This is a genomic window from Hymenobacter artigasi, assembly GCF_012275535.1.
Classification (GTDB): Bacteria; Bacteroidota; Bacteroidia; order Cytophagales; family Hymenobacteraceae; genus Hymenobacter; species Hymenobacter artigasi.
This window is the reverse complement of sequence record NZ_JAAVTK010000011.1, coordinates 115,344-172,402: the sequence shown is the minus strand read 5'-3', so window position 1 is coordinate 172,402 and position 57,059 is coordinate 115,344. Positions and strand designations below refer to the sequence as shown.

50 protein-coding genes, 1 tRNA gene and 1 pseudogene (1 of these 52 only partly in view) are annotated in these 57,059 nt (G+C 60.5%); 27 read left to right on the top strand and 25 right to left on the bottom strand.

The annotated features are described in order from the left end of the window. From HBN54_RS17210 to HBN54_RS24045, 7 genes are all read right to left on the bottom strand, one after another. Positions 1-289: the start of a carboxypeptidase-like regulatory domain-containing protein gene (locus HBN54_RS17210; RefSeq protein ID WP_168674460.1), read on the bottom strand. It extends 953 nt beyond the left edge of the window; only the first 289 of its 1,242 coding nucleotides appear in the window; it begins with the start codon at positions 287-289; its stop codon lies beyond the left edge, outside the window. A 33-nt stretch (positions 290-322) separates the two neighbouring features. Continuing rightward, complete coding sequence (locus HBN54_RS17205) at positions 323-1,270, bottom strand: bifunctional riboflavin kinase/FAD synthetase (protein WP_168674459.1); 948 nt, start codon at positions 1,268-1,270, stop codon at positions 323-325. 183 nt (positions 1,271-1,453) lie between these two features. Continuing rightward, positions 1,454-2,302: a tRNA pseudouridine(55) synthase TruB gene (truB, locus tag HBN54_RS17200; RefSeq protein ID WP_168674458.1), complete on the bottom strand. Its 849-nt coding sequence runs from the start codon at positions 2,300-2,302 to the stop codon at positions 1,454-1,456. Next, the gene (locus HBN54_RS17195) at positions 2,302-3,132 is read right to left on the bottom strand and encodes an undecaprenyl-diphosphate phosphatase (RefSeq protein ID WP_168674457.1); all 831 of its coding nucleotides are present in this window, start codon (positions 3,130-3,132) and stop codon (positions 2,302-2,304) included. Before HBN54_RS17195 ends, truB begins: the two co-directional genes overlap by 1 nt. Positions 3,133-3,219: 87 nt before the next feature. Next, the gene (locus HBN54_RS17190; RefSeq protein WP_168674456.1) at positions 3,220-3,543 is read right to left on the bottom strand and encodes a DUF3098 domain-containing protein; all 324 of its coding nucleotides are present in this window, start codon (positions 3,541-3,543) and stop codon (positions 3,220-3,222) included. 132 nt (positions 3,544-3,675) lie between these two features. Continuing rightward, on the bottom strand, positions 3,676-4,575 hold the full coding sequence (locus tag HBN54_RS17185) for a cell division protein FtsX (RefSeq protein WP_168674455.1): 900 nt from the start codon (positions 4,573-4,575) through the stop codon (positions 3,676-3,678). Positions 4,576-4,696: 121 nt separating this feature from the next. Then, complete coding sequence (locus tag HBN54_RS24045) at positions 4,697-9,316, bottom strand: translocation/assembly module TamB domain-containing protein (protein ID WP_168674454.1); 4,620 nt, start codon at positions 9,314-9,316, stop codon at positions 4,697-4,699. Positions 9,317-9,501: 185 nt separating this feature from the next. Between HBN54_RS24045 and tsaD the strand changes: the two genes are divergently transcribed. The 5 genes from tsaD to HBN54_RS17155 all read left to right on the top strand — a co-directional run bounded on the left by tsaD (position 9,502) and on the right by HBN54_RS17155 (position 13,802). Further along, a complete protein-coding gene (gene tsaD / locus HBN54_RS17175) occupies positions 9,502-10,515 on the top strand; it encodes a tRNA (adenosine(37)-N6)-threonylcarbamoyltransferase complex transferase subunit TsaD (RefSeq protein ID WP_168674453.1) in 1,014 nt (337 codons plus the stop codon). A gap of 94 nt (positions 10,516-10,609) precedes the next feature. Then, complete coding sequence (gene smpB / locus HBN54_RS17170) at positions 10,610-11,068, top strand: SsrA-binding protein SmpB (protein WP_168674452.1); 459 nt, start codon at positions 10,610-10,612, stop codon at positions 11,066-11,068. An 89-nt stretch (positions 11,069-11,157) separates the two neighbouring features. Then, the gene (locus HBN54_RS17165; RefSeq protein WP_235955573.1) at positions 11,158-11,949 is read left to right on the top strand and encodes a C40 family peptidase; all 792 of its coding nucleotides are present in this window, start codon (positions 11,158-11,160) and stop codon (positions 11,947-11,949) included. Positions 11,950-12,180: 231 nt separating this feature from the next. After that, on the top strand, positions 12,181-12,672 hold the full coding sequence (locus tag HBN54_RS17160; RefSeq protein WP_168674451.1) for an HNH endonuclease: 492 nt from the start codon (positions 12,181-12,183) through the stop codon (positions 12,670-12,672). Positions 12,673-12,734: 62 nt separating this feature from the next. Continuing rightward, positions 12,735-13,802, top strand: coding sequence for a fatty acid desaturase family protein (locus HBN54_RS17155; protein ID WP_168674450.1), 1,068 nt, complete (start codon positions 12,735-12,737; stop codon positions 13,800-13,802). Between the two features lie 76 nt (positions 13,803-13,878). On the opposite strand, the gene HBN54_RS17150 is transcribed toward HBN54_RS17155, so the two are convergent. Next, positions 13,879-14,715: an alpha/beta fold hydrolase gene (locus HBN54_RS17150; RefSeq protein WP_168674449.1), complete on the bottom strand. Its 837-nt coding sequence runs from the start codon at positions 14,713-14,715 to the stop codon at positions 13,879-13,881. A gap of 109 nt (positions 14,716-14,824) precedes the next feature. Here HBN54_RS17150 and HBN54_RS17145 point away from each other — a divergent pair, with 109 nt between their 5' ends. The 7 genes and pseudogenes from HBN54_RS17145 (at position 14,825) to cphA (ending at position 21,511) form a co-directional block, all read left to right on the top strand. After that, positions 14,825-15,142 (top strand): hypothetical protein, encoded by a 318-nt coding sequence (locus HBN54_RS17145; RefSeq protein WP_168674448.1) that lies wholly within the window; start codon positions 14,825-14,827, stop codon positions 15,140-15,142. Continuing rightward, positions 15,139-15,360: a PIN domain-containing protein gene (locus HBN54_RS17140; protein ID WP_168674447.1), complete on the top strand. Its 222-nt coding sequence runs from the start codon at positions 15,139-15,141 to the stop codon at positions 15,358-15,360. The genes HBN54_RS17145 and HBN54_RS17140 overlap by 4 nt, the downstream gene beginning before the upstream one ends. Next, entirely contained in the window at positions 15,361-15,546 is a 186-nt protein-coding gene (locus tag HBN54_RS17135; protein WP_210428094.1) for a PIN domain-containing protein, read from the top strand. It abuts the gene before it with no gap. Beyond that, positions 15,547-16,146, top strand: coding sequence for a hypothetical protein (locus HBN54_RS17130; protein WP_168674445.1), 600 nt, complete (start codon positions 15,547-15,549; stop codon positions 16,144-16,146). A 142-nt stretch (positions 16,147-16,288) separates the two neighbouring features. Then, a pseudogene (rpsA, locus tag HBN54_RS17125) lies at positions 16,289-18,094 on the top strand (30S ribosomal protein S1); the annotation flags it as partial. Positions 18,095-18,643: 549 nt separating this feature from the next. Then, positions 18,644-18,714: transfer RNA gene (locus HBN54_RS17120), tRNA-Cys, on the top strand. Between the two features lie 169 nt (positions 18,715-18,883). After that, on the top strand, positions 18,884-21,511 hold the full coding sequence (cphA, locus tag HBN54_RS17115) for a cyanophycin synthetase (protein ID WP_168674444.1): 2,628 nt from the start codon (positions 18,884-18,886) through the stop codon (positions 21,509-21,511). 164 nt (positions 21,512-21,675) lie between these two features. Here the strand turns inward: cphA and HBN54_RS17110 are convergent, their stop codons facing one another. Further along, on the bottom strand, positions 21,676-22,626 hold the full coding sequence (locus HBN54_RS17110) for a hypothetical protein (protein ID WP_168674443.1): 951 nt from the start codon (positions 22,624-22,626) through the stop codon (positions 21,676-21,678). A gap of 125 nt (positions 22,627-22,751) precedes the next feature. Here HBN54_RS17110 and HBN54_RS17105 point away from each other — a divergent pair, with 125 nt between their 5' ends. Together HBN54_RS17105 and kdsA are read left to right on the top strand one after the other, a co-directional pair. Continuing rightward, positions 22,752-23,360: a methyltransferase domain-containing protein gene (locus tag HBN54_RS17105; RefSeq protein ID WP_168674442.1), complete on the top strand. Its 609-nt coding sequence runs from the start codon at positions 22,752-22,754 to the stop codon at positions 23,358-23,360. A gap of 100 nt (positions 23,361-23,460) precedes the next feature. Then, positions 23,461-24,318, top strand: a complete 858-nt coding sequence (gene kdsA, locus HBN54_RS17100) for a 3-deoxy-8-phosphooctulonate synthase (RefSeq protein ID WP_168674441.1) — start codon at positions 23,461-23,463, stop codon at positions 24,316-24,318. Positions 24,319-24,448: 130 nt separating this feature from the next. Here kdsA and HBN54_RS17095 read toward each other — a convergent pair whose 3' ends face one another. Together HBN54_RS17095 and apaG are read right to left on the bottom strand one after the other, a co-directional pair. Further along, the gene (locus tag HBN54_RS17095) at positions 24,449-25,228 is read right to left on the bottom strand and encodes an O-methyltransferase (RefSeq protein ID WP_168674440.1); all 780 of its coding nucleotides are present in this window, start codon (positions 25,226-25,228) and stop codon (positions 24,449-24,451) included. Between the two features lie 103 nt (positions 25,229-25,331). Next, positions 25,332-25,718 (bottom strand): Co2+/Mg2+ efflux protein ApaG, encoded by a 387-nt coding sequence (gene apaG / locus HBN54_RS17090; protein WP_168674439.1) that lies wholly within the window; start codon positions 25,716-25,718, stop codon positions 25,332-25,334. Between the two features lie 115 nt (positions 25,719-25,833). On the opposite strand from apaG, the gene HBN54_RS17085 reads away from it, so the two are divergent. Then, complete coding sequence (locus HBN54_RS17085; RefSeq protein WP_168674438.1) at positions 25,834-26,496, top strand: uracil-DNA glycosylase; 663 nt, start codon at positions 25,834-25,836, stop codon at positions 26,494-26,496. 82 nt (positions 26,497-26,578) lie between these two features. On the opposite strand, the gene lepB is transcribed toward HBN54_RS17085, so the two are convergent. The 6 genes from lepB to HBN54_RS17055 form a co-directional block, all read right to left on the bottom strand. After that, positions 26,579-27,730, bottom strand: a complete 1,152-nt coding sequence (gene lepB, locus HBN54_RS17080; protein WP_168674437.1) for a signal peptidase I — start codon at positions 27,728-27,730, stop codon at positions 26,579-26,581. A 95-nt stretch (positions 27,731-27,825) separates the two neighbouring features. Then, on the bottom strand, positions 27,826-28,545 hold the full coding sequence (gene dapB / locus HBN54_RS17075; RefSeq protein ID WP_168674436.1) for a 4-hydroxy-tetrahydrodipicolinate reductase: 720 nt from the start codon (positions 28,543-28,545) through the stop codon (positions 27,826-27,828). A 60-nt stretch (positions 28,546-28,605) separates the two neighbouring features. Further along, entirely contained in the window at positions 28,606-29,361 is a 756-nt protein-coding gene (locus HBN54_RS17070; RefSeq protein WP_168674435.1) for a DUF5683 domain-containing protein, read from the bottom strand. 79 nt (positions 29,362-29,440) lie between these two features. Continuing rightward, positions 29,441-30,424, bottom strand: coding sequence for a ParB/RepB/Spo0J family partition protein (locus tag HBN54_RS17065; protein ID WP_168674434.1), 984 nt, complete (start codon positions 30,422-30,424; stop codon positions 29,441-29,443). Between the two features lie 270 nt (positions 30,425-30,694). Next, positions 30,695-31,084, bottom strand: a complete 390-nt coding sequence (locus HBN54_RS17060; protein WP_168674433.1) for a hypothetical protein — start codon at positions 31,082-31,084, stop codon at positions 30,695-30,697. A gap of 3 nt (positions 31,085-31,087) precedes the next feature. Continuing rightward, a complete protein-coding gene (locus HBN54_RS17055) occupies positions 31,088-31,894 on the bottom strand; it encodes a ParA family protein (RefSeq protein WP_168674432.1) in 807 nt (268 codons plus the stop codon). A 178-nt stretch (positions 31,895-32,072) separates the two neighbouring features. On the opposite strand from HBN54_RS17055, the gene HBN54_RS17050 reads away from it, so the two are divergent. Both HBN54_RS17050 and HBN54_RS17045 read left to right on the top strand, forming a co-directional pair. Continuing rightward, entirely contained in the window at positions 32,073-33,767 is a 1,695-nt protein-coding gene (locus tag HBN54_RS17050) for an ABC transporter substrate-binding protein (protein WP_168674431.1), read from the top strand. A 27-nt stretch (positions 33,768-33,794) separates the two neighbouring features. Further along, on the top strand, positions 33,795-34,616 hold the full coding sequence (locus HBN54_RS17045; protein ID WP_168674430.1) for an alpha/beta hydrolase: 822 nt from the start codon (positions 33,795-33,797) through the stop codon (positions 34,614-34,616). A gap of 123 nt (positions 34,617-34,739) precedes the next feature. Here HBN54_RS17045 and HBN54_RS17040 read toward each other — a convergent pair whose 3' ends face one another. The 3 genes from HBN54_RS17040 to HBN54_RS17030 form a co-directional block, all read right to left on the bottom strand. Continuing rightward, a complete protein-coding gene (locus HBN54_RS17040; RefSeq protein ID WP_168674429.1) occupies positions 34,740-35,276 on the bottom strand; it encodes a DUF6438 domain-containing protein in 537 nt (178 codons plus the stop codon). A gap of 234 nt (positions 35,277-35,510) precedes the next feature. Then, a complete protein-coding gene (yidC, locus tag HBN54_RS17035) occupies positions 35,511-37,295 on the bottom strand; it encodes a membrane protein insertase YidC (RefSeq protein ID WP_168674428.1) in 1,785 nt (594 codons plus the stop codon). Positions 37,296-37,503: 208 nt separating this feature from the next. Beyond that, entirely contained in the window at positions 37,504-39,150 is a 1,647-nt protein-coding gene (locus HBN54_RS17030; RefSeq protein ID WP_168674427.1) for a CTP synthase, read from the bottom strand. 218 nt (positions 39,151-39,368) lie between these two features. Between HBN54_RS17030 and HBN54_RS17025 the strand changes: the two genes are divergently transcribed. Both HBN54_RS17025 and HBN54_RS17020 read left to right on the top strand, forming a co-directional pair. After that, the gene (locus tag HBN54_RS17025; protein ID WP_168674426.1) at positions 39,369-39,542 is read left to right on the top strand and encodes a hypothetical protein; all 174 of its coding nucleotides are present in this window, start codon (positions 39,369-39,371) and stop codon (positions 39,540-39,542) included. Between the two features lie 117 nt (positions 39,543-39,659). Beyond that, positions 39,660-41,267, top strand: coding sequence for a Na+/H+ antiporter (locus tag HBN54_RS17020; RefSeq protein WP_168674425.1), 1,608 nt, complete (start codon positions 39,660-39,662; stop codon positions 41,265-41,267). A gap of 53 nt (positions 41,268-41,320) precedes the next feature. Here HBN54_RS17020 and HBN54_RS17015 read toward each other — a convergent pair whose 3' ends face one another. After that, positions 41,321-42,427 (bottom strand): NADH:flavin oxidoreductase, encoded by a 1,107-nt coding sequence (locus HBN54_RS17015; RefSeq protein ID WP_168674424.1) that lies wholly within the window; start codon positions 42,425-42,427, stop codon positions 41,321-41,323. 233 nt (positions 42,428-42,660) lie between these two features. Between HBN54_RS17015 and HBN54_RS17010 the strand changes: the two genes are divergently transcribed. The 3 genes from HBN54_RS17010 to HBN54_RS17000 all read left to right on the top strand — a co-directional run bounded on the left by HBN54_RS17010 (position 42,661) and on the right by HBN54_RS17000 (position 47,184). Next, complete coding sequence (locus HBN54_RS17010; RefSeq protein ID WP_168674423.1) at positions 42,661-44,094, top strand: D-alanyl-D-alanine carboxypeptidase; 1,434 nt, start codon at positions 42,661-42,663, stop codon at positions 44,092-44,094. Between the two features lie 121 nt (positions 44,095-44,215). Further along, positions 44,216-44,902 (top strand): GNAT family N-acetyltransferase, encoded by a 687-nt coding sequence (locus HBN54_RS17005; RefSeq protein WP_168674422.1) that lies wholly within the window; start codon positions 44,216-44,218, stop codon positions 44,900-44,902. 422 nt (positions 44,903-45,324) lie between these two features. After that, the gene (locus HBN54_RS17000; RefSeq protein ID WP_168674421.1) at positions 45,325-47,184 is read left to right on the top strand and encodes a T9SS type A sorting domain-containing protein; all 1,860 of its coding nucleotides are present in this window, start codon (positions 45,325-45,327) and stop codon (positions 47,182-47,184) included. Positions 47,185-47,277: 93 nt separating this feature from the next. On the opposite strand, the gene serA is transcribed toward HBN54_RS17000, so the two are convergent. Both serA and HBN54_RS16990 read right to left on the bottom strand, forming a co-directional pair. After that, a complete protein-coding gene (gene serA, locus HBN54_RS16995; RefSeq protein WP_168674420.1) occupies positions 47,278-49,179 on the bottom strand; it encodes a phosphoglycerate dehydrogenase in 1,902 nt (633 codons plus the stop codon). A 104-nt stretch (positions 49,180-49,283) separates the two neighbouring features. After that, positions 49,284-50,738, bottom strand: coding sequence for an ATP-binding protein (locus HBN54_RS16990; protein WP_168674419.1), 1,455 nt, complete (start codon positions 50,736-50,738; stop codon positions 49,284-49,286). Positions 50,739-50,835: 97 nt separating this feature from the next. Between HBN54_RS16990 and HBN54_RS16985 the strand changes: the two genes are divergently transcribed. From HBN54_RS16985 to HBN54_RS16965, 5 genes are all read left to right on the top strand, one after another. Further along, positions 50,836-51,030, top strand: a complete 195-nt coding sequence (locus tag HBN54_RS16985) for a hypothetical protein (protein ID WP_168674418.1) — start codon at positions 50,836-50,838, stop codon at positions 51,028-51,030. A gap of 8 nt (positions 51,031-51,038) precedes the next feature. Next, positions 51,039-51,620 carry a hypothetical protein gene (locus tag HBN54_RS16980; RefSeq protein WP_210428093.1) on the top strand — a complete coding sequence of 194 codons (582 nt, stop codon included), beginning with the start codon at positions 51,039-51,041 and terminating at the stop codon, positions 51,618-51,620. An 87-nt stretch (positions 51,621-51,707) separates the two neighbouring features. Further along, positions 51,708-52,886, top strand: coding sequence for a serine hydrolase domain-containing protein (locus tag HBN54_RS16975; protein ID WP_168674416.1), 1,179 nt, complete (start codon positions 51,708-51,710; stop codon positions 52,884-52,886). Between the two features lie 70 nt (positions 52,887-52,956). Continuing rightward, the gene (locus HBN54_RS16970; RefSeq protein ID WP_168674415.1) at positions 52,957-53,316 is read left to right on the top strand and encodes a hypothetical protein; all 360 of its coding nucleotides are present in this window, start codon (positions 52,957-52,959) and stop codon (positions 53,314-53,316) included. 177 nt (positions 53,317-53,493) lie between these two features. Continuing rightward, positions 53,494-55,476 carry a M1 family metallopeptidase gene (locus HBN54_RS16965; RefSeq protein ID WP_168674414.1) on the top strand — a complete coding sequence of 661 codons (1,983 nt, stop codon included), beginning with the start codon at positions 53,494-53,496 and terminating at the stop codon, positions 55,474-55,476. A 107-nt stretch (positions 55,477-55,583) separates the two neighbouring features. On the opposite strand, the gene HBN54_RS16960 is transcribed toward HBN54_RS16965, so the two are convergent. After that, on the bottom strand, positions 55,584-56,003 hold the full coding sequence (locus tag HBN54_RS16960; RefSeq protein WP_235955572.1) for a DUF983 domain-containing protein: 420 nt from the start codon (positions 56,001-56,003) through the stop codon (positions 55,584-55,586). Between the two features lie 165 nt (positions 56,004-56,168). Beyond that, positions 56,169-57,029 (bottom strand): helix-turn-helix domain-containing protein, encoded by an 861-nt coding sequence (locus HBN54_RS16955; RefSeq protein WP_168674413.1) that lies wholly within the window; start codon positions 57,027-57,029, stop codon positions 56,169-56,171. Positions 57,030-57,059 lie beyond the last annotated feature (30 nt).

Here is a 57,059-nt window from a genome sequence, read left to right as displayed (position 1 = left end):
TGATTTGCTGAGCGGCGGCCGTCATGGTCACCGACTGCTTGGCCAAGCGGTAGCCCACGTAGGAGCCCACCACATCGTATGTGCCGGCCGGCACTTTCGGGAACGTGAACTGGCCCTGCTCGGTAGTGGTCGCACCCAGCGTGGTGTTGGCCAGGAATACGCTGGAAAACGCCAGCGGCTCGTGCGTCACCGAATCGAGCACCACGCCGGTGAGCTTGCCCTGGGCCTGCGCCGCGTTCCACGTTCCCAACCAGCAGCAGCAAATCAACAATAAGCGCAAGTATCTCATTACGAAACAATAAGGTATAATAATAGCGGCCGGCTAAGCCAGCGCGGCCCGCGTGTTTTGCGCATCCAACGCCAATTGGGCGGTTAGCGCGTCCAGGCCGTTGTATTTTTCTTCACCCCGCAGCCAGGCCACAAACTCCAGCGTCAGCTGCTGGTCATATAAGTCACCGCTGAAATCAAGGAGGTTTACCTCAATCGTCTGAGCCAAATCGGTGCCAATTGTGGGCCGCACCCCAATACTGAGCATGGCCTGATGCCGCGTGCCCGCCGCCGTAGTGGCCCATACCGCATAAATGCCCAAAGCCGGCACCAGCTTCAACGGTTCCGAAATGGCCAGGTTAGCCGTGGGGTAGCCAATGGTACGGCCGAGCTTCTGGCCATGCACTACCAGGCCCGTGAGCGGATAGTGGTAGCCCAAGTAGCGGTTGGCGGTGGCAATGTCGCCCTCGCGCAGCGCCTGCCGGATGCGGGTGCTGCTCACGCCCACGGCGTCCACGTCCTCGCGCGGGATTTCCTCCACGGTCAGGCCGTAGCGGTCGGCGTTCTGACTAAGGTAATCGAAGCCGCCTTCGCGGTTTTTGCCAAACCGGTGGTCGTAGCCAATCACCAGCTGCTTGGCGCCCACGGTTTTCAGCAGCAGGTTCTGGATGTATTCTTCCGAAGTCCACTGCGCAAACTCCCTGGTAAACGGCACGATGAGCAGGTAGTCCACGCCGCGTGCGGCCAGCCGGGCAATGCGCTCATCCAGCGTGTTCAGCAGCTGCAAATCCAGCAGCTCGGGGTGGGAGGGGGGCGGGCCCAGCACCAGGCGCGGGTGCGGCCAGTAGGTAATCACCACCGACGGCCCGCCGCTGGCCTGCGCCACCTCGCACAGCCGCGCCAGAATGCGCTGATGCCCTACGTGCACGCCATCAAACGTGCCGCTGGTAACAACAGCATTGCCAAGAAACGGGAACTGAGCCGGGTCACGGATGACGTGCATAAGGCGCCGGGGATGCAAATGGAAGGTAAATAGAGCGCCACGAAGGTAGCGGCTATGGCGTTGTACGGAGTAGAGACGCCCTATTTGGCGTCTCGTCGTTGCTGGTGTTGTTTACGCGCTTTATGCGAACGGTGCGGCTCCGGTTGTTCAACAGCGAGCCGCACAATCCTCCGCCTCTACCACCTACTCCGTTGGCGTTTCGGGGGCGTCAGCGGCGTCTTTTGCGGCCTCGTGCTCCTTGGCCGCCAGGGCATCGGCCTGGAGCGCGGCAAAATATTGCAGGCCAGCGCGGTTGGGGGCCGTGTGGGGCCGCTCGCGGCGGGGCCGGGCGGGCGCTTCGCCCTCGGGCCGGGGCGGGCGCAGGGCCTCAATGGCTTCGAGCGTAAAGGCATCCTCCACCCGATACTCGCCGATGCGGGTACGCACCAGCCGCGTGAGGTGCGCGCCGCAGCCCAGGGCCACGCCCAGGTCGCGGGCCAGGCTGCGGATGTAGGTGCCCTTGGAACACACCACCCGAAAATCGACTTCGGGCAGCGCAATGCGCGTGAGCTCGAAGGTCTTGATTTCGACCGATTTGGCTTTGATTTCAGCCTCCTGGCCGGTGCGGGCCAGCTCGTAGGCACGCTTGCCATCGATTTTCACCGCCGAGAAAATGGGCGGCGTTTGCTGGATAAGGCCCATGAACTGGGCGGTAGCGGCCGTAATCTCCTCATCGGTGAGGTGGGCGTAGGGGCGGGCCATGTCCACGGCGGTTTCCAGGTCGAAGCTGGGCGTGGTTTCGCCGAGGCGGAAGGTGCCGGTGTACTCTTTTTCCTGGGCCTGAATGAGGTCGATTTCCTTGGTTTTCTTGCCCGTGCAGAGGATGAGCAGGCCGGTAGCCAAGGGGTCGAGCGTGCCGGCGTGGCCGATTTTCTTGATGCGCAGTGTGTTCTTCACCTTGCGCACCACGTCGAAGGAAGTCCACGTCAGGGGCTTGTCGAGGAGCAGTACTTCGCCCGTTTCAAAGTCGTAATCGGCCAGGGTCTTCGTCATTATACCAGGTTTAAGGGCAGCTTCAATGCCAACATAATCAACAGAATACCGCCCGCGATAATGCGGTAGATACCAAAGGCCCGGAAGCCATACTTCGCCACAAAGCCCACAAACAGCCGGATGGCCAGCAGCGCCACCACAAACGCCACCGCGTTGCCCAGGGCCAGCTGCTTCAGCTCCGTGGCCGAGAACAGGTGCGATACATCGGCCCCCGCCGCCTTGGCATCCTTGTAATAATCGTAAATGTCTTTCACCGCCGCCGCTGCCATAGTGGGCATGGCCAGGAAAAAGGCAAACTCCGCCGCCGCCCGGCGCGTGAGCTTCTGGGTGAGGCCGCCGATGATGGTGGCCGCCGAGCGGCTGGTGCCCGGTACCACGGCCAAACACTGGAACAGGCCAATTATCAGCGCTTCTTTAAAGCTGGGATTGGTAACGGGGTGGCCGCCTTCCTGCGGGTCTTCCTGCGGAAACCAGCGGTCGATGAACAGCAGCACTACGCCGCCCACCACGAGCATCACGGCCACCGTGGTCACGGATTCGAGCAGCGCATCGATGTGCTTTTTAAACAGCAGCCCCACCACCACAATGGGTAAGAAAGCTACGAACAGCTTCAGATAGAAGTCGATATTCTGAAAAAAGCGCTTGTAGTACACCACAAATACCGACAGAATCGCGCCCAGCTGAATAACCACCAAGTAGAGCTTGAAAAACGGCGTGGGCGGAATGCCCAGCAGGGCCGAAGCAATAATCATGTGCCCGGTGCTGGAAACGGGCAAAAACTCGGTAATGCCCTCCACGATGGCGAGGAGCAGCGCGTGCCAATAAGTCATTTAAACAGGTAGTCGGTTAACGGTAAGCAACTAATAACGAGTCGTGGCCAATTCGAATGGAAGAGGCCAGCCGCTCGTTGCCAGGCGCTAGTAAGGGCGCTTGTAAGCCGGGGCGGCAGCGGGTGCAGTGGTCGCGGCGGGCGCATCGGTCGTGAAGGCCGGCGTGACCACCGAGGCGGCGGGGGCGGCAACCAGCGACTTATCGCGCACCATAATGGCGGCAAACTCCACGGCAAACCCGGCGATGAGCAGCAGCGGCCCGAGCGTGATGCCCACGAAATCCTCGCCGTAATTGGCCTTGTCGCCAAACATCATGGTGATGAAGCCGGCGGCCAGCAGGGCCAGGCCCGCCCACATCAGGCGGTAGTTGCGGGGACCAAAGGCGAAGCGGAAAGCGGGAGATGGAGTCATTTAACAATTAACATTTATCGTTTAACAATCTTTTCATTTAACATTTATCAATTAACATTTAACAGTCGTTCAATTGGCGCTATTAGTCCCGTCGAACGGCTGTTAAATGTTAATTGATAAATGTTAAATGACTTAATACAGGTCGTCGAGCGACATTTTGAGGTACTTGTGCACAGCGCGGGCCGAGCTGAAAAAGCCAATCACCACGCCCAACCCGATAACGCCGAGCAGGAGCAAGCCCAGGCGCAGGTCGTCGCGCAACAGGCGCAGCGGCTCTACTTCGAGGTAGGCATATTGCAGCAGTGCCACCAGAATCAGGGCGGCCAGCAGGCCGCTGGCCAGGCCCTGCCAGGTAGCCCGCCGCAAAAACGGCTGCTGGATAAAGAGCCGCGTCGCGCCCACCAGTTGCATGGACCGGATGAGAAAGCGCTGCGAAAACAGCGCCAGCTTAATCGTATTGTTTATCAGGATGACCACCACCAGCACCAGCACGGCCGCGAAGCCCAGCAGCACGAGGCTCACCCGCGTCAGGTTGTTGTTGATGCTGGCAAACAAATCCTGCGGGTACTGCACCTCAAACACGCCGCGCTGGGCCGAGATATTGCGATTGAGCTGGCCCAGATGCGTAGTGTCGGTGAATTCGGGCTTGATTTTGAGCACGTAAGCATCACGCAGCGGGTTGTCGCCGAGGAACTGGCGGAAGTCCTCGCCGGTGCTTTGCAGCAGCTGGCGGGCCCCTTCTTCCTTGCTCACAAAACGAATCTGGGGCTTGCCGTTGCGCTCGGCCACGAAGGGCTGCTGGCCCAGGTCCTGCTGCAGGCGCAGCAGCTCGGTTTCGGGCAGGTCGCGGTCGAGGTACACCTGCACCTCCAGGTTTTCGCGCACTACTTCGCTCAGCTTCTGGGCGTGTACCAGCAGCAGGCCGAACAGGCCAATCACCACCAAGGCCAGCGTAATGCTGAACACCACGAGCAAAGTAGGGTAGGAGCCGAGCTTTTTCTTGCGCGAATGAGAAGTGGTTGGGGCAGCCATATCCGGCAAAGGTAGCAAAGTATGGGGTAGGAGGGTATGGGGGTAGGAGGGTAGGGGTTGAGTGGACGAACAAGCTTTTTTCCCTCTGATTCCTGCCCTCCTACCCCCACACCCTCTTACCCTACAAATTCGTGCGCGGGTCCTCGTCCACCGTCATCACTTCCTTGCCTTCGCGGGCTTTCTGGGTGTTGCGCTCCTTCTTTCTGGGGTTTCTGCGGGTGAACAGCTCCCCGAACGAGTTGAACTGCTCGGTGTGCAGCAGCGAGAGGCCCGCCCGGGGCTGGTTGATGGTTTCCAGGTCGCGGGGGGTGGTTTCGTAGCGCAGCTTTGCCCGGAACTTGCCATCGGGCCGCAGGTAATATTCCAGGCTGAGGTCGCCGAGCAGCGAGGCCTGGCCGGCCGTGTTGCCGCTAGTGACGGGCACGGAAGAAGTGCCGCCCGTGGCGCTGTTCACCAGGTTGGGATTGTTGGTGAAGCCGCCTTCCCGCGTCACGCGCAGGCGCCCGTTCAGAAACGAGTAGCTGAGGCGCACTTGCAGGGCCTGCAGCTGCTCGGGGGTGATGCCGTTGATGTTGAAGTCAATTTCCAGGTTCTGGTCGATTTGCGAGGTGAGCAGGCCAAGCTGGGTACTCAGCACCTGGCCCAGGCTTTTGAAGGCCGTGTTGTCCTGCCCCCGAATGGAAATGGTGTTGCCAAATGAGCCCGGCGGCGACAGCTGCTTGAATACCAGTAAGCTGAAAACCTGTCGGTTGAGCTCCTGCTCGTCGTTGCGTAGCGAAGTGGTGAAGGCCGCCAGGTCGCCCTGGAGCGTGCCCGGCGTGTCGTTGAACTCCAGGTTGAGCTTGATGGCCGGCAGCAGCAGTGGCCCGGTCAGGTTCATCACGGCCGTCACGGGCACCACGGCCACGCTGCCCGACGAGCCCGCGCCCAGCACCGGGGCCAGCGAGGTGCGCTGCGTGTAGGTTGCCGTCACGTTCATTTCGCCGGCCAGCGGGTCGCCGTTCCAGGAAATAATGCCGCCGGGCCGCACCACAAACTCCTTGTTGATAAGGCCTTGCAGCGTGAAATTATACGCCCCTCGCACAATCTCAACCTGCCCGTACATATTGAATTCGCCCCGCGTATCAATGGCCATGCGCAGCTGCCCGGCGGCCGAGCCGCGAATCACATCCCCCGTGCTTTCATCGAGCAGAATCTCAACATAAGCCTCGGGGGTGATAGTCAGGTTCATGTTGAGCTTGATGCCCGACAGGTCCACTTTGTCCTGCGCGGCCACCGCTACGGCCTTTTTCGTGATGACGGTATCGCCCACCGGGTTGTTATTCACGAACTTAATGTAGCCAGCCTTTTCGGCCTTGGCCGCGTTGTCGAGGGGCAGGCTCACGCGGGTGCCGGTTTCGCTGCTGGCCCGCACGGTCACGTCCAGGTCATTGGTGGGGCCGGTTACGCGGGCCGTGCCGGTGGCATAGGCGGTGCCAAAATACAGCTCATTATCCTTGCGCGTGGTGTTGAGCACCTGCATCTTGCGGAAATTGGCCGCAATGTCGAGGCTCATGTCCTTGAAGCCGCGGTGGTTCACAATGCCGTCCACGGTGCCGGTATTGCCCAGCACGTCGCGCAGCTTGATGTTGTGGAACTCTATTGACTTGCTGGTAAAGCTGATGCGGTCGGCAAAGGTGTACGTGGTGCCTAGGTAGCCGAAGGTGAGGCGGCCGTTGCTCACGTCCACATAGCCGAGCAGATTGGGCGCGCCAAACAGGCCCGTGAGGCGCAGCTCGCCGCGCCCGGTGCCGCCCAGGTTCTTAAACAGCGACCCCAGAAAAGGCTGCGCCAGCACAATGGGCGCATCATTGAGCGTGCCGGTGAGGTTGAACTGATTAATCTTGTCCTGCGGCGCAATGTCGCCCAGCACGGTCAGCACCGACTGGCCGGCGCGGGCTACGTCCAGGTTCATGCGCAGCTTGCCGGCAGCGTTGTCCCAGTCGCTGCGCCCGGCTACCTGCCCAATCAGCGTGCCGTCGTATTTCAACGAATCCACCCCGAGCGTGCTGCTGATGGCCAGCGGGCCGTACACGCCGCTCACGGTGCCCTGGGCATTCACACGGCCCGAGAGGTTCTGGCCGGTCAGCGTTTTGAGCGTGGCCAGCTCGAAGTCCTTGATTTGCAGCTGCAACGGTGGCTGGCCGGCATCGGGCGAGATGATGCCCTGCGCACTCACAAACTGTTCGCCGTTGCTGAACGTCAGGTTCTTGATGTCGAATTCCTTGCCGTAGTTCGAAATCCGCACCGAGTTGTTTTCCGCAATGGTCCAGTTCTTATCCAGCAAGTGCACGTCGGATTGCCGAAAAATCACCTCCACCGCCCGGGCCAGAAAACCCAGCGAACCGTTGATGGTGGCCTTGTTGGTGGTGCCCGTCTGAGCCAGCGAGGTCGAGAAGTTGATGCGCTGCTGGTCCCATACGCCTTCCACAATAAATTTCTCGGTGCGGCCCAGCCCCGGCAGTACCTGCCGGTCGCTCGTGATGCTGGCCTGGGCCAGAATATCGGATTTGTACGGCAGCTTCGAGGTGAGGAAGTCGAAGTCGTCGTTCACCGTTTGCACCGGGCCGTAGCGCAGGCTGTCGAGGTGGCCGCCGAGCTGGAAAATCGATGTGGCCCCGTTCCGGAACGAGCCGTCGATGCGGCTGCCATCGGCCACCCGCAAATCGGGCACAAAAAGCGTCAGGAGCGGGTTGGCTTTTTTCAGATTCAGCAGTAAGTCAACCTGGTACACCGGCAGAGTGCGCTGGCGCTTGCGGCGGTAGTAGTCGGCCGTAGCCGCCGCGTTGCTTTCAAAGTTGAGCCGGTACTCGGTGATGAGCGTCTGCACGTCGCGCACCACATCAGAGGTGTTGAAGGTGCCGGCCAGGCTGGCGTTCAGCGCCTCCGAGCGCAGCGTTACGCGGCGCTGGTTCAGGCGGCTGCGGGTGCTCACCACGTCCAGTGTATCGAGGTCGAGCTTGCGGCCATCGAGCGTGAAGCGCGAGTGGCGCAGGTAGGCGTAGCCAATGAGCGAATCGAGCTGCACGCCCTTAAACTTCACGTCGGCCGTGGTGCTCACGGTCAGCGGCTGGCTCATCAGGCCGAGGGTGCGCAGGTTGGCGAAATCGATTTTGGTCTTGATGTCAACATTTTCGTGCTTGCGCTCCAGGTCGATGTGGCCATCGGCCACCAGGCGCACGGCCGGGTCGTTCACACTCGCGTGGCCGTTGAAGTGCAGCGGCCGGAAATCGCCATCAAACGCAATGTTGTGGTAGCGGTAGCCATTAAGCCAGATGGCCGGCACCGTGAGCTTGGCCTTGCCCTGCGCGAAAGCCGGCAGAAAGCCCGTGCCCGCCACGCGGCCATTCAGCGTCACGTCCCGAATCACGCTTTCATCGCCCAGAAACTTGCCCAGCTCGAACGCATTGGAGCGCACCGTGCCCTCGTAAGTAGCGTGCGTGAGGTCGGTTTTGGTCTTAAGGTTCACGTCCGTCGCCACAAAGCCCAGGGCAGTATCGAACGAGGCATTGGCCACGAAATCGTTGTAAAAGCCCAACACCTGGCCCTGCAATTTTACTTTGCCCAGGCGCTGCACAATCGTGTTGGCCGCCGCCGGCAGCCACTTTTTCAGGTCATTGGCCACCACCACTGAGGGTAGCAGGCGCAGGTCGATAAAGCTCTCCTTGTAGTTGGGAAGGCCGTCGGCGTGGGCGCGCTTGGCCACAATGTGGGTGCCGGTGCCGTAGCGCACGTCCAGGTTGTTCACCTTGAAATCGCGGACGTAGCCCGAGGCATCGCCCGAAATGGCTACCGACTCGTGCATTTCGCTCAGTTGCGGCGCAAACTTGGCAATGTCATCCGAATAAACCTTGGAGTTGCGCAGGTGCGCAATGGTCTTCATCGAGTCATTGTAATCGGTAAAGTTGCCAAATACCCGAAACTCAAACCGCACATAATCCTTAATCTGGCTGCGGCCCACGCGCAGGCTCAAATCCTTGAATTCCCAGAAATGCGGCCCGTAGGTCATATCCGCCGTGATTTCGCGCAATGGCGTCCGGGAGGGCGTTTCCACGGCGTGCAGCTGGCTGATGCGCATGCGCAGCGTGTCTTCGAGCCGGATTTTGGAGATGTCGGCGTAGATACTGTCGACTAGCAAATGGTCGTAGTCGATGCTCTGGCCGTAGGTTTTGGCGTGCGGCAGGTCGCCTTTCTCAATGGCAAAATGGCCGTTGCGCAGGGTCACGGCGGCAATCTGAAAATCGAACGGCGCCGACTTGCTGGTGTCGGTCAAGGGCCCAATCAGCCGCTTCACCGAGGCCATAAACTGGCTGAAGGTGGTGGAGTCGGGCTGGCCGGGCAGGTTCTTTAGCTCGAAGCGCGGCTCATTCAGCGTGAGCGTGGCAATGTGCAGGTGGCGCGGGTCGAACACCGAAAACAGCGAGATATCCGCATCGGCCCGCCCAATGCTGAACAGCTCGCCACCGCGCCGGTCTTTCACGCTCACTCCATTGAGCAGCACGCGGGAAAACGGCCGGATATCAACTCCGCCAATCGTCACCTGCTGGCCCAGCTTCCGCGTCAGTACATCGGCCGCCTCGTGGGCCAGCCGCGTTTGCACGCTCGGAATGCGTAACGCCACCAAAGCTCCCACCACAGCCAATACCACCAACAGGACCAAGCCCAGCAGGATTTTTAGCAAAATGGAGAGGAAACGACGCACCGGGGCAGGAGGAATGAACGCGGGAAACGCGGGTTAATCCGCAAAGTTGCGGTTTTTTAGTCGTTACCGGCAACCAAAGGTCGGCGTAGCCAACTATCAGGCCAATGGAACGGCCACTTTTAGGCCGGGGTTCAACGCTATTGCGCCGTAGTGCGACCTTTGCGTGCCCAACCTCGATTAAATCCATGCCTGCACACCCCATTATCCTCGCCATCGAATCGTCGTGCGACGACACCGGCGCGGCCGTTCTGGCCGGCGGCCAGCTGCTGAGCAACGTGGTAGCCACCCAAAAAGTCCACGAGCAATACGGCGGCGTAGTGCCCGAGCTGGCCTCGCGCGCCCACCAGCAACACCTGCTGCCCGTCGTCACGGCCGCCCTCAAAGAAGCCGGCATCACCAAGGCCGACCTCGATGCCGTAGCCGTTACCCAGGGCCCCGGCCTGCTGGGCTCCTTACTAGTAGGCGGCATGTTTGCCAAGACCTTGGCCCTGGCCCTCGATAAGCCGCTGCTGGCCGTGAACCATATGCGCGCCCATATTCTGGCCCATTTTCTCCGCGACCCCAAGCCGGATTTCCCTTTCCTCTGCCTCACCGTGAGCGGCGGCCACACGCAGCTGGTGGTGGTGAAATCGGCCCTGGAAATGGACGTCATCGGCCAGACCATCGACGATGCCGCCGGCGAGGCCTTCGACAAAACCGCTAAGCTGCTCGGCCTGCCGTACCCCGGCGGCCCGCACCTCGACAAGCTGGCCCGCCAGGGCAACCCGCTGCGCTTCGCCTTCCCGGTAGGGGCCATGCCCGGCTACGATTTTTCCTTCAGCGGCCTGAAAACGTCGGTGATGTATTTCCTGAAAAAGGAAGTGGCCGCTAACCCCGATTTCGTGGCCGAAAACCTGCCCGACCTCTGCGCCAGTGTCCAGCACACCATTGTGGCTACGCTGCTGCGCCAGCTCCGCCGCGCCGCCGCCGATACCGGCCTGACGCAGATAGCGCTGGCCGGCGGTGTGGCCGCCAACTCCGGCCTGCGTACCGCCCTGGAGGCCGAAGCCGTGGTCCAAAACTGGCAGGTTTTCATCCCCGATTTCGCCTTTTGCACCGATAATGCCGCCATGGTAGCCATGACCGCGCATTTTCAGTATGAAGCCGGTGACTTCGCCACCCAGCTCAGCAGCCCCAACCCGCGCCTGAAGCTGACGTAGGCACAGTGGCATAAGCTTTAGCTTGTGCGTATTAACGTTAAAACGACAAAACGCACAAGCTAAAGCTTATGCCACGCCGTACTTTTACCCTATTATGGCCAAAGACGATAAACCTGTCATCATCAATATCAAAAACCGTCGCGCCGGCCACGAATACACGTTCCTGGCCAAGTACGACGCGGGCGTGATGTTGCAAGGCACCGAAATAAAAAGCATCCGCGAAGGCAACGTAAACCTCACCGACGGCTACTGCACCTTCGACCAGCGCGGCGACCTCTGGATTCATTCCATCCGCATCGCGCCCTATTCCTTAGGTACTTACAATAACCACGACGCCATGCGTGCCCGTAAGCTTCTGCTCAACAAGCGCGAGCTGAAGCAGCTGGCCGGCAAAGCCGTAGACCAGGGCCTCACCATCATCCCCCTGCGCCTTTTCGTAACTGACCGTGGCTTTGCTAAAATCGAAATCACCCTCGCCCAGGGCAAAAAGCTCTACGACAAGCGCAACGACCTCAAGGAAAAAGCCCAGAAGCGCGACATGGAACGGCTGTAAGTAGTGAAATGGTGAGGTGTGAAATGGTGAGTACCACCACGGCTACCGTTCTTTGCACTCACACCTCACCATCTCACCACTTCACCAAATTGAATCCCGGCATCTGCGCGCTCAGCGCCGTCCCCGTCCGCGCCGAGCCCAACGACCGGGCCGAGCTCGTTACCCAGCTGCTTTTCGGCGAGTGTTACCACATTCTGGTGAAGCAGGAAAGCTGGCTGCAGGTCCAGCTTGCCGCCGACGACTACGTGGGCTGGATTGACGCCAAGCAGCACACGCCCGTTTCGCCCGAATACTACGCCGCCTGGCGCGCCCAGGACCACCCCCGAGCCCTCGACGTGGTGCAGGCCGTGAGCGACGCCACCACCAAGATTCCACTCACCCTGGGCTGCCGCCTGCCGTTTTTCGATGGCATGAACGTGCGCATCGGCGAGCGCAACTACTTCTACAACGGCACCGCCACCAACCCCGCCGCCGCGCCCGATACCGCCCGCCAGGCGGCGCTGCTGCGCAAAATCGCCCTCATGTACCTGAAGGCACCCTACGTATGGGGCGGTAAAAGCGTCTTCGGCCTCGACTGCTCCGGCCTCTGCCAGCAGCTCTACGGCCTGCTCGGCATCCAGCTCCCGCGCGATGCCCGCCAGCAAATCGACCACGGCCGCCCCGTGCATTTCGTGCCCCAGGCCAAATTCGGCGACCTCGCCTTCTTTGATAACGCCGAAGGCCGCATCGTGCACGTCGGCATGGTGATGGACGAAGGCCAGATTCTGCACGCCCACGGCGAAGTCCGCCTCGACCCCCTCGACCACAACGGCATCTACAACCGCGACCGGCAAAAATATTCGCACAAGCTGCGGCTGATAAAGCGCCTGCTGCCGGAGTAGGGGGGAAGCAAGGGCGAAAAGGCCGTCATGCCGAGCGCAGCTGAGGCATCTCGCGTGTGGTCGTAATCCTTTTCCAACGGTTGGGCTACCATTGCACGCGAGATGCCTCAGCTGCGCTCGGCATGACCGTTCTCTGACTATTAGTCCCCCGCTGAACTTAACCCTAGCACGCTTGTTTATCTGCTCGGAAACCGCTAGCTTTCGGCGGGTTATCCGAAACCCAACGCGTGTATGGACCAAAAAGTGTTAGTGCTGAATGGCGACTATACCGCCATCACCCTGTGCAGCGTGCAAAAGGCGTTTGTGCTCCTGTTTCTCGACAAAGCGGAAATGGTTGCCAAGTCCGACGGCACGCTCCGAACAATATCGCAAGCCTACCCTAAGCCAAGCATCATCCGCTTGCAACGCTACGTGCGTGTGCCCTACAAAGGCATTGCCCTGAGCCGGCACAACATCTTCAAGCGTGACCATTTCGAGTGCCAGTACTGCGGCTCGCCCAAGAATCTCACGCTCGACCACGTCGTGCCCCGCTCGCGCGGCGGAGAATCTTCGTGGACCAACCTGCTCACGGCCTGCGCCCGCTGCAACCACGCCAAAGGCCACCACACGCCCAACGAAGCGGGTTTAACCATCCGGCAGCATCCCAAAAAGCCAACTTTGGCGGGTTTCCTGCGCCTCTCGGCGGGCACTATCGACCAGAACTGGCACGCCTATCTAAACTAAGTTTGGTCGGGCAGGGTTGAGGCGAAGTACATTTGTCCTTCATCATCCCCCAATTCCTGTCCATGGCCTTACCCAAATTCGCTGCCACCCGCTCGTTTCACACCGAGCTGAAAACCCGGATAAATCAATACTTTGAAGAATCCGGCCGGCCAATGACGGGTAATGCCAGCCTCTTGTTCAAGGCGATATTATTGGTTGGCATCATGGTGGCGCTTTATGTGCACCTCGTGTTCTTCACGCCCGCCACCGGCTGGGCCTTGCTCGAATGCGCTTTGCTGGGCTGCGTTATCGCCGCCATCGGCTTCAACGTGATGCACGACGGGGCCCACGGCAGCTTCTCGCGCTACCCCTGGATGAACCGCATCGCGGCCTACACCCTCGGCGTGCTCGGCGGCAGCCCCTACATGTGGAACTCGAAGCACAACCTCATCCACCACACCTACACCAACATCGAAGGCCACGACGACGACATCAACATCCAGCCCTGGATGCGCATGACGCCCGACCAGCCCAAGCACCCGTTGCACCGCTACCAGCACTTCTACTTCTGGGCGCTCTACTGCATGCTCTACACGTCCTGGATTTTCGCCATGGACTACCAGAAGTACTTCACCCGCCAAATCGGTGCCATCGGCCTCAAACCCATGAACACCGGCGAGCACGTCAGCTTCTGGGGCTTTAAAGTGCTGAACCTCTTGCTCTACGTGGCCCTGCCCATCTACATGGTTGGCTTTCTGCCTTGGTTTGCCGGCTTCATGCTGAGCACCGCCGTGGCCGGCCTGGTCCTGAGCATGGTGTTCCAACTGGCCCACACCGTGGAAGATGCCGCTTTCCCCATGCCCCATGCCACCACCGGCAAGCTCGAAGACGAATGGGCCATCCATCAGGTGCGCACCACGGCCAACTTTGCAACTGATAACAAAGTGGTTAGCTGGCTGGTAGGTGGTCTCAATTTCCAGATTGAACACCACCTGTTCCCCAAAATCTCGCACGTACACTACCCCGCCATCAGCAAGATTGTGCAGCAGGTGTGCGATGAGTTCGATGTGAAATACAATAACTACGCCCGTACCCGCTCGGCCGTCGTGTCGCACGTCATGTTCCTGCGCCAGATGGGCCGCGCCGCCTAAGCACCGGAGTTATCCCAAACGAAGAAGGCCCCGACGCATCAGCATCGGGGCCTTCTTCGTTTGGGATATCTGCGGTTTACTTGCCCACGAAGGCCAGCAAATCAGCCGTCAGCTTGTCCTTGGCCGTGAAGAACAGGCCGTGGGGCTCGCCTTCGTACACTTTCAGCTCCGCGCCGGCCACCATTTTGGCCGTACGCTCACCGCTTACCGCAAAGGGCACCGTCTGGTCCTTGTCGCCGTGAATCACGAGCGTGGGCACCGTTACCTTTTTCAGGTTGTCGCGGAAGTCCGTACCCGAGAAAGAGGTTACGCAGTCGTCCGTCGCATTGGGCGCGGCCAGCGTGGTCACCGTCTGGTTCCAGTTCAGCACCGCCTGGCTCACGGGGTGGCTAATCATGCTCTGGCCGTAAAAGTCTTTTGCGAAGCTTTCCAGAAACGCAAACCGGTCCTTGAGAATGCCTTCGTGCATGCCGTCGAATACCTTCTGCGGCACGCCGTCGGGGTTGTCGCCGGTCTGGAGCATGTAGGGCGTCACGGCGCTCACGAAGGCCACGCGGGCCAGCCGCTCCTGCCCGTAGTTGCCGATGTAGCGGGCAATTTCACCGCCGCCCATCGAAAAGCCCACCAGCGTCACGCCGGTCAGGTCCAGCTCCGTCAGCAGCGCGTTCAAGTCAGCCGCCAGGGTATCGTAATCGTAGCCGCCCCACGGGCGCGACGAACGACCAAACCCGCGCCGGTCGTAGGCAATCACGCGCTTCCCAGCCTTGGCCAGCGCCACCGCTTGGTGCTCCCACATGGTATGGTCGAGCGGCCAGCCGTGGATGAGTACTACCGGTGCGCCCTGGCCCCAGTCTTCGTAGAAAATTTGGACCGGATGCCCGGCTGCGTCGTTGCCTGCTTTGATGTAAGCCATTTGAGATGAAAGAAAAGTTGAGATGAAACAAGGTTCTTCTTCCATTACGCAGCCAGCCAGACTCACAGTTGCTTTTTGCGTAAATTTGATTGGATACAATACTGCCTTTATGAAAACCATAACCGTCCTTCTCCCTGACTCGGTGGAACTGAGCGAAGCGCAGATTCAGGACCTGGTGCTTGCTAAAATCGCAGAGCAGTGCACTGCGGCTGCTCTGCCGCCTGCCGGCTCCCCGGCCGCGCCGTTTGCCCGTACCATGTCGGCTGAAGAAGAAGCAGATATCCGTCAGCTAATCGGACTGTACTATGCCGAGCGGGCTGCCGACTTGGTAGACCAGCAATGGGATGCCAAGGGCTGGACGCCCGAAACCATGCACCAATGGGTGCGCGAACACCTGCGCACCGCCCACGGCCGCCAGGCTGCATGAGGGTAGTTCTGGACACCAATGTGCTGCTGGTGAGTATCGGCCGTCAGTCACCGTTCCGCCCCATATTCGACGCCTTGCTTCAACAGCGCCTGACGCTGGTGGTGAGCACCAGGATTCTGCTGGAATACGAAGAAATAATCGGTCAGCGTAACGGGCCGGCCGTGGCGCACAACGTGCTCCAGGCCCTGGGTAACTTACGCAACGTCAGCCGCCATTAGGTGCGCTACAACTGGCGCTTGCCCTTCATCGACCCCAACGACCAGAAATTTGTGGACGCCTACGTGGCGGGCGGGGCCGATTACCTGGTGAGCAATGACCGGCATTTCGACGGGTTGGCGGCAGCAGGCTTTCCGGCGGTGCGGGTAGTTTCGGCGGAGGTGTTTTTGGGTATAATCACAGAATAAATGAGCAAGCGCCGACTGACAAACCGCGAAAGGCTGCGTAAGCTGCTGAAAGAAGCTGAGATTGGCTCCGCAGCTCATGAAGAATTGCTGGCTGTGCAGGTTGCTATTGAAAAGCCAAAGCGGCAAGCAGTAACGGCATTAATCAAGCTGTTGAAAACGAGCGTTTGCCGGGATACCCAGTGGTTTATTAGCAGAGTTCTTGGCACTGCCAAAGACCCGCGAGCAATCAGGCCATTAATGCAAGCCGCAATTGCTTCTGAAAACAAGAATTATAGCTCAAACTTCCTGTGGCCACTCGAGAAATTTGACTGCACCAAGCAGCTTGATTTCTTCGTGAATTTCATGCTCCGGGGTGGTGACCCTGACGAGGCCATGCTGGCGTGTCTGTATGCTATTATGGCCATGGATGGCCCATTTAAACCAGCAATAGTTAAGAAGAATATCAAAAAGCTGCTTGGGAAAAGTAAGCTTCAAACAGAGCCAGACATGGAATTACAGGCAGAGCACTTCAAGATGAGTGCGGCCGATTATTTGATGTCAACCTATTTCAATCAGGTAGCGAGGGTGTTTCACGGCAAGAATGAAGCTTCCGCAGACTAGCAAAACCGCCTGAAAACCCGTACCTTTGCGCCCTCGCCAGGGTGGCGGGACTTGCTGCACAACGGCAAGGTGTTCAATAAGAACCGCGAATTGGCCCGGGTACCGGCCTTCTCGTTTATCTAAGAGGTGTCCAAAAGCTATTATGGCAGAATTGATTGACGATTTCGACTGGGATAATGTCGGAGCCACCGGTTTTGGTGGAAACTACTCGGCCGACCAGCGCGCCGAGATGGAGCAGATGTACGGCGACACGCTGACGACTGTTCAGGAAGAAGAAGTGGTAACGGGTACCGTGGTTGGCATCACCGACCGCGACGTAATCCTGAACATCGGCTTCAAATCCGATGGTCTGGTGTCGATTACCGAATTCCGCGACCTGCCCGATTTGAAAATCGGTGACACGGTGGAGGTATTCATCGAAGACCAGGAAGACATCAACGGCCAGCTCATCCTGAGCCGTAAGAAAGCTAAAATCAAGCAGGCCTGGAAGGCTATTTACGATGCCCTCGAGCTGGATACCATCCTCGAAGGTGTAGTGAAGCGTCGCACCAAAGGCGGCCTCATCATGGAGCTCGACGGCGTAGAAGCCTTCCTGCCCGGCTCGCAAATCGACGTGAAGCCTATCCGTGACTTCGACATTTATGTTGGCCGTCGCATGGAAGTGAAAGTGGTGAAAATCAACTCCGCTTTCGACAACGTAGTGGTTTCGCACAAAGTACTCATCGAGAAAGACCTCGAGAAGCAGCGTGAGGCCATCCTGAACAACCTTGAGAAAGGCCAGATTCTGGAAGGCAACATCAAGAACATGACCAACTTCGGCGTGTTCATCGACCTCGGCGGTGTCGACGGTCTGCTGCACATCACGGACATCTCGTGGGGCCGTATCGCTCACCCGAGCGAAGTGCTGACCCTGGACCAGAAACTGAACATCGTAGTATTGGACTTCGACGAAGCCAAGAAGCGTATTTCGCTGGGCTTGAAGCAGCTGACTCCCCACCCATGGGATTCGCTGCCCGCCGACCTGCAGCCGGGTTCGAAAGTATCGGGCCGCATCGTGAACGTGGCCGACTACGGCGCTTTCATGGAAGTGGTACCCGGTGTGGAAGGCCTCATCCACGTTTCGGAAATGAGCTGGAGCCAGCACCTGCGCAACCCGCAGGACTTCATCAAGCAGGGCGACACGGTAGAAGCGCAGATTCTGACGCTCGACCGCGAAGACCGCAAGATGAGCCTCGGCATCAAGCAATTGACCGAAGACCCGTGGACCCGTGGCGATTTCGCCGACAAGTACGCCGTGGGCAGCAAGCACAGCGGCCTCGTGCGCAACCTGACCAACTTCGGCCTGTTCGTTGAGCTGGAAGAGGGTGTGGACGGCCTCGTGCACGTTTCCGACCTGTCGTGGACCAAGAAAATCAAGCACCCATCGGAAATGGTGAAGGTGGGCGATAAGCTGGACGTAGTGGTGTTGGAGCTGGACCTCGGCGCTCGTCGCCTGGCCCTGGGCCACAAGCAGCTGGAAGAAAACCCCTGGGATACCTTCCAGACGGTGTTCACCCCCGGCTCGGTACACAAGGCTACCATCACCGAGAAGTCGGAGCGTGGCGCGGTACTCGAATTGCCTTACGGCATCGAGGGCTTCGCTTACCCCAAGTCGTTGGTGAAAGAGGATGGCTCGAACGCCGAAAACGGCGAGCAGCTGGACTTCCGCGTAACGGAATTCTCGAAGGACGACCGCCGCATCGTGCTCTCGCACACGGCTGTGTTCGACAAGGCTGCTGCTGCTGAAGACGACAGCCGCAACTCCAAGTTCAAGAAGAAAACCAACACCAAAGCTGGCGAAACCCAGGGTGAAGGCAAAATCAGCGACTTGAAGAAGACGGAAGAGAAGTCGACCCTCGGCGACCTCGACGCGCTGAGCGCCCTGCGCGACCAGATGATGGGCAACGAGCGTAAGGCTGGTGAGCAGAAGCTGAAAGCTGCTGCCGCTAACAAGCCTGCCGACGTTCCCGCTGCTGGCCCCGACAACGCCCAGGCGCTGGAGGATGGTGCTGCCGCTGGCAAAGGCGCTACGAATGCTGCCACGCCCGAGGCTGCCGCTCAGGCTGCTGCTACCATCGAAGGCACTGCTCCTGCAGCCGCCGAAGCTGCTCCGGCCGCTGAAGCTGCTACAGAAGGTGGCCTGCTGGCCGGTATCACCGGTGCTGCTGCTGCTGCCCTCGACACCGTGAAGCACGCCGCTGCCGATGCCGTGGACGCTGTGACGCACTCGGAAGCCTTCCACAAGGCTTCGGAAGTAGCCGGTGACCTGGTGGACAAGGCCAAAGGCCTGGTTGCCGGTGACGAAGCTGCCGACAAAAAAGACGACGAAGCCAAAGCCTAACCGCCTAGCTTAGTTGCAGAAAGGAGCCCCGGCGCACGCGCCGGGGCTTTTTTTGTGCCGAAACCTTGCCCAGCCCAAACCGGCTGCTTACCTTTGCGCTCCCAAAAGACCACTACTGGTGACGTGACCGAGTGGCTAGGTAGAGGTCTGCAAAACCTCCTACGGCGGTTCGAATCCGCCCGTCACCTCAGCAGCAATGCTTCGAAAAGCCCCATTTGCCACCCGGCCGATGGGGCTTTTTTCGTGGATAATGGGGCGGGTGGCGGGTTTTGGCCGCATTATGCCTACATTTCGTAGCCAAGCTGGGCCATTGGCCGTACTTGCGCCTGAACCCCGACTTTTACTACCCCATCCCTTATGAAGATTGTTGACCTCCGCACCATGCGCGGGCCGAGCTACTGGTCTGTGAAGCACCATAAGCTCATCGTTGCCAAAGTTGATTTACAGGAGTTTGCCGGCCAGTGGTCGAATGCCGTGCCGGGGTTTGCCGGGCGGTTGATGAAGCTGTTTCCCAATATCGGGACCGTGCAGCCGGGCGGCATGAGCGGCAAGCAGGCCGCCAAGCACCAGCCGCTGACCCTGGAGGCGCTGAATGACGGCGAACCGCTGGGCTATGTCATCCAGCATGTGGCGCTGGAGCTGCAGCGGCAGGCCGCCATGCCCGTGTATTGGGGCAAGAGCTACCCGGCGCAGGAGGAAGGAGTGGAGTACGTGGTATTCGCTTACCAGGAAGAGCGCGCCGGCCGCCGCGCCGCCGAGGCTGCCGTTGAAGTGGTAGAAGCCGTGTGTAAGAAGGAGAAGGTGGATTTGAAACCCCTCATCACCGAGCTGCACGAAATCCGGGAAGATGAATTCTTCGGGCCGAGTACCTATAGCATCGTGGCCGAGGCGGCTTCGCGCAACATTCCCTACATCCAGCTCAAGAACACCAGCATTATTCAACTGGGCTATGGCGTGAACCAGCGCCGCATCTGGGCTACTACGACCAGCCTGACTTCGCACGCGGGCGTGGAAGTGGCCGGTAATAAAAACCGCACCAAAGCCATGCTCAACGATGCGGGCGTGCCCGTGCCGCGCGGCACCACGGTGTATTCGGAGGCGGGCCTGCGCGACGCCATCGACGAACTGGGCTTCCCCATCGTGACCAAGCCGCTCGACGGCAATCATGGCAAGGGTGCCACCATCCGCATCATGAACTGGAAGGACGCCGCCGAGGGCCTGAAAGCCGCGCAGGTGTACTCGCGGGCCGTGATTGTGGAGCAGTTTATCGAAGGCTTCGATTTCCGCCTGCTGGTGGTGAACGGCAAGCTCATTGCCGCTGCCAAGCGCACGCCGGCCGCCGTGACCGGCGACGGCAAGAGCACCATTCAGAAGCTCATTGATGAGGTAAATAAAGACCCGCGCCGGGGCATTGGCCACGAAAAGGTGCTCACCAGCATCAAGGCCGACAAGCATACGCTGGACCTGCTGAAGGGCCGCAAGCTGACGTTGAAATCGGTGCTGCCGGCCGGCGAAATCCTGTACCTGAAAAGCACGGCCAACATCAGCACCGGCGGCACTGCCACCGACGTGACCGACCAGATGCACCCCTACAACGTGCTGATGGCCGAACGCGCCGCCGGCATCGTGGGCCTCGACATCTGCGGCATCGACCTGATGGCCACCGATATTGCCATTCCGCTCAACGAGAGCCGGGGTGCCGTGATTGAGGTGAATGCCGCGCCCGGCTTCCGCATGCACATTGCACCCACCGAGGGCCTGCCCCGCAACGTGGCCGCGCCGGTGGTCGACATGCTGTTTCCGCGCGGCAGTACGGCCCGTATTCCGATTATTGCCGTGACGGGCACGAACGGCAAAACCACCACCACGCGCCTTATTGCGCATCTGGTGGCCAGTAAGGGTTACAAAGTGGGCTTCACGACCACGGACGGCATCTACATCCAGGGTGTGCAGCTGCAAACCGGCGACTGCACCGGCGGCCAGAGCGCCGAGTTCGTGCTGAAAGACCCCACGGTGAACTACGCCGTGCTCGAAACCGCCCGTGGCGGCATGCTGCGCTCGGGCCTGGGCTTCCATAGCTGCGACATTGCAGTGGTGACCAACGTGGCGGCCGACCACCTCGGCATGCGCGATATCTACACCGTGGAGGAAATGGCTGCTGTGAAGGGCGTGCTGCCCCGCACGGTGCGCAAGAACGGCTGGGCCGTACTCAACGCCGACGACGACTTGGTGTACGCCATGGCCCGCACCGTGGACTGCCGCGTGGCCCTGTTCAGCATGGACGAGAACAACCCGCGCATTCTGGAGCACGTGGAGGCCGGCGGCGTGGCGGCGGTGTATGAGGAAGGCTACGTCACAATTTACCGCAACAGCTACAAGCTGCGCATCGACCGCGCCGCCGAGTTTCCGGTCACGTTTGAGGGCCGGGCGGGCTTCAACATTGAGAACTGCCTGGCGGCGGGGCTGGCCGGCTACCTGGCCGGGTTCGAGAGCGACGACATCAAAACCGCCTTCCGCACGTTCGTGCCCTCGGCCACGAAAACGCCGGGCCGCATGAACGTGTACAAATTCCCCAAGTTCGAGGTGATTGTGGACTACGCCCATAACACGGCGGGCATCACCAAATTTGCCGAGTTCATGGAGGCCACGCCGGCTACGCACAAAATCGGCGTAGTATCGGGCCTGGGCGACCGCCGCGACGAAGACACACTGGGCTTCGCCCGCATCGCGGGCCGCATCTTCGATGAAGTCATCCTGCGCCAGGACCGCGACCTGCGCGGCAAGACGAAGGAGTTCCTGCGCGAAATCATGGAGCGCGGCCTGCGCCTCGACAAGCCCGACCTGAAAATCACCTACATCGAAAAGGAGCCCGATGCCATTGCCCACGTCCTGAAAACGGCTCCTCAGGGCGCGGTTATTACGCTGTTTGCCGAGGACATTGCCGCTGCCACCGCGCAGCTGGATGAGTTCGAGCGCGCTGTCTGAACTGCGGATTGCTCGGATTCGTCGGATTTTGTGGACGATTCTCAGCGTATACCAACTACCCAAGGACATCAAAAAAGGCTGCCGATTGGCAGCCTTTTTTGATGTCCTAAATCGTCCACAAAATCCGACGAATCCGAGCAATCCGATAAATCCGCGGTTAAGACTTATTTCAAGGTGAAAGTGGTTTTGCCCATCAACTGGCCGCTTTCGTAAAGCTCCACCGTGTGCAGGCCTTTCTTGTATTCGGCACCCTTGGCGTACACGAATTCCAGTTTCTGCCGGGTGTTGTCATACACCACGTCCTGCTTCTGGGTGTAGAAAGCCTCCTGGCCGTCCACGGTGAAGGTGCCGCCGCCGGTGCTCAGGTTGTAGAGGGCCGCGCCATCGGGCTCCAGGATGCGCAGGTAAATGGCTTTGGTTTCCTTGGGCGACACGTCGTTGCGGGCCAGGTTGGCGGTGATTTTGACTTTCTCCACGCGCTTGGCTTTGAACTCCTCCTTGTCGTCCTCCTTCTCCTTGTTTTTGGAGGTGATGATGGCGACGTGGATGTTGTCGGCCTGCAGGCGCGAGGCTACCGATACTTTCTCCGACAGCTCCTTATTGCTGCGCACCACCGTGCTGATGGTATCGGTCAGCTTGTTCTGCTTTTCCTTCAGCGTGGTGGTTTCGGTGTAGAGCGACTCATTGTCCTTCTTCAGCTGGGCAATATCGTCGTCCTTTTTGCGCAGTTGGCCTTCCAGGTTCTGGGCGCGTTTCTTGAACAGGTTTTGCTGGGCAATGGAAAAGCTGCCGGCCTTGAAAGAGCGCAGTTTCAACAGGTCGGCATTCACGCCGGCGATTTTGGATTCGAGCGAGTCGTTGCTCAGGCCCAGCGCCTGCAGCTCTGAGCTTTGGCGCTCAAAATCAGCCTTCAGGGCTTCGTACTGCTTGATTTGCTCCTGGAGCTTGCTGTCCTTAGCTTTTACTTCGGTAGTCAGCACTTCGTTCTGCTGACCTTTTTGCTGGTTGAGGTAAAACAGAACGCCGTTGATGCCCAGGAGCACCAGCACGAGAGCTACCCAAAGGAGGACGCGGCTGTTGTTGGAGCGGGGTTCGGGGGTTTCGTTCGGGTCCATGCGGGAATAGTTAAGCGAGAGTAGCGAGAAAAAAATCAAGGATGGTGCCGCAGTGCGCCGCGTACCTTTGGCGTAAAAATAGGGGACTTTATTGCCCTGGCAAGTTTATTCTATACTTCGGCCATATGGAAACGGTTTCTGCGAACTTCGATGCGGCCTACTGGCAAGCACGTTACGCCACCGGCCGCGACGGCTGGGATGCCCATACCATCACCCCGCCGCTACGCGATTATTTCGACCAGCTCGATGTAGCCGCGCAGCCGCGCATCCTCATTCCCGGGGCCGGCCGCGCCTACGAAGCCGAATACCTGCACCAGTTGGGTTTCCGGCAGGTATTCGTGGCCGATATTGCCCCGGAGGCCTTGGCGGCGCTGGCCACCCGCGTGCCCGATTTCCCCCGCGAGCACCTTCTGTTGGCGGACTTCTTTGCCCTGCCCAACGCCCCGGCCTACGATTTAATTGTGGAGCAGACGTTTTTCTGCGCCCTCAACCCCGCGCTGCGCCCGGCCTATGCCCGCCAGTGCGCCCACCTGCTGCGGCCTGGCGGCACGCTCATGGGCCTGCTCTTCGATACCGATTTCGGCCCCGTGCAGGAGCCGCCATTCGGTGGCAGCCGCGAGGAATACCGAGCGTACTTCGCGCCCTACTTTGCGTTTCGCCATTTCGAAACGGCTACCAATTCGCTCAAGCCCCGGCAGGGGCGGGAGCTGTTTATTTGTCTAAAAAAGAAATAGGTTGTAGCGCGAAGCGTAAGCTTTGCGTCCGGCCGTGTCACTTGCCAATTTGTTCTACGCTCCGCGAAGCTTCCGCTTCGCGCTACATCCCCCGAAACCCATGCTCCAAGCCCTCGCCAACACCCTCCCGCACTTCCGCCACACCAATTCCGGCCAGTTCTTCCTCATGGCCGGCCCCTGCGTCATCGAGGGCGAGGACATGGCCCTGCGCATTGCCGAGCGCATCAAGCACATGACGGATAAGCTCCAGATTCCCTTCATTTTCAAGGGTTCATACCGCAAGGCCAACCGCTCGCGGCTGGACTCATTCACCGGCATCGGCGACGAAACAGCGCTGCGCATTCTGCAAAAAGTAGGGCGTGAAATCGGCGTGCCCACGGTCACGGACATCCACGAATCGACCGAAGCCGCGCTGGCGGCCGAGTACGTGGACGTGCTGCAAATCCCGGCCTTCCTGTGCCGGCAAACTGATTTGCTGGTAGCCGCCGCGCAAACCGGCAAGGTTGTCAACATCAAAAAAGGCCAGTTTCTGAGCGGCGAGGCCATGAAATGGGCCGTAGACAAGGTGCGCCAAGCCGGCAACCTCAACGTCATTCTCACCGAGCGCGGCAATTCCTTCGGCTACTCCGAATTGGTGGTCGATTTCCGCAACCTGCCCACCATGCGCCAGTTTGGGGTGCCCGTGGTGATGGACGTGACGCACTCGCTGCAACAGCCCAACCAGGCCAGCGGCGTGACCGGTGGCCAGCCCGCCCTCATCGAAACCATTGCCAAAGCCGCCATCGCGGTGGGGGCCGATGGCTTGTTTATCGAAACCCATCCCACGCCCGCCACGGCGCTCTCCGACGGAGCCAACATGCTGCCGCTCGACCAGCTCGAAGCCCTGCTGCAAAAGCTGACGCGCGTGCGCCAGGCCATTCAGGACCGGGGTGAGGTGGAGCTGAACCAGCTGCCGTAGCCTTGTAGCACATGCTTTAGCTTGTGCCGATTGTTATCCTAAGCACAGCGAAGGACCCTCTCACGCATGAAGAACACCATCTAAAAGTGAGAAGGTCCTTCGTTGCGCTCAGGATAACCGTTCGGAATACTCACACCCGCAGCGAGAAATGCTGCTTGGGCTGATTCTTCCGAAAAAAGACCAATCCGACGTAAAACAAGTCCACCGTCACCGTCACGTCGGGGTGGATTTTGATGGCCTCCCAGGCCCGCTCCATTTCCTCCGACCAGTGGATGTCATCGAACACAAACACCGATTCGTCGGTGCGGTGGGCCAGGCACAGCTCGAAGTAGCGTAGCGTGGGCTCGTAGCGGTGGTTGCCATCGAAAAAGGCAAAGTCCACAGGTTTGCCCAGCGCTGCCAGGGCGGGAGCGAGGGTGTCATCGATATTGCCCTCCACAACGCGCACATTGCCGATACTCAGCGCCGCGAAGGTTTCGCGGGCCACGGCTGCCACGTTGGGGCAGCCCTCGAAGGTGATGACGGTATGGCGCGAGTCGGCGGCGGCCAAGTAGGCCGTGGTGAGGCCCAGGGAAGTGCCCAACTCCAAGATGGTAGTGGGCCGGAAATAATTGACCAGCCGAAACAGCAGCTGCGCCAAATGGGCCGGCTTGGCGGCTGTGCGGGCAATGTCGGCCACGCGGCGCTGGCGGCCCGCGCCGGTGTGCGAGCCCGCGCCCAAATCGGTAACGCTAATGCTGGTCGGGCTGTCGAGCAACTGCTGCCGCCGCGCCTCAATGGCCCCGTAGGCCCCGTAGGTGCCCTCGTGCCGAACGGCTGAGGTGTAGAGGCCGAACACAAACGGCGAGTGCAGCCCGTGGGCATTGCCTGAACGAAGCCAGAAGCGGAGGTAGGCGAGGAGTTGAAACAAAAGAGTAGCGCGAACTTTGTAGTTCGCGTCCCCGCGCCGTTACAACGGCTCGTCCGGGAACGCGAACTACAAAGTTCGCGCTACTTCATGCAATAATAGGTGGTTAATTCAACCGGTAGGGTACCATCAGGGTGAACTCCGGGATTTCAACCGTGAATTCCTGGCCGTTGGCCAGGCGCTCCATGAGGTAGGTGCCGCACATTTTACCCACGCCTGATTTTAGGTTGCAGCCGCTCACGTACTGGTGCGACTCGCCGGGCTCCAGCACGGGCTGGCGGCCTACCACGCCTTCGCCCTCTACTTCGCGCACCACCCCATTGGCATCGTGAATGTGCCAGTGGCGGCGCAACAACTTCACGGTGAACTCGCTGTCGTTGCGAATATCGATTTTGTAGGCGAATACAAAATGCTCCTGGCCGGGGCTGGAGTAGTCGGGCAAGTAATTGGTCGTAACCGAAACGGTGACGCCTTGCGTAGTGGTGGTGGGCATAATCGGCGGAGCTAAGAGGTAGCTGCGGGCGTAACAGCCGCCCGCCAGAATTGGTTTTACGCAAATTTGGCTCCAGAACGCCGCACAAATCCCGTTTATTTTCTCAAAAACTTCAATGGTAAAGATAGCCGAAAGCTGGCGGCCCGTATTGGCCGCCGAGTTCGAAAAGCCTTATTTCCAGCGCCTCATCGCGTTTGTGAAAGGCGAATATGCCACGGCCACGGTTTACCCGGCGGGCTCCAATATTTTCCACGCCTTCGAGGCCACGCCGTTCGATAAGGTTAAGGTCGTAATTCTGGGGCAGGACCCGTACCACGGCAAAAACCAAGCACACGGCCTGTCATTCTCAGTGCAGGAGGGGCAGCGCACGCCACCCTCACTCATCAATATTTTCAAGGAGCTGCAAGCCGATATCCCCGGCACGCCCCCCGCGCCCAACGGCAACCTCGACCGTTGGGCCGAGCAGGGTGTGCTGCTCCTGAACGCCACGCTCACGGTGCGCGCCACCGAGCCGGCCTCGCACCAGAAAAAAGGCTGGGAAGAATTTACTGATGAGGTTATTCGCAAGGTTTCCAACGAGAAAGCGCACGTCGTGTTCATCCTGTGGGGCGCTTACGCGGGCAAAAAATCGGAGCTCATTGATGAGCGCAAGCACTTGGTTATAAAATCGGTACATCCTTCTCCCTACGCGGCCGACAAAGGATTTTTCGGCAGCAAGCCATTCAGCAAAGCCAATGCCTGGCTGGCAGAGCATAAGCTGACGCCGGTGAAATGGTAAAGGGAATTAAGCGTTAAAAGTGAGGAGTTAAGAGTTAGCAGGAATGGCCCTGGCAACTCTTAACTCCTCACTTTTAACTGACCTAATGAATGATGTTGAACAAACGGCTCCAGCGGATTTTGTGCCAGAAGTCGGCGTTGGGGTCCGTTGAGAGCCAGATGAGGACGGCCTTGCCCACGACATGGTCTTCGGGCACAAAGCCCCAGAAGCGCGAGTCTTCCGAGTTGTGGCGGTTGTCGCCCATCATCATGTAGTAGTTCTGCTTCAGGGTGTAGCTGGTGAGCATTTTACCATTCTGGTAAATCATGCCATCCTGCCAGGTAATGCCTTCGTTGTGCTCGTAACGGGCCACTATCTTGAAGTAGATGGCGGCATTGGCGGGGGAGAGGGCAATGGTCTGGCCCTTTTTGGGGATGGGCAGCGGGCCATAGTTATCGAGATTCCAGTTGCGCGGGGTGGCGCTCATGGCCATCGAGCCGTGGAAATCGGCCACGTCGGGGAATAGCATAACCTGCGGCTGGAGCACCGTCATGGCCTTCACGTAGGGCTGCTTTTTGAAGTAATCGGCGGCGGCCTGCGTGCAGCTGATGGTGTAGCCGTAGGTGCCCTGGGTGGGGCCGGGTACGGCCTGGGGCATGCCGCCGGGCTGGTCGTAGTCCACCACGCCCTGGGCGCGCAGGGCGGCCAGTACTTCATCGTTGGGGTTGTCGACCTGCGTGAAGTAGGTGGTTTGCAGGCCGGGAGGGGTTACGCCGGGCTTCCCGTTGAGGAATACTTTGCCGTCTTTGATTTCGAGCGTATCGCCGGCCACGGCCACGCAGCGCTTGATGTAGTTGGTGCGCAGGTCGGCGGGGTATTGCGTTTCGTGGGGCACATGGAACACCACCACGTCGTTGCGCTTGATTTCGGAGAAGCCCGGCAGCCGGAACGTGGGCAGCTGGATGAGGTCGGAATAGCTTTTCAGGCCCGTGCCCCACAGGGTTTGGTGCGTGAGGGGCACCTGCAAGGGCGTTTGGGGCGTGATGGGGCCGTAGTGCAGCTTGCTCACAAACAGGTAGTCGCCCACCAGCAGCGACGACTCCATGCTGGGGGAGGGAATCGTGTACGCCTCAAACGTGGCCCAGCGGATGAGCGTGGCGGCCACGATGGCAAAAATCAGCGAATCGGCCCATTCGCGGGTTTTCGTTTTGGTCGGCTGGGGCGGAGCAGTGGGGTCGGTTTTGAGCAGGGACATGGGGGGAGCAAGCTTGGGCTTGGCAATGAATATCAGGCAAAGAAACGTAGCAGAATGCCGGGGCCGCGCAGCGCCAGCCCTGGAAGCCGGAAGGACTACAAATCCAGCAGCTCTTTCATTCCGAAAACGCCCGGGCGGCCGGGCAGCCACTCGGCCGCCAGCAGGGCCCCCAGGGCAAAGCCTTCGCGGCTGTGGGCCTCGTGCTTCAGCTCCAGCGTATCCACGTCGGAGGTATAGGTGACGATGTGCGTACCCACCGCGTCGCCGGTGCGCTCGCTGATGATGGCCAGCTCGGCGGGCAGCTCGGCGGCGGCGTTGCGCCAGGTGGTTTTGGTGGGGAAGTGGCGCAGGATGCCTTCGGCCGCCGTGAGGGCGGTGCCGCTGGGCTGGTCGATTTTCTGGGTGTGGTGAATTTCGCGCATCGCCACGTCGTAGCCGCCGTATTGGGCCATTTTGGCCGCGATGTACTCGTTGAAGTGGAAGAACAGGTTCACGCCCACGCTGTAGTTGGAGGCGTAGAACAAGCTGCCACCCAGCTCGGTAGTGAGGGCGCGGGCTTCCTCAAAATGATGCAGCCAGCCGGTGGAGCCGCACACCACGGGAATGCCCTGGCCCAGGCAGGTCATCACGTTGGCAAAAGCCGAGTCGGGGTGGGTGAATTCGATGGCAACGTCGACGGTTTCCGGCGTGAAATCGCGGATGTTCGACTGGCTGGCGTGCAGGTCCACAATGCCCGCAATTTCGTGCCCGCGCTGGGCGGCCAGTGCGCCAATGGTCTGGCCCATTTTGCCGTAGCCGATGAGAAGAATTTTCATTTGTTCAGGTAGTCGGAATGCAGTAACTGGCAGATGGAGAGGGAAAAATGGCCGGAATGCTTATTTGACCCGCAGCGCAAACATGACGCCCGGGGCCGTGGGCAGGAAGCTCGTTTGCCCGGGCACGGCCAGCATGCGGGGTTCCCAGTGCAGGCTCAGGTCGTCGCTCACGTCAAAATCCTGGAGGTGGGCATCAACCAGCGCATCCACAATTTGCAGGCCGTAGGCCAGGCCGATGTAGAGGTAGAAAATGTCGCGGTAGCCCCGGTAGAATATTACGCCGGTGTTGAGGCCGTCTACGCTGCGCACCAGCTTGGCGCGGTCGCCCAGGTTGCCATCGAGAACTTTATAAGCGACGCCCGTTTGCGGGTTTATCTTGCTGTCCGTGATATTGTTGTACGCGTCGGCAAATTCCCTGTAGCCCTTCTGGTAAAAATACTCACCGTAAATCACGCCGCCCAGCGCACCATATACAAGCGGCAGCTTCCAGTAGCGGTGGTTGTAAATCTGGCCCGCGCCGGGTAGCACCAGGGCCAGCATGGCCGCCTTGCCGGGCCGCGTGAGGCGGATGCCCTTGAAGCCAAAGGCCCGGAACATATGCTCAGTGCGCCTGGCCGAGTCGGCGGCGGCTTTTTGCCTCTTGGCGGCGGGCGTCACCACTACTTCCCGGCGCTCGGTGGTGTCGGCCAGAATAGCGGCCGGGGTACGAGTGGGTGCCGGGTTCGGGTCGAATACCTGCGCGTAGCCGGCGTGGCTGGCCAGCAGGCTACTCAGCAGCAACCCGGCAAAGGCCAGAAAGGAAATCCGTTTTTTCATAACAAACCAGCTAACGGCAGGGGCCGGTATTTAGCGTGCTCCGCGCCCCCTAACGGGCGCGGGCACCGATACGGACGGGTTACGACGGCTGCAGAATGTGCAGAATGCGCTGCATGTCCTCCACCGAGTCGAAGGCGATTTTGATTTCGCCGTTGCCTTTGGGCGTGGGGCGCACCTGCACGCGCGAGCCAAACCGGTCGGTGAGGTGGCGCTCGGCGCGGCGGATTTCGGCCACCGGCACGGCGGGCGGCGCGGGCGTGGCATCGCCGTCGGCCTTGGGCTTGGCCTCGGTGCCGTTGCGGCCGTAGCCGTTGCGCACCAGCTCCTCTACGCGGCGCACGGAGAGCTCCTCGGCCACGGTTTTGCGAAACAGCTCGACCTGCAGCTTGGCATCGTCGAGACCGATGAGGGCGCGGGCATGGCCCATGCTGATTTCGGCATCGCGCAGGCCAATCTGCACATCGGGCGGCAGCTTGAGCAGGCGCAGGTAGTTGGTCACGGTCGTGCGGTTTTTGCCCACGCGGTCGCCCAATTCTTCCTGGCGCAGGTTGCACTCGCTCAGCAGGCGCTGGTAGCTGAGGGCAATTTCGATGGCATTCAGGTTTTCGCGCTGAATGTTCTCAATCAGAGCCATTTCCAGCATCTGCTGGTCGTCGGCCTTGCGGATGTAGGCCGGAATCGTATCCAGGCCGGCCAGTTTGGAGGCCTGCAGGCGGCGCTCGCCGCTGATGAGCTGGTAGGAGTTAGTGCCGAGCTGGCGCAGCGTTACGGGCTGAATAATGCCCTGAATTTTAATGCTGTCGGCCAGTTCCTGCAGCGCTTCCTTGTCGAAGTGCGTGCGGGGCTGGTAGGGGTTGGCCTCGATGTGCTCGACGGAAATGAAGCCCACCGAATTGACGGGGTGCGACACGAGCCGGTCGCCGGAGTTGGGCCGGTCGCCTTTTTTCTCGTAGCTGCCTTCAATCAGGGCGTTGAGGCCCCGGCCCAGCCCGCTCTTGCGTTTCACTGCGGCGGCGGCGGCCAGGGCAGCTTGCAATTTCTCTTCGTTCTTCTCTAAAGCCATAGTTCATCGGCCGGGCCCATAAAAGGCCTACGGCAGCGGATGTCAAAATTACGGATTGTTGGGCGAAGGGCAAGCCGATAAGTTTGGAGCGAGCGGTTGAGGTTGAAATTAGCCCCAGCGGGGCGGCATATTGGTAGAAAACCGAGGGGCGCTTAGAACGATGAAGCCCCATCGGGGCGACACTCGTTCAACGAATGTCGCCCCGATGGGGCTTTGAGAATCTGGAGGAGCTTTGGTTACTACCGATATGTCGCCCCGCTGGGGCTTGCGTTACGATTGCGGATTCCGGTGAAGCGCGAAAATCTCAACAACTTCGCACAAGGCAATTTTGCTAGACCCTTCTCTGAAATAGCCGCGCATACCCACCTTGATATGCTGGGCATGAAACGCTCGAAATGCCGGGTTCACGATGAACATATCGGCTAGGCCGTGCTTGGGCATTGCTTCATTTTCCGGCAGTATTTCGCTAGAATCAGAAATGAACTCCGGCCAAATTAAAAATACCTGATTCGGCTTGCCAATCGTTTCGTTTTCGTATGAGAAATCCCACCGAATGCCTTGGTAATGCGGGGTCTTACGCCCACCTTCCTCTGGACTGAAGAGCATATAGTTAATCCGAAAATCCGGCACTAACCCCATTGCTTCAGCGTAGGAAGCCATGCCTTAAATCCGCTCGTCCTCGGCCGTTTCTTCAGTAGCTTCCACGCTGTTTTTCTCCACGATTTCGCGGGCCAGGTTGAGGTAGCTGATGGAGCCTTTGCTCTCGGCGTCGTGCAGAATGACGGGGATGCCGAAGCTGGGCGATTCGCTCAGCTTCACGTTGCGGGGGATGATGGTATCGAAAGCCAACTGCTGGAAGTGCATGCGCACTTCCTCCACCACCTGGTTGCTCAGGCGTAGGCGCACGTCGTACATCGTGAGCAGAATGCCTTCGATTTCGAGCTCGGTGTTGAGGCGGCTCTGAATGATTTTGATGGTATTCAGGAGCTTACCCAGACCTTCGAGGGCGAAATATTCGCACTGCACCGGGATAATAACCGAATGCGCCGCCGTGAGGGCGTTGACGGTGATGAGGCCGAGCGAGGGCGAGCAGTCGATGATAATGAAATCGTACTCGTCGGCGAGGGGGCGCAGGGCCTCCTTCATTTTTTCCTCGCGGTTGGGCAGGTTTATCATCTCCACCTCGGCCCCCACCAAGTCGATGTGGGAGGGCATGAGGTCGAGGTGAGGCAGAATGTTGGTGGGCACAATGATGTCGCGGGCATTAATGCCGTCGACCATGCACTCGTAGATGCTGTTCTGGATGTCCTTGGGGTCGTAGCCCACGCCCGAAGTGGCGTTGGCCTGGGGGTCGGCGTCGACGAGCAGGGTCCGGTAGTCCAGGGCGGCCAGGGACGCCGCGAGGTTAATGGAGGTAGTGGTTTTGCCCACGCCGCCTTTCTGATTGGCTACCGCGATGATTTTTCCCATTGGAGTTAGTTGTCAGTTGTCAGTTGTTCGTTGTCAGTTGCTGGTTGTTGAGTCTTCAGGGTTGGTTCGCGGGACTTCTGAGCCTCACGGACTAACAACTGACAACGAACAACTGACAACTAATAACTAATAACTTTTGCCGTAGCATTGCACAAAGATACATTCTTTCCCTGTTCGCATGGCCCCTTTTTTGGTTCGTTGGGCTGGCTGCTCGGCTAAACTGTTTGGACTTTCGGTGGGCGCGCTGGTGCTGGCCGGCTGCCACGACGCGGCCCGCCCGGCCGCCGACGAGCGCCGCGTGTTCCGCTACAACCAGCCCGAAGCCCTGTCCTCGCTCGACCCCGCTTTTGCCCGCAACCAGGCCAACTCCTGGGCCGTTTCGCAGCTGTTCAACGGGTTGATGGAGCTGGATTCGACGCTGTTGCCGGTGCCCGCGCTGGCTCGGCGCTACACGATTTCGCCCGATGGGCGAACGTATAATTTCGTGCTGCGGCCGGGCGTGCGGTTTCACGACAGCGATGTTTTCGCCAGCGGCAAGGGCCGGGAAGTGAAGGCCGCCGACTTCGTCTACAGCTTCAAACGAATCTTAGATGCAGCCACGGCCAGCTCGGGCGGCTGGATTTTTCGGGGCAAGGTGCTGGAGAAACCCGATGGCAGCATCAGCGACACGGCGTTTGTGGCGGCAAACGACTCGACGCTGCGCATTCACTTAAAGGAGCCGTTCATTCCGTTTCTGGGCATTCTTACAATGCCCTATGCCTACGTAGTGCCGCACGAGGCCGTGGAAAAGTATGGCAAGGACTTCCGCGAGCATCCGGTGGGCACGGGGCCGTTCCGGTTCAAGCTCTGGGACGAAGGCAATATCCTGCTCTACGAGCGCAACCCGAACTACTGGCGCACCGACCAGCAGGGCCGCAAACTGCCCTACCTTGATGCCGTGGCGGTGAGCTTCCTGCCCGACCGCAAAACGGAGTTTCTGACCTTTATGCAGGGTAAGCTCGATTTCCTATCGGGCATCCGGGCCGGCTCGCGCGACCTTATTATGCACCCCGATGGCACCATCCGGGCCGATTTTCAAGGCAAGTTTACGGTGCAGAAAGCGCCGTACCTGAACACCGAATACCTGGGGTTTCAGCTCGATTCGGCCAATTTGATTGGGGAGCAGGCCATTCAGGGCCGGGCTCTGCGCGACAAGCGCGTGCGCCAGGCCCTGAACTACGCCCTCAACAAACCCGAAATGCTGACCTACCTGCTGAACCGGGTGGGCCACGCCGGTACCTCGGGCTTTGTGCCCACGGCCCTGCCCTCGTTCTCCGAAAAAGAGGTACCCGGCTACACCTACCAACCGCAAAAGGCCCGCCAGCTGCTACGCGCCGCCGGCTACGGCCCCCAGCGCCCCCTGAAGCTGCGCCTGAGTACCGTGCTGGAACGCAAGGAGCTAGGCGAATACATGCAGAAGCAGTGGGCCAACGTGGGCGTACAGGTGCAGATTGACATCAACCAATCGGCCGCGCAGCAGGACCTGGTGGATAATGGCCGGGTGGCCTTCTTCGCCAAAAGCTGGCTGGGCGACTATCCGGATGCCGAAAACTACCTGGCCCTGTTTTACAGCCCCAACTTCAGCCCCGCCGGCCCCGATAAAACCCACTTCAAAAACGCGGCCTACGACAAGCTATACGACGAAGCCCGCCGCACCCAGGACGTGGCCAAACGCACGGCGCTGTACCAGGCTATGGACCGCATCGTGGTGGAGGAGTCGCCCGTCATCAGCCTTTATTACGACGAGGTAGTGCGCCTGACGCAGAACAACGTGCGTGGCCTTACCCCAAACCCCATGAACCAGCTGCTGCTGGAGCGCGTGCGTAAGGAATAACCATTCACATTAAAGTAGGTATTGACGATGCGGAATTTGCTGGTTTTGCTCTCGACGGTGGTGCTGGCAGTGGCCGGTGAGCAGGGCGTGCGCGCCCAAGCCACCAAGGCGACTGCCGCCGCCAGCCCGCTGACCATCGGCCAGACTTTCACCCTCGCATCGAAAGTCCTGGGCGAAACCCGGCGCATCAACGTGTACCTGCCGCCGGCTTATGCCGACTCGGCGACCATTCGGCTGCCCGTGCTGTACATGCCCGATGGCGGAATTGAGGAGGACTTTCTGCACATCGCGGGCCTCGTGCAGGTGCTGACCGGCAATGGTGCCATGCGGCCCTTCATCCTCGTAGGCATCGAAAATACCCAGCGCCGCCGCGACCTCACCGGCCCCACCACCAGGGCCGAAGACCGCAAAATCGCGCCTAAAGTGGGCGGTTCGGCCGCCTACCGGCAGTTCATCCGCGAGGAGCTGATGCCGCAGGTGCGGCAGCGCTACCGCACCACCGCCGAAACGGCCATTGTGGGCGAGTCGCTGGCTGGCCTGTTCGTGGTCGAAACCCTGCTGCTGGAGCCCCAGCTTTTCAATACCTACCTCGCCTTCGACCCCAGCCTGTGGTGGAACAATGGCCAGTTGGCCAAAGAGGCTGCTACCCGGCTGAAGGCGCCCGGCCGCCCGGCCGTGAGCGCCTACCTGGCCACCAGCAGCCAGGGCGATACGACCGCCACGCGCCAGCTGGTGCAGGCCGCCGGCCCCCGCGCCGGCCACTGGCACTACGAGGCCATGCCGCAGGAAACCCACGCCACCATCTACCATCCGGCGGCGTTGCGGGCCTTCCGGGCGGTGTTCTGGTAATGGCACCGGTGGCCGCGCCAATCAAACACCCAGGCTGGTAACGCAGTGAAGCATCCGGTTACGCCCGAACGAGTGGTTCAGACGTAACCGGATGCTTCACTGCATTGCGCTGGGCCGCTACTCCTACTTCTCTATGCCATTCAGCTGGGCCAGCTGGTCGAACTGGTTGCCGAGATAGATGAAGAGGTTTTTCACGTTTTCGGGGGCGCCTTCCTCAACCGTCACGGTTTTGAGCGTGCCGTTGGGCTGGCGGATGGCTACGACGGTGCTGGGCAGGTCGGAGGTGTTGCGCGAGTACCGCTTATCGAATGTGTCGAAGTGGGCTTCTTTGGCCTGGCGCAGCATATCGGCCACGGCGGCGGCGGACAGTTTCAGGTCGTGCTTGCCCAGCACTGGCACGGCGCGGCGACCTTCGTAGGCCACGCGGCCATCGGCATACACCTGCATGGTGTAGGCCGGGCAGATGCCGTAGCAGGGCGTGCGCTCGAAAGTGATAACGGGGCCCTCGGCCGCAGGAGTGGCCGTCTGGACGGGAGCTACGGCCTTTTGTCCGGCAGTTTTCGATTTTACTTTTTTGGTATGTACACGCTGGGCACAGGCGGGCAGCATGAAGCTGAGGCTAAAGAAACTGAGCAGCAGCAGGAGCGGAAAATGGCGCATGGCGGTTGGGGTGCAGAAAGATTGGGGTGAAAGATGGTAACAAAAAGCCGGCAATACGAAAACCGTGCCTACGGTTTCGGATTGCCGGCTTTTAGAATTAGTTAAATCAAGAACGTCATGCTGAGCGGAGCCGAAGCATCTCGCGTGCAATAGTAATCCAATCGATTGAGTTACTACCACACGCGAGATGCTTCGGCTCCGCTCAGCATGACGTTCAAATAGCGGCGGTGCTGGTTATGATTTGCGCTTGGCTTGGGCCTCGCGCTCCTGCGCGGCCTTCATCGCCTCGGCAATGCGGCCCTGAATGCCGCCGGGCTTCTTGTCCTTGTTTTTGATTTTGTTGGCGTCGAGCTGGGCGCGGATTTTCGTGTCGTCCACGAACGTCTTGGTGATGGCCTGCTGCGCGAAAGTGATGACGTTCGACACGAAGTAGTACCAAGTGAGGCCCGCCGCGAAGCTGTTCAGTACGAACAGGAAGATGATGGGCATCAGGTAGCTGTAGGTCTTCATGGGGCCCTGCATGGCCGTGTTGGTCTGGTTGCTCTGCCAGGTCATGAGCAGGGTGGAGGCCGTCATCATGAGGGTGAACATCGAAACGTGGTCGCCGTACCATTTCACGTAGAAGGGCAGCTTGATGAACACGTCATAGCTGCTCAAGTCCTTGGCCCACAGAAAACTTTGCTGGCGCAGCTCAATGGCGTTGGGGAAGAACTGGAACATGGCGAACAGAATCGGCAGCGTGAGCAGGGTGGGCACGCAGCCGCTCAAGGGGCTCACGCCGAATTCCTGGTACAGCTTCATGGTTTCCTGCTGCACCTTGGTGGCGTCGTCGCCGTGCTTGGCTTTCAGCTCATCAATCTCCGGCTTCAGCACTTTCATGCGGGCCTGGCTCTCGTAGGTTTTATAGGTGAGCGGCCACGTTACCAGCTTAATAAGTAGCACCAGCAGCGCGATGATTACGCCGTAGGACGAGATGAACTGCTCCAGGAAGTGGAACACCGGCAGCACCACGAAGCGGTTCACCCAGCGGAAGAGGCCCCAGCCGAGGTACACGTTGCGGTCGAACTCCGGCGTTACCTGCTTCAGCAGGTTGAACGCGTTCGGGCCGAAGAAGAAGCGGTACTGGCCACGGCCCTGCTCCACCTCGGCCACCGGAATGGTGAGCGTCGAGCTCAGGGTTTTGATGGTCGTGGAATCTTCCAGGTTCACGTCGGCGTTGAACGCGCCACCCGCGAAGGGCTGTTGGTCGGCGATGAGGCCAGCTACGAAGAAGTCGTGCTTGTGGGCGGCCCATTTCACGGGGCCGGCGGCCTTGTATTCCTCGGGCTTTTCGCTGGCTTCGGCCAGCGCGCCCTGGTCGCCGGCGGCCAGGTAATGGTTGATGGTGGTGTGGTTGCGGTTCTGCTTGAGGTCCTGCTCGGTCTGACGCACTTGGTCCACGAAGGTGAAGGTGAGCGGCTCCTGGGCCACGGTGCGCTCCAGGCCCAGCAGGCGCAGGTCGTACTTCAGCTCGAAGCTATTGGCGGGCAGCGAGTAGGTCTGCACGATGCTGCCGCCGGCCACGGGGGCGCTGAAAGTGAGCACCGAGCCCGCCGCCGACTGCGAAGGCACGGCCTGGAAGTTCAAATCCGAAAACCGGATGGTTTTGCCATCCACGGTCCGGAATTTGGTGTCCATGCGGGCGCTGCTGGCATCGAACAAATCGAGCGGCTTGCCGAAGAACGTCTTGTACTTGTTCATCCGCACGGCCGTTACGCGGCCGCCACGGGTCGAGAAGGTGACGGTAATGTTTTCGTTGGCCAGGTTCACGTCCTTGGCTGCGCCGGCCGTGGTGTCGAGGGCCGTTTCCGGAGCCAGGGCGGCTACGGACGGAATGGCCGGGGCCTTGGTAGCGGCGGTGGTCGCGGGCGGCGTTTTGCCGGCGGCTTTTTCGTCGGGGTTCTTCGGGCTGAAGAAGAACAGGTACACGAGGAGCAAGGCCGAGATAAGGAACAGGCCGGTTGCTGAATTTCTATCCATTAGTAAAAAAGGTTGCGAAGGGGCAAAGGTACGGCGGGACGCTGCGCTTAAGGAAGAATGAGGAATTAAGAATGAAGTCGCCTGTCATCCTGAGCTCAGCGAAGGACCTTATCGCGTTTGCATGGCTTGACATTACAGCAAACCGTTCAGCGGTGATAAGGTCCTTCGCAAGCTCAGGATGACAGGCGACTCCTGACGACGCGGCCGACTACCCCTTGCGGTGCTGAATGGCGGCGCGCACAAAACGCACGAACAGCGGATGCGGGTTTTCCACGGTGCTTTTCAGCTCGGGGTGGAACTGGCCGGCCACAAACCAGGGGTGCGTGGGCAGCTCAACCACTTCCACCAGGCCCGTTTCGGGATTGGTGCCGGTGGCTTGCAGGCCCGAATCCTCAAACTGCTTGAGGTACTGGTTGTTGAATTCGTAGCGATGGCGGTGGCGCTCGCTGATGTGGTTTTTAGCGTAGGCTTTGGCGGCTTTCGAGCCCCGGCGCAGGTCGCAGGCGTAGGCCCCGAGGCGCATGGTGCCGCCTTTCAGGGTTACGTTTTTCTGCTCTTCCATCATGGCCACCACGGGGTTGGGCGTGAGGGCGTCCATTTCGGTCGAGTTGGCATCGAGCAGGCCCAGCACGTTGCGGGCGTATTCCACCACGGCCACCTGCATGCCCAGGCAGATGCCGAAGAACGGAATATTGTTTTCCCGCACGTATTTCACGGCGGCAATTTTACCCTCGAAGCCCCGCTCGCCGAAGCCGGGCGCCACCAGCACGCCATCGCAGCCGTGCAGCAGGCCGGCAATGTTTTCGGGCGTGATGTTGTCGGACTGGATGCTGCGCACCGTCACCTTGCACTCGTTCTGAGCGCCGGCGTGCACAAAGGCTTCGTTGATGGATTTGTAGGCGTCGGGCAGCTCTACGTACTTGCCTACCAAGGCAATGGTTACTTCCTCAGTCGGGTTCTTCAGCTTGCCGAGGAAATCTTTCCAGGCTTCCAAATCGGGCTGCGGAGTGCCGCCGGTCAGTTTCAGGCGCTTGATAACCCGCTCATCGAGGCCCTCCTTGCGCATGAGCAGCGGCACGGAGTAAATGCTGTCGGCATCGAGGCTTTCGATTACGGAGTTAATTTTCACGTTGCAGAACAGCGCGATTTTGCGGCGCATCTCGGGCGGCATCGGGTGCTCGGTGCGGCAGACCAGAATGTCGGGCTGCAGGCCGGCTTCGCGCAGGTCGCGCACCGAGTGCTGGGTGGGCTTGGTTTTGAGCTCACCGGCGGCCTTTAGATAGGGTACCAGCGTGAGGTGGATAACCAGCGAGTCGGCATCGGGCAATTCCCAGCGCAGCTGGCGCACGGCCTCCACGAAGGGCAGGCTTTCGATGTCGCCGATGCAGCCGCCGATTTCGGTAATCACCACGTCGAACTGGCCGTTCTGGCCCAGCAGCAGCATGCGCCGCTTAATCTCGTCGGTGATGTGGGGCACCACCTGCACGGTTTTGCCGAGGAACGCGCCTTCGCGCTCGCGGCGGATGACGTGGTCGTAGATGCGGCCGGTGGTGACGTTGTTGGCCTGCGAGGTGGGCGTGTTCAGGAACCGCTCGTAGTGGCCGAGGTCGAGGTCGGTTTCGGCCCCGTCGTCGGTCACGTAGCACTCGCCGTGTTCGTACGGGTTGAGAGTGCCGGGGTCGATGTTGATGTAGGGGTCGAACTTCTGAATGGTGACTCGGAACCCGCGGGCCTGCAAAAGCTTGGCCAGCGAGGCGGAAATGATTCCTTTGCCGAGTGAAGAAGTGACGCCGCCGGTAACGAAAATGTATTTCGCTGCCGACGCGCTGGGGGAGGGGTTGGAGCGTTCGGGCATGACGGGAGTCAAAAGTACGGCAGCCGAATTTGGTACGCCCGAAAATCTGCGCTGGGCGGGTCCGGCAAACAGGGCCCGGCAGCCTGCCGGGCCCCGCTAAGCTCATGGGGCCAGGGCAGATACTGCCGTTTGAAAAAACATTGGGGCAGTATGGACAAACGATTGCAGAATTGCTCGGGAAATATTGCAGAATTGATGGAAAATGTATACATTTAATAATGGCACATTTCATCAATCACCTCGTCCAGGCCTGGGGGCTGAGCCCGGTTCACTACTGGCACCTGCGGCTGCTAACGGCCCTGCTGCTCACGCCCTTGCTTGGGGTGCTCTACGTGGTGCTTTTTGACCGGCCCAGGCGCCCGACGGTGGGCCGGCGGCTCTGGCACCAGTAGGAGAATCGCCGGGTAAGAACGTGCTGCAACGCTGCATGAAGAGCTTGCCCGGCCCGACTTTGCGCGGGCGCAGGCTGGCTGGCGTTTCTTTGAGTTGTTCAACCCAACCCAATGCCCATGCTGCACTCCAGCCTCCTGCTCCTGCTTGCCCTGCTCTTTGCCACGTTTCTGCTGGTGATGCTGGGGCAGAAGCTCGGCATTTCCTATCCGATTTTTCTGGTGCTGGGCGGGCTGGGCATCAGCTTTGTGCCGGGCTTGCCGGAAGTGCGGATTGCGCCCGAAGTGATTTTTCTGGTGTTCCTGCCGCCGCTGCTCTACGAGGGGGCCTGGTATATTCCCTGGCACGACTTCTGGCGCTGGCGGCGGCCCATTATGCTGCTGGCCTTCGGGCTGGTGGTTTTCACGTCGGGCATTGTGGCCGTGGTGGCCCATTGGCTCATTCCGGGCTTCACGCTGGCGCTGGGCTTTCTGCTGGGCGGCATCATCTCGCCGCCCGATGCCGTGGCCGCCGCCACAGTGCTCAAAGACGTGAGCGTGCCCAAGCGCATCACCTCCATCGTGGAAGGAGAGGGGTTGCTGAACGATGCCAGTAGCCTGATTGTGTTTCAGTTTGCCCTGGCGGCGGTGGTGTCGGGCACGTTTGTGTGGCAGCAGGCGGCGGTGAGCTTTCTGCTGGTGGCCGGGGGCGGGCTGGCCGTGGGGCTGGTGGTGGCGGGCGGCTTCTATATCGTGCATAAGTACCTGCCCACCACGGCCAACATCAACACGGTGCTCACGTTTATGACGCCCTACGTGATGTACCTGCTGGCCGAGGAGCTAAAGGTGTCGGGGGTGCTGGCCGTGGTGAGCGGGGGCCTGCTGATGTCGTATTTCTCGCACCGGGTGTTCGATGCCAACACGCGCCTGCAGGCCAACAGCTCGTGGTCGAGCCTGGTGTTTATGCTTAATGCGCTGGTATTCATGCTTATTGGCCTGCAGCTGCCCATTGTGGTGAATGGGCTAGGGAACTACTCCCTGTGGCAGGCCATCATTTATGGGCTGATTATGAGTGGCGTCGTTATCGGCGTGCGGCTGCTGTGGGTGTATCCGGGGGCCTTCCTGCCGCGCTGGCTGAGCCGGAGCGTGCGGGCGAGCGAGCCCAGCCCGGGCTGGCAGGGGCCGCTGGTGCTGGGGTGGGCCGGCATGCGCGGGGTGGTGTCGTTGGCGGCGGCCCTGTCGGTGCCTTTGCTGGCCAACGGGCAGGCTTTCCCGCAGCGCAACCTCATCCTGTTTATCACCTTCGTGGTTATTCTGGTCACGCTGGTGGTGCAGGGCCTCACGCTGCCGCTCATCGTTCGTTTCACCAAAGTGGCAGACCTGGAAGACCGTGACCCGCTCGAAGAGCAGGAAGCCAGCGTGCGCCTACACCTGCGCACGGCCGCCGTGAAGTACATGCAGAAACAATACAGGGCTGAAATTCAGAATAATGAACTGGTTGCCCGCCTCCAGCAGCGCATGGAAACCGAGGTGAGCCTCACGAGCCATACCCTCAATTCGCTTGATACCGACAAATCGGGGCGTGATGCCCTGCGCCAGTACCACCGTGTGCTGCTCGACGTGCTGCGGGTGGAGCGCGAGGCCCTGACGAATCTTCGCCACCACGACTCATACGACGACGAGGTGCTGCGCCAGCAGGAAGCCCAACTCGATTTGGACGAGGCCAAGGTGAAGCACATTGAGCGGTAAAAAGTAGCGCGGACTTTGCCGTCCGCGCTACTAAAAAAAACAAACCGCCGGGCTTACACCAGCGTGCGCAACGCCTCGCGGCTGTAGCCTTTCAGCTCTCCGGAGCGGCCCTGCTCAATTTTTTCGACCCAGTTCGGGTCCACAATCAGCTGGCGGCCCACGGCCACGAGGTCGAATTCGTTGCGGTCGAGCCGGCGCAGCAGCTCATCGAGGGCGCGCGGCTCGGAGGCTTCGCCCGCGAAGCCGGCCAGGAACTCGCCCGACAGGCCCACCGAGCCCACGGTGATGGTGGTTTTGCCGGTGAGCTTTTTCACCCAGCCGGCGAAGTTCAAATCGGAGCCTTCGTTCTCGAATTCCGGCTCCCAGAAACGGCGCTGCGAGCAGTGGAAAATATCCACGCCGGCCTCGGCCAGGGGCTGCAGCCAGGCTTCCATTTCCTGGGGCGTGTGGGCCAGCTTCACCTCGTAGTCCTGCTGCTTCCACTGCGAGAGGCGCAGGCTGATGACGAACTCCTCGCCCACCTGGCGGCGCACTTCCTGCACCAGTTCCACGGCGATGCGGCTGCGGGCGGCCAGGGCGTCGCCGCCGTAGGCATCGGTGCGCTGGTTCATGCCGGCCCAGAAAAACTGGTCGATGAGGTAGCCGTGCGCCCCGTGCAGCTCCAGACAGTCGAAACCCAGGCGCTGGGCATCGGCGGCGGCCCGGCCGAAGGCGGCAATGGTGTCGGCGATGTCGTTTTCCGTCATGGCTTTGCCCGTGGCCTCGCCGGGCTTGAGCAGGCCGGAGGGGCCTTCGAAGTTTTCCGACGGCTTCCAGCCCGAGCGGTGCTCGCCCATCACGCCCATGTGCCAGAGCTGCGGCCCCATTTTGCCCCCGCCGGCGTGCACTTCGTCGATGACGTGCTGCCAGCCGGCCAGCGCCTGCTCGCCGTAGAAATGCGGAATGTTAGGGTCGTTGGACGAGGCCGGGCGCTCCACCACCGTGCCCTCGGAGAGGATGAGGCCGACCTGGCCCTCGGCGCGGCGACGGTAGTAGGCTGCCACATCGGCGCCCGGTACGCCGTTGGGCGAGAAAGAGCGGGTCATGGGCGCCATCACAATGCGGTTTTTAAGGTGGAGGGATTTCAGCGCGAAGGGCGTGAATAAGGCGTTGGAGGGCATGATTTAGGGGTTAATTTCTTCGTATGATGGAAAAGTTGACAACAACAGGGCGGGGCAGATTTTGATTTTTCAGAACGTCATGCCGAGCGTAACCGAGGCATTTCGCTTGTGCTTGTAACCCTTTTCAACGATTGGTTTACTGCTGCACGCGAGATGCCTCGGCTACGCTCGGCATGACGTTCTGAAAAATCAAAAAGCCACCCCAGCCCCGTTTGCTGCGTAAGTTGCGGCCGATGCTACGCCCGTTCTACTTCCTGCTGCTCACTTTGGGCATTACCCAATTATCGGCCTGCGCCCAGTCGGGTACCGACAAGCCGGCCGGTGCGCCCTTGGTGGTGCGGGCCGGCCAGCCGCTGCCCTGGCTCGATTCGCTGCTGGCCACCTCGCCTATTCTGCGCCAGCACCAGGTGGGCATGAGCCTGGCTTATGCCGACAGCACCCGGCCGTTCTACGGCTATCAGGAGGCCAAATACTTCACGCCGGCCAGCAACATGAAGCTGTTCAGCCTCTACGCCGGCCTGCACATCCTCACCGATTCGCTGCCCAGCCTGCGCTACTTCAGCCGCCGCGATACGCTGTTTTTTCAGGGCACCGGCGACCCCACCCTGCTGCACGGCGACGTGCCCAGCCGCCGCGCCTACAGCTTCCTGCTGGACCGGCCGGAAAAAACGCTGGCCTACTGCGACATTGCCACTGTTGCGCCTTTTGGCCCGGGCTGGACCTGGGACGACTACGGCTACTACTTCCAGGCCGAGCGCACGGCCTTCCCGATTTATGGCAACACGGTGCGCTTCTATGCCACGCCGCCTGCGCCGGTGCGCCACGGCGGGGTGGCGGCCGTGCGGCCGGGGCTGGTGCCGCAGTCGCGCATTCGGGTGCTGCCGCGCTACTTTGCGCCGCTGGTGGGCCCGGCCCCGGCCGACCTGCGCACGCCCGGCCTCGACGCCGACACGCACATCATCCGTGCGCTGCACGAAAACCGCTTCTACGTGCTGCCCACCGCCCGCAGGTGGGTCGATGAAACGCCTTTCATGACGAGCCGCGGGCTGATGCTGCGGCTGCTGGGCGACACCCTGCGCCGGGCCACCAGCAGCGCCATCTGGCGGCCCCGGCCCGGACAGGACTCCATCCGCACGCTCCACGGGCTGCGCGTGGATTCGCTCTACCGCCGCATGCTGCGCGTGAGCGACAATTTCCTGGCCGAGCAGCTGTTGCTGATGTGCAGCACCAAAATCGGCTACCGCGACTCGCTCAGTACCGGCCGCGTGATTCGCTACGCCCGCAAAAACCTGCTCGGCACGCTGCCCGACCCGGTTTTGTGGGTCGATGGCTCGGGCCTGTCGCGCCTCAACCTCGTCACTCCGCGCAGCCTCACCGGCCTGCTCCTCAAGCTGCATCAGGAAGTGCCCGAGCGCCGCCTGCTAAGCCTGCTGGCGGCCGGCGGCGGCCAGGGCACCCTGCGCAAGCGCTACCACGACGCCACCGGCCCCTGGGTGTGGGGCAAAACCGGCACCCTTAGCAATAACCTGAACGTGTGCGGCTACCTGCGCACCAAAAGCGGCCGGCTGGTGGCCTTCACGTTTATGAACAACAACCACGTGGTGGAGAGCGGCCCCATGCGCAACGAGGTAGAGCGGGTGCTGCGCCAGGTGCGCGAGCGGCTGTAGTAAGCTCTAGTAAAGGAGGGGCCATGCACCGGCGTGGCCTTGGGCGTTGAAATAGCCGGGCCTTTGGCACGACAAGGCTGCAAACCGTACTTTTGGGCCCGCGCAAAAACGCAGAACCGCCATGGTCCACGTACTCGATAACCCCGTCTGGAACGCGCTGATTTCGGGCAATAGTGCCCTGGCCCAGGGCCCGGCATCGGTGAAATACTTTGCGGAGGACGTGTCGCCTTTTGTCGGGTTCGACGCTTTCACGCCGGAGGCTTTTGGACTGCTGCACGCGCTGGTGCCCGCCGAGCGCGTGCTGGGCGTGGTGAGCCCGGTGCCAATGGCTATTCCGACCCAATGGCAGGTGATGCAGTACCTACAGGTAGGGCAAATGGTGCAGGAGCAACCGGCAGCGGCCGTTTTGCTGGGTCCGCCGCCCGTGCAGCTGGGGCCAGCGCACGTGCCCGCCATGCTGGCCCTCACCAAACAAACCAGGCCCGGCCCGTTTTTGCCCAATACCCTTGCGTTTGGGCACTACGAAGGCATTTTTGAAGGGCCTGAGCTGGTGGCCATGGCCGGGCAGCGCATGCATCCGGAGCCGTATGCCGAAATCAGCGCCGTGTGCACCCATCCGGGCCACCTGGGCCGGGGCTATGCCGGCCAGCTCATTCTGCGTCAGGCACAGCGCATTGTGGCGGCCGCGGGTATCCCGTTCCTGCACGTGAAATCCGATAATGTTCGGGCTATCAAGCTATACCATCACCTGGGGTTTGTGACTCGCCGGGAGATGAGCTTTTACATCATCCGGAAAAATCCGGCGTAGCGTAGCCTTACGGGCCCATGCCGGCACACCAACCAGAAAACGGCTCTGGTAATGCGCAGTAAGTGCCTAAAGGGATGGTTGTGGGGTCGGTGCGCGACGCAAGCGGTAAAGAAGCGGCGCGGCGGGCAGGTACGCAACCTGGTCAGCATCGGGGGCTGGGCTGATGCCGGAGCCGTGCGCTTCGGGTGAGGATATGGCCCAACAGGCCGGAAATATGAGGGTTAGGTGAATAAACGGCTCAGCCTGGCGCCGCCGGCGCAAGGCCGGAAATCATTCGCTGGGAAATTGGCCTCGCTAACCGAGGAAGTGACGGGTTTAGACGAACGGAAAAATAGCGCCTGGGGCCGCTGGCCAACTTTGTATCATCAAAACGGCCACCATTGGCCTGGCCGCTTCCGCTCGCTACTCCTCTTATCAACGATATGTACACTCCCGCTACTTCCGCCTTTGCTCGTTTGCTTCGCCAGGCTGCACTGGGGCTGTTGCTGCCCGCCGCCGCGCTGGCGCAGGCTCCTTCCATCGTCAGCTTCTCGCCGGCCACGGCGGCTCCCGGCGCTACGGTCACCGTTACGGGCACGGCCCTGACCGGCTTTACTTCGGTTATTCTGAACGGCCAGCTGGTGCGGGCCACGGCCGGCGCGGTTCCGGCCAGCACGCTCTCCTTTATTGTGCCGGCCGGGGCGGGCACCGGGCGCATCCGCCTCACCACGGCCGGCGGCACGGCCATCAGCTCCTACAAACTGGGCGTTGTTCGCGCGTCCTCCAACAAGAACTACGCCCAGCTTAGCACCAGCACCACCAGCGTCCCCGCCGTGGGCAACTACTCGACGCCGACCGCTGCCGACCTCAACAACAACGGCCTGATAGAGATGATTGTGGGCCAGGGCAATGGCACGCTTTTGTATTTCGAGCAGGCCACGGCCAACACTTCCTTCCCCACCACGGGTACGGTTCTCACCCTCAATGCCGGCGGCAACATCGACGTTGGCCTCTACGCCAAGCCAACGGTGAGCGACCTGGACGGCGACGGCTTGCAGGAAATCATTGTGGGCGAAGAAACCGGCAAGGTGATGATATACGAGCAGGTTGCGCGCACCGGGGCCAACGCCTTCAAATTCAACGCTGGTACGGTCCTGTTTGCCAACCCCTACGGCGTTACCCCTTCGGGCACGGCCAACTTTGGCTCCTACGCCCGCCCCGCCGTGGCCGACATCAACGGCAATGGCCTGATTGATATTCTGGTAGGTGGCAACGACGGCGTTATCCACCGCTACGAGCAGGCCACGGCCACGGCTACGACCACGGCGGGCTTCAACGTGCTGGGCAACGTGAAGCTGGCCAACGGCACCACCGACCTCGACGCCGGCGATGTGAGCAAGCCGCTGGTGACCGACTACGACGGCGACGGCAAGCTCGACATGCTGGTGGGCAACGTGGCCGGCAACGTGCAGCTCTACACCCAGACCACTATCAACTCCGCCACTTTCACCTTCGTGCAGAACCTGAGCACCGCCGGTACGGCCGCTACGATTATCAACATGAGCAACACGGGTACCAACCCCAGCAACAGCGGTGGCTACGCCGCCCCGGCCGTGACGGATATCGACGGCAACGGCCTGCTCGACCTCTTCATCGGCAACGGCAGCGGTACTTTGTTTCGCTACGAGCAGTCTGCTTCGGCTGTTGCGCCCACTATCTCGGCCCCGCTGCCGGTGGTGCTCAGCGCCTTTGGTGGCCAGGCCACCAGCGCCGGCAACCGCCTGAGCTGGACCACCGCTCAGGAATTAAAAAGCGCCAGCTTCGTGGTAGAAGCCTCGGCCGATGGCACCACTTTCGCCGCCGTGGCCGAACTGGCCGCCGCTGGCAACAGCACCACGGCCCGCAGCTACGAGTACCTCGATGCTTCGGCCGCTGCCCAGACGGCCAGCCGCCGCTACTACCGCCTGCGCCAGGTGGACCTCGATGGCACCCTGAACTACTCGCCGGTCGTAACGCTGACCCGCACCGCCGCTCCGGCCGCTGCTACCGCCCCAGCCACGGCCGAAGCCTACCCTAATCCCTTCACCAGCCAGCTTTTGGTGGCCCTGCCCGGCACCTTCGAGCCCCAGGCCGCAACTGCCACGCTCTTCACGCTGGCCGGCCGCCCCGTGTTTGCCACCAAGCTGGTAATCAGTGCTACTCCCCAGGCCCTGGCTGGCCTGCCCGAACTGCCCGCCGGTGTCTATGTGCTGCGCCTCACCACGGCCGGCGGCAGCATCACCCGCAAAGTAACCCGCCAATAAGCAGCGGTATTATTCGAAGAAAAACGGCCCCGGCCTCCGCAAGGAGTGCCGGGGCCGTTTTTGTTTAAGCGAATGTCGGAATGAAAGCAGTTGCTAGTACAGCACCCGGAACTTGATGGTATGCTCCACGGCACGCAGGGCCTGAATCACGTCGTGGTCGTATTCGCGGTTTATGTCGGTAATCACGTAGCCGATGTGCTCGTTGGTTTTCAGGTACTGGCCCAGGATGTTGACCTGGTGGGCCGCCAGCACGTTGTTGATGTTGGCCAGCACGCCGGGCACGTTGGCGTGAATGTGGATGAGGCGGTGGGCCTGCTGCGTGGGCAGCTGAATATTGGGGAAATTGACCGACTGCTGCGTGTTGCCCGTGTTGATGTACTGCATCAGCCGCTCGGGCACAAACTCGGCAATGTTGCGCTGGGCCTCGGCCGTGCTACCGCCGATGTGCGGCGTGAGCAGCACGTTGGTGAGCCCGCGCAGCTCGCTTTCGAAGCTTTCGTTGTTCGTTTTGGGCTCGTGCGGAAATACATCCACGGCCGCGCCGCCGAGGTGGCCGCTGCGCAGCACCGCCGCCAGGGCCGGCACATCTACCACGTGGCCACGGGCGTTGTTGATGAACAGGGCACCCGGCTTCATCTGGGCAAATTCCTTCTCGCCGAAGAAATTCTCGTTCTCCGGGCGGCCGTCAATGTGCAGCGTCACCACGTCGGATTGGGCCAATAGTTCTTCCAGCGTGCGGGCCTTCACGGCGTTGCCGAGCTGGAGCTTTTCGGCCATGTCGTAGTACAGCACCTTCAGGCCCACAGCCTCGGCCACTACCGAAAGCTGCGAGCCGATGTTGCCGTACCCCACGATGCCGAGGGTTTTGCCCCGAATTTCAAATGAGCCGCTGGCCGACTTGTCCCACTCGCCCCGGTGCATTTTGGGGTTCTTCTCGGGGATGCGGCGGGCCAGCACAATCAGCTCGGCCAGGGTGAGCTCGACCACCGAGCGGGTATTCGAAAATGGCGCATTGAACACGGCCACGCCCTTTTTCATGGCCCCGGTGAGGTCAATCTGGTTGGTGCCGATGCAGAACGCGCCGATGCCGATAAGCCGGTTGGCGGCGTCGAGCACGCGCTGGGTTACCTGCGTTTTCGAGCGGATGCCGAGCAGGCTCACGCCCTCGATGCGGGCAATGAGCTCGTCCTCGTCGAGGCCGCCTTTCACCTCCTCCACCTGGTAGCCTTCCTGGCGGAAAAGCTCGGCGGCGCGGGCATCCGGATTCTCCAGCAGGAGCACCTTGATGCGGTTTTTGGGGTATGATAAAGTCATGGGAAGTCTTAGTTGGTACAAAAACTCATCGAACGTGGGCAGCACTTCGTCGGCCTGGGCCACCACGGTAGGGCGGCTAACGTTCTCGGTGTAAGCATAGAAGCGGTGGGCTAACCCCGCTTCGCGGATTTGGTAGTCGGTGTAGCCGTCGCCGAGCACGTACACGGGCCCGTCCAAATCGAGCAGCACCAGCTGGCGGATTTTGCCGCCGTCGCGGCTCAGCACGTTGGCCGGGTCGCAGCCGGTGATGTTGCCCTCGGCATCAAACGTGAAGGTGTTGGCCAGCACGTGGCCGGGCGTAATGCCGAACTCGGCCACCACCGGCTCGATGAACTCACGGAAGCCACTGCTCACCACGTAAATCCGGTCGGCGAAGCGCCGGAAGAAGTCGCCGTTGCGCCGGATGCTCTCGCTCACCTTGGTTTTGAGGCGGGCCACCAGCGGCGCGAGGTGGCGCTCATTGGCCCCCAGCAGCGCCAGCCGCCGCGCCAGCGACTCCTGAAAGCCGATTTCGCCGGCCATGCCCTGGTCGGTGAGGGCGCGGATTTGGGCCACCCGCTCGGCCGCGTCGGGGCGGCCGGCCAGGGCAATATCGGCCAGTTCGTCCAGCCCTTCAACCTGAGTGAAGGTGCTGTCAAAATCGAACACGAGGTAGGGCAGGGGGGCGGGGGAAGCGGGCACGTTATAAAAGGCAAAATCACATGACAGTCACATAAAAAAAGTGTGTTTGCACCAATAAAAAGCCGGTTTTTATTGATGCAAATCACATGACAGTCACATAAGATTTAATGAAAAACAGGAATGTATTTAGCGTGTTTTTTGGATTTGTTCTCTGGGTCGTAGGGCCGGATTAAGCCTTCTTCTATTGTTTCGGCGATGATGCGGGAAGCAATGGAGTAGTTTTTTTCGGCAATGCCCATGCGCTCGCGGAACGATTGGTTGGTCATTTGTTGGCCGTTGGCGTGTTTCAGGCAGGCGTGTTGGTAGCACGCCCTGATTTTGTGGCGGCGGTCCATCTCCCGCAACGGTCGAGGAGCATAGAGAATGGCTTGGGTGTAATTGTCGCCGCGAATAAAGTCAGGAGCGGGAAGCTGATGCTTTTCGCATTCTTCCACAACGCGGTCGATGCCACTGCCTTGTCGTTCGCAGAAGTTGAATGATTGCATTGTGGCTGCAATGGCTTCGTTCCGGCTAACGGGAATGTGGTTCAGAAACTCCAATACGTTGATTAGCGGAGTGCCAGGATTGGTGATTTCAATGCGGTTGATGAATACCTCTACCATCAAAGTTGAACCACTTACAGTAAAGTCTTGGTGAATCAGCGCGTTTGCCATCAATTCGCGCACGGCTTTGATGGGGTAGGTTGGAACCGTGGTGCGAAGTGCCCGGCCAATTTCTTCTTGGCTAGGCAGCCGGTCATTCAACCAGTTGGCCGCCCGATTGAATCCTATGGCGTAACCCAACTGGCCTGTCTGTTCCATCTTGGCGCCCGTTTGCCCGGTTCCTTCATAGAGTATGATGCGGATAGATTTATAAGCCAAATGCTCAAAAAGGCGCAAATCGCGCGCAAATAGTACCGCTCCTAAATTGGTGATGTGCAATTGCCCATCGGCCCTCACTACAGCTTTAATACTTGCCAGCCGCACCACTATTTCCTGGGCATCGGTCGGTTCGGGGAATTCACATAGCGCAAAATACTTCTGCCAGTCGAGCAGTTCTAGGATGTGCGAAATGCTGGCGTTGGCGTAGGCAATGCCGCGCTCAAAACCGAGCTGCTGCTGAAATCGGCCTTCAATTCGGTGCCGCTCGTCGGTATTTAGTGGCCCTAAGCTTTCACCATCGCGGCCGTAGTGGTGACCTTTCCAAGCAGTGGGATACCCTGCTGTGGCCGGCGGAATCTCGAACAGAATAACGCGCTTGCCTTCGTGCGTGAGTTCATGAATGCCCCGGAAAGTGAGTCGGTTGGTGCAATGGTCGGCTATTTCTTTTGTGAGGCTTTGCAGTTTTACGGGGTCGGCACGGAAGGCCGTGCCAACTACTTCCTGGGGATTATTTACGCCAAAAACCAGCCAGGCTTCCTGTGCGCTTTTCAAATTGGCCTCGTTGCTCAGGGCGCTGAAATACTCTCCGAGCTTGTCGGAATCGAAAGTGGTTTTGGCTTCTTTAAATTCGACTAGCTCCGACTCGGCAGGCAGGGACAACAGGTTGCGCAGTATTTCCGTCAGGTCGTAGGCAGTCATGGCAGCGATAGAACTAGATGAAGAGCAGCGAAAACGGGTGTACACGCAAAGATGCGCCCGGCAATACCTTGGCGCGGCATTCCACTTCCAAGTTTTTATGAAACTCCTGCTGCCGTTGCTGCTCGCGCTGCTGCTGAAACTGCTAGTTGCTGGGCTGCCGGCGGTGCGTGTCACGTTCAGCCCGCTGACGAAGGCGGCGTATCTGGCGCTGAGTTGTAAAACGGTATATTACCGGCCATTTTGGTGGTTGAATAATTATTTTGAGCTTGAGCAATGCGGTTACAACTCCTGACAAAATGGGTGACGTATATCTTAAGCGGCGTGCTGTTGCTCTTTTTCGGGCTGCTGCTAGCCAGCATCGGCTCATTATTTTTGGTTAGGCGCGATGTGCCCGTCGATGTTACGGCAGCGAATATTGAGCGGGTGCGGTGCGGAATGAATGCCGCCCAGGTAATGGCCGTGTTGGGGCGGCCGCTCTACGTGTACTCGTACAAGGGCAGCGGTACGCACAGTATGGAAACCTGCCAAGGTATCGCCAGCAGAGAAGGGGTGGTCAATGTTGAGGTGAGCGACACGATGGACATTGTGGCCTTGTTGCGACGCGCCACTGCCGACACCGCCGTGCATGTCTGCGACATCGGCGACTTCCGGGCTCACGACCGCAATACCACTTTCACCTATTCGCGGCCAGTGGCGTGGGCGGGCCGTTATCCCATGCTGTGGGTCATGCTGGATTCTACGGCCCACGTATCGGAAGTTTCGGTGAAAGGGTACACTCCTTATTTTTTTCTGGAAGACGATAATGGGGAGTATCTGGCAACTGCTAGCCCAGCCGCCAATCCCTATCGCAAGGAAATTCTGCTGCAATTATTTGGCCGATAAGGTGCGCTGCAACGAGGGTGAAGGGAAGTCATCAACTCACAACCCGGGCAGTATATTCACCTACGCTAAACTGGAAATTCATTAGCCATGAAGACTTTCCTGTCACTGCTGCTCCTCGCGCTGCTGGCCGCCGCGCCCGCCCTAGCCCAGAAAGCCTCCGTTTTCCACACCCTCGACGGGCGCACCCTGCGCCCGGCCGACATTGACCGCACCGTGCAGCAGCTCATGGATTCGGCCCGAGTGCCGGGGCTGGCGGTGGCTTTGCTGGAGGATAACCAAGTGCGCTACCTGCATACCTACGGCTACCGCAACCTGGAAACCAAAGCGCCCCTGGAACCCCAAACGGCTATGTACGGGGCCTCGCTCAGCAAGGCCGTATTCGCGTATCTGGTGATGCAGCTGGTGCAGGAAAAGCGCCTCGACCTCGATAAGCCGCTGGCCGAATACCTGCCCAAGCCGTTGCCCGAGTACGAGCCCTACCGCGACCTTGCCGGCGATGCTCGCTGGCCGCGCCTCACCGCACGAATGGCCCTCACGCACACCACAGGCCTGCCCAACTGGCGCTGGCTGGCCCCCGATAAAAAGCTGCGCTTCCAGTTCGAGCCCGGCGCACGCTACAGCTACTCGGGCGAGGCCCTGCAGCTGCTGCAGCTGGTGGTGGAAACCATCACGCAGCAAACCCTGACGCAGCTCAGCGAGGCGCGCGTATTCGGGCCCTTGAAAATGACCCACACCAGTTACGTGTGGCAGCCCGCGTTCGAAGCCAACTACGCATTGGGCTATGATGAGCAGAGCCAGCCGCTGGAAAAACGCAAGCGCATCAAGCCCCAGGCCGCTGGTTCGCTGGAAACCACCCCCGCCGACTACGCCGCCTTCATGGCCGCCGTGATGCAGGGCTGGGGCCTCACGCCGGCCACCAAGCACGAAATGACGCGCACGCAGGTCCGCATTCCGTTCAAGGCGCAGTTTGGACCGCTGGCCGTGGTGGTCGCGCCGGACAGCAACCGGGCCATTCGGCTGGGCTACGGGCTGGGCTGGGGCACGTTTGAGTCGCCCTACGGTCACGCCTATTTTAAGGAAGGCCACGACGACGGCTGGGAAAATCACAGCGTCGTATTCGGCGACCGCAAGGTGGGGCTGCTATTGCTAGGCAACAGCTCCAACGCCGATTCAATCTTCAAGGCCCTGCTGGAGCGGCTGCTCGGCGACCGGGCCACGCCCTGGCAGTGGGAAAACTATGTGCCATATCAGGACACGGAGAAATAGGTACCCGATAGCCGGCCGGCGGCTTTACCTTGCCATTTGTCACGTAGTATTTTCACTTTTCCGCTTCACTGTGCTGCCCCAACGCCTCGTTTTCGTGTACAATGCCGATGGCAGCCACCTGGCCGGCCTCAAGGACCTATTTCATAAAGTCCTTTCGCCCAGCACTTACCAGTGCTCGCTGTGCGCGGTTACCTACGGCGCGACTTCGATGCAGCCGGAGTGGCGCGCGTTTATCAAGGCGTTGCCCGTGCCGGTGGATTTTCTGCACCGCGACGAGTTCGTGCGCGACTATCCGCAGTGGGCGCGGCACCCGCTGCCGGCCGCTTTCGCCGTGGGCGAAGGAGGCGCGCTCACGCCCTTCATCGAAGCGCCGGAGATGGACGCGGCGGATTTGAACGGGCTGATGGAACTGGTGCGGCAGCGGCTATAAGGGCGGGGAAGTGCTCATAAACAATGTTATGCCGAGCGGAGCCGAGGCATATCGCGTGCCACCACTAATCCAATCGCCCTGCGAAGTTGATTACTACCCCACGCGAGATGCCTGGGCTCTGCTCGGCATGACGTTCTTTTGTGCGATTCATTTTCGCTTTTCCTCCTGATACTTCACATGAAACTACAATTCCTGCTGGGCGCGGCGCTGCTCACGGCCGGCCCGGTGCTGGCCCAAACCATCAATACCGGCCCGGCTTACGACTCGCGCACGCTGTTCAACCCAAGTTTTATTGAGCAGTTGAGCACGCCCACGCGCACGGCCGGCGGCCAGCCGGGGGCGGTGTATTGGCAGAACGCGGCCGACTACAAAATCGACGCCCGTCTCGACGAAAAAACGGCCCGCGTAACGGCCACCGCCACCATCACCTACACCAACAACTCGCCCGATGCGCTGGCCTTCGTGTGGCTGCAGGTCGACCAGAACCTATACCGCGAAGACTCGCGCGGGGCGGCCATTACGCCGGTGGGCGGCGGACGCTTCGGCAATAACTCGCGCGGCTTCCGGGGCGGCGACTCGCTGCAAACCGTGAACATCGAACTGCACGGCAAGAAGCTGAAAGCCAACTACCGCGTAACCGATACGCGCATGCAAATCATGCTGCCCGAGGCCCTGAAGCCCAACGGCGACAAGCTGAAAATCGACATCGCCTACGGCTTCAGCATCCCCGAATACGGCTCCGACCGGCTGGGCCGCCTGCAAACCAAAAACGGCGAAATATTCGAAGTGGCGCAGTGGTACCCGCGCATGGCCGTGTACGACGACGTGGAAGGCTGGAACACGCTGCCCTACCTCACGGCCGAGTTTTACCTCGAATACGGCAACTTCGACTACACCCTCAACGTGCCCGCCAACTACCTCGTGGGCGGCTCGGGCGAGCTGGTGAACCCGGCCGAAGTCCTGACTTCGGCCCAGCAAAACCGCTTGGCCAAAGCCGCCGGCTCGGACCAGACGGTGCTGGTGCGCTCGGCCGATGAGGTGACGCAGGCCGGCTCGCGGCCCGGTGGCAAAAATGGCCGCCTCACCTGGCACTTCAAGTGCCAGCGGGCGCGCGACGTGGCCTGGGCGGCCTCGGCTTCTTTCGTGTGGGATGCGGCGAAGATGAACCTGCCCAGCGGCCGCAAGTCGCTGGCGCAGTCGCTCTACCCAGTGGAGTCGGCCCAGGATACGGCCTGGAACCGCTCGACGGAGTATGTGAAGAAGAGCATCGAATATAACTCGAAGCAGTGGTACGAATACACGTACCCGGTGGCCACCAACGTGGCCGGCGTGGTGGGCGGCATGGAGTATCCGGGCATCGTGTTCTGCGGCGCGAAGGCCCGCAAAGCCAGCCTGTGGGGCGTAACGGACCACGAATTCGGCCACAACTGGTTCCCGATGATTGTGGGCTCGAACGAGCGCAAGTACCCGTGGATGGACGAGGGGTTCAATACCTTCATCAACATCCTGTCGAGCAACAACTTCAATAACGGCGAATACGCCAAGCAGGTGAACGACACTGCCCGGCTGGTGCAGGGCAACATCCGCTACATCATGGACCCGGCCACCGTGCCGCCCTACACCGTGCCCGACGTGACGCCCTCCAACTACCTCGGCTACGCGGCCTACAGCAAGATGGGTTACGGCTTGTTTCTGCTGCGCGCCGAGATTCTGGGGCCGGAGCGGTTCGACTATGCTTTCCGCACCTACATCAAGCGCTGGGCCTTTAAGCACCCGCAGCCGAAGGACTTTTTTCGGACGATGAACGACGCCAGCGGTGAGGATTTGACCTGGTTCTGGCGCGAGTGGGTGTACAACAACTGGACCCTCGACCAGGCCGTGACCACCGTGGCCTACGTGAACCAGGACCCCGCCCAGGGTGCCCTCATCACCATCGAAAACAAGGGCCAGGCCGCCATGCCCGTCATTGCCGACGTGACCGAAACCAGCGGCAAAACCACCCGCGTGCGCCTGCCCGTGGAAGTATGGCAGCGCAGCGGCACCTGGACCTTCCGCTACAACTCCACCACGCCCCTCACGCTGGTGAAGCTCAACCCCACCAAGCTGCTGCCCGATGCCAACCCCGGCAATAACGTGTGGCGGGCGCAGGTGTTGAAATAGTTAAGAGTTAAAGGTTAAGAGTTAAGAGTTTACAAAAAGCCCGCCTGACGATTCAGGCGGGCTTTTTGTAAACTCTTAACTCTTAACCTTTAACTTTTAACTCTCGACTATTCACCCCGCCGGGCCAGCTTGGGATTGTAGCGGGTGCCACCAAACAAATACAGCATCAGCGCCCGTGAATAGCGCAAAATAACCGGCGTAAGCAGCACCGTGACGGCCGTAACGATGCTCACATACACCCAGGTATCGGGATTGTCCATCAGGTAATAGATGAGCACGCCCAGCACCAGTGTAGTGGCCACGTTGAAGCCAAAGGTGATGTACATCGAGCCGAAGTAGAAACCGGGTTCGGGCTCGAACGTCTGGCTGCACACGGGGCATTGCGCGGGCATCTGGGCAAATTTGCTGAGGTTCAGGGCCGAGTAGGTGAACAGCTTGCCCTGGTGGCAGCGTGGGCAGCGCAGCTGGGCCAGCGCCAGGGCGGTGGAGTCAACGAGTTCGTAGGTATCAGTAGTAGGGTCGGCCATAACCGGAGTGGGGGAGGGGTGCATAACAGTAGCTGAGCTATACGGGAAAATGCGGCCCGCGCCCATGCGCAGGCGGCCGGCGCGGCACTTGCCGCGTTGGTGCCCCAAAATTACCCGGTGCGGCGCCCGCCTTTGCAGCCCGTTTGCGGGCACTTACCGGACAAATCAACGCTGCTGCCGAAACGCCTCGGGCGTGCGGCCGGTGTACTTACGAAAGTAGCGTCCGAAGTACGACGCATCCTCGAAACCCAGCTCGTAGGCCACCTGCGCCACGCCCAGCGCCGAGTGGCTCAGCAGCCGCCGTGCCTCGGTGATGATGCGCTCGTGAATGAGGTCGCTGGCCGTTTTGTTGAGCACCCGGCGGCACTGGGCGTTGAGGTGGTTGGCCGATACGTGGAGCAGCGCCGCATAGTCGCGCACGCCGCGCAGGCTGCGGTAGTGCTGGTTGAGCAGTGCCCCAAACTGCCGGATTTGCTGCTGGGCCAGGCCCGCTTCGGCCGGGGCCGGGGCGGCGTAGTGGCGCGCCGCCAGCTCCAGGCACAGGTGCAGGTAGGCGCGGAAAACCTCCGCCTGGTTGGGCTGCGGAACGGTAAACTCTGCAAAGAGGTGCTCGATGAGCGGGCGAATTTCGGTTTCGGCGGGCGGCAAATACAGCACCGGCGGGTGCGCGCTGTCGAAAAACGGAAAGTCGTAGAGCCCGCTGCCGGGGTAGCGAAACAGGTAGAAGTCGGCGCTGAAAAACACCACGAAGCCGCGCGCATCCGGCCCCGGGTGCCAGTGATGCACCTGCCCCGGAGCCAGAAAAAACAAGCTGCCCGGCCGCAGCTCATACGTCACCAAATCGACGGTGTGCGTGCCGGTACCTTCGGTGATGTAGAGCAGCAGGTAGAAGTCGTGCCCATGCGGCGCGTTCACGTGCGGAAACCGGACGACGTGGCTTTCCAGCCGGTCGCAGTAGTAGGGAGTGCGGGCCAGCGGCCCCGGAAAAGAGGCCAGCGCAAGAACCGGCGGGGCGGTGGGCTTCATGGCGCGAAGGTAGCGCGGGCCTAAATGAGG

Bases quoted from the DNA above. Each gene is read 5' to 3' on its own strand.
- kdsA (WP_168674441.1), top strand. From the start codon at position 23,461: ATGCTCCAAGCCCTCGCCAACACCCTCCCGCACTTCCGCCACACCAAT.
- HBN54_RS16990 (WP_168674419.1), bottom strand. From the start codon at position 50,738: ATGACTGCCTACGACCTGACGGAAATACTGCGCAACCTGTTGTCCCTG.
- HBN54_RS17065 (WP_168674434.1), bottom strand. From the start codon at position 30,424: ATGGCTTTAGAGAAGAACGAAGAGAAATTGCAAGCTGCCCTGGCCGCC.
- smpB (WP_168674452.1), top strand. From the start codon at position 10,610: ATGGCCAAAGACGATAAACCTGTCATCATCAATATCAAAAACCGTCGC.
- HBN54_RS17055 (WP_168674432.1), bottom strand. From the start codon at position 31,894: ATGGGAAAAATCATCGCGGTAGCCAATCAGAAAGGCGGCGTGGGCAAA.
- HBN54_RS17045 (WP_168674430.1), top strand. From the start codon at position 33,795: ATGCGGAATTTGCTGGTTTTGCTCTCGACGGTGGTGCTGGCAGTGGCC.
- HBN54_RS16955 (WP_168674413.1), bottom strand. From the start codon at position 57,029: ATGAAGCCCACCGCCCCGCCGGTTCTTGCGCTGGCCTCTTTTCCGGGG.
- HBN54_RS17190 (WP_168674456.1), bottom strand. From the start codon at position 3,543: ATGACTCCATCTCCCGCTTTCCGCTTCGCCTTTGGTCCCCGCAACTAC.
- tsaD (WP_168674453.1), top strand. From the start codon at position 9,502: ATGCCTGCACACCCCATTATCCTCGCCATCGAATCGTCGTGCGACGAC.
- HBN54_RS17005 (WP_168674422.1), top strand. From the start codon at position 44,216: ATGGTCCACGTACTCGATAACCCCGTCTGGAACGCGCTGATTTCGGGC.
- HBN54_RS17040 (WP_168674429.1), bottom strand. From the start codon at position 35,276: ATGCGCCATTTTCCGCTCCTGCTGCTGCTCAGTTTCTTTAGCCTCAGC.
- HBN54_RS16975 (WP_168674416.1), top strand. From the start codon at position 51,708: ATGAAGACTTTCCTGTCACTGCTGCTCCTCGCGCTGCTGGCCGCCGCG.
- HBN54_RS16960 (WP_235955572.1), bottom strand. From the start codon at position 56,003: ATGGCCGACCCTACTACTGATACCTACGAACTCGTTGACTCCACCGCC.
- HBN54_RS17010 (WP_168674423.1), top strand. From the start codon at position 42,661: ATGCTACGCCCGTTCTACTTCCTGCTGCTCACTTTGGGCATTACCCAA.
- truB (WP_168674458.1), bottom strand. From the start codon at position 2,302: ATGACGAAGACCCTGGCCGATTACGACTTTGAAACGGGCGAAGTACTG.
- HBN54_RS17030 (WP_168674427.1), bottom strand. From the start codon at position 39,150: ATGCCCGAACGCTCCAACCCCTCCCCCAGCGCGTCGGCAGCGAAATAC.
- HBN54_RS17205 (WP_168674459.1), bottom strand. From the start codon at position 1,270: ATGCACGTCATCCGTGACCCGGCTCAGTTCCCGTTTCTTGGCAATGCT.
- apaG (WP_168674439.1), bottom strand. From the start codon at position 25,718: ATGCCCACCACCACTACGCAAGGCGTCACCGTTTCGGTTACGACCAAT.
- HBN54_RS17140 (WP_168674447.1), top strand. From the start codon at position 15,139: ATGAGGGTAGTTCTGGACACCAATGTGCTGCTGGTGAGTATCGGCCGT.
- HBN54_RS17000 (WP_168674421.1), top strand. From the start codon at position 45,325: ATGTACACTCCCGCTACTTCCGCCTTTGCTCGTTTGCTTCGCCAGGCT.
- cphA (WP_168674444.1), top strand. From the start codon at position 18,884: ATGAAGATTGTTGACCTCCGCACCATGCGCGGGCCGAGCTACTGGTCT.
- yidC (WP_168674428.1), bottom strand. From the start codon at position 37,295: ATGGATAGAAATTCAGCAACCGGCCTGTTCCTTATCTCGGCCTTGCTC.
- HBN54_RS17025 (WP_168674426.1), top strand. From the start codon at position 39,369: ATGGCACATTTCATCAATCACCTCGTCCAGGCCTGGGGGCTGAGCCCG.
- HBN54_RS17145 (WP_168674448.1), top strand. From the start codon at position 14,825: ATGAAAACCATAACCGTCCTTCTCCCTGACTCGGTGGAACTGAGCGAA.
- HBN54_RS16965 (WP_168674414.1), top strand. From the start codon at position 53,494: ATGAAACTACAATTCCTGCTGGGCGCGGCGCTGCTCACGGCCGGCCCG.
- HBN54_RS17105 (WP_168674442.1), top strand. From the start codon at position 22,752: ATGGAAACGGTTTCTGCGAACTTCGATGCGGCCTACTGGCAAGCACGT.
- HBN54_RS17195 (WP_168674457.1), bottom strand. From the start codon at position 3,132: ATGACTTATTGGCACGCGCTGCTCCTCGCCATCGTGGAGGGCATTACC.
- HBN54_RS17060 (WP_168674433.1), bottom strand. From the start codon at position 31,084: ATGGCTTCCTACGCTGAAGCAATGGGGTTAGTGCCGGATTTTCGGATT.
- HBN54_RS17085 (WP_168674438.1), top strand. From the start codon at position 25,834: ATGGTAAAGATAGCCGAAAGCTGGCGGCCCGTATTGGCCGCCGAGTTC.
- dapB (WP_168674436.1), bottom strand. From the start codon at position 28,545: ATGAAAATTCTTCTCATCGGCTACGGCAAAATGGGCCAGACCATTGGC.
- HBN54_RS17050 (WP_168674431.1), top strand. From the start codon at position 32,073: ATGGCCCCTTTTTTGGTTCGTTGGGCTGGCTGCTCGGCTAAACTGTTT.
- lepB (WP_168674437.1), bottom strand. From the start codon at position 27,730: ATGTCCCTGCTCAAAACCGACCCCACTGCTCCGCCCCAGCCGACCAAA.
- HBN54_RS17155 (WP_168674450.1), top strand. From the start codon at position 12,735: ATGGCCTTACCCAAATTCGCTGCCACCCGCTCGTTTCACACCGAGCTG.
- HBN54_RS17150 (WP_168674449.1), bottom strand. From the start codon at position 14,715: ATGGCTTACATCAAAGCAGGCAACGACGCAGCCGGGCATCCGGTCCAA.
- HBN54_RS17110 (WP_168674443.1), bottom strand. From the start codon at position 22,626: ATGGACCCGAACGAAACCCCCGAACCCCGCTCCAACAACAGCCGCGTC.
- HBN54_RS17160 (WP_168674451.1), top strand. From the start codon at position 12,181: ATGGACCAAAAAGTGTTAGTGCTGAATGGCGACTATACCGCCATCACC.
- HBN54_RS17020 (WP_168674425.1), top strand. From the start codon at position 39,660: ATGCTGCACTCCAGCCTCCTGCTCCTGCTTGCCCTGCTCTTTGCCACG.
- HBN54_RS17070 (WP_168674435.1), bottom strand. From the start codon at position 29,361: ATGAAAAAACGGATTTCCTTTCTGGCCTTTGCCGGGTTGCTGCTGAGT.
- HBN54_RS17185 (WP_168674455.1), bottom strand. From the start codon at position 4,575: ATGGCTGCCCCAACCACTTCTCATTCGCGCAAGAAAAAGCTCGGCTCC.
- HBN54_RS16985 (WP_168674418.1), top strand. From the start codon at position 50,836: ATGAAACTCCTGCTGCCGTTGCTGCTCGCGCTGCTGCTGAAACTGCTA.
- HBN54_RS17130 (WP_168674445.1), top strand. From the start codon at position 15,547: ATGAGCAAGCGCCGACTGACAAACCGCGAAAGGCTGCGTAAGCTGCTG.
- HBN54_RS17015 (WP_168674424.1), bottom strand. From the start codon at position 42,427: ATGCCCTCCAACGCCTTATTCACGCCCTTCGCGCTGAAATCCCTCCAC.